57 protein-coding genes and 1 tRNA gene (1 of these 58 cut by a window edge) are annotated in these 54,246 nt (G+C 63.7%); 27 read left to right on the top strand and 31 right to left on the bottom strand.

All coding sequences use genetic code 11. The annotated features are described in order from the left end of the window. Positions 1 to 159: 159 nt before the first annotated feature. The 4 genes from OCX61_RS06400 to OCX61_RS06385 are packed head-to-tail and all read right to left on the bottom strand — an operon-like array spanning position 160 to position 3,832. Positions 160 to 1,077, bottom strand: a complete 918-nt coding sequence (locus tag OCX61_RS06400; protein WP_261943064.1) for a 5-oxoprolinase subunit C family protein — start codon at positions 1,075 to 1,077, stop codon at positions 160 to 162. Then, positions 1,074 to 1,760, bottom strand: coding sequence for a 5-oxoprolinase subunit PxpB (pxpB, locus tag OCX61_RS06395; RefSeq protein WP_261943063.1), 687 nt, complete (start codon positions 1,758 to 1,760; stop codon positions 1,074 to 1,076). The genes OCX61_RS06400 and pxpB overlap by 4 nt, the downstream gene beginning before the upstream one ends. After that, entirely contained in the window at positions 1,757 to 2,536 is a 780-nt protein-coding gene (locus OCX61_RS06390; RefSeq protein ID WP_261943062.1) for a 5-oxoprolinase subunit PxpA, read from the bottom strand. The genes pxpB and OCX61_RS06390 overlap by 4 nt, the downstream gene beginning before the upstream one ends. A 9-nt stretch (positions 2,537 to 2,545) precedes the next feature. Further along, positions 2,546 to 3,832, bottom strand: a complete 1,287-nt coding sequence (locus OCX61_RS06385; protein WP_261943061.1) for an MFS transporter — start codon at positions 3,830 to 3,832, stop codon at positions 2,546 to 2,548. 129 nt (positions 3,833 to 3,961) lie between these two features. On the opposite strand from OCX61_RS06385, the gene OCX61_RS06380 reads away from it, so the two are divergent. Next, positions 3,962 to 4,876: a LysR family transcriptional regulator gene (locus tag OCX61_RS06380; protein WP_261943060.1), complete on the top strand. Its 915-nt coding sequence runs from the start codon at positions 3,962 to 3,964 to the stop codon at positions 4,874 to 4,876. A gap of 285 nt (positions 4,877 to 5,161) precedes the next feature. Here OCX61_RS06380 and OCX61_RS06375 read toward each other — a convergent pair whose 3' ends face one another. From OCX61_RS06375 to OCX61_RS06365, 3 genes are read right to left on the bottom strand one after another with little or no spacing between them, the layout of a single operon-like run. Beyond that, positions 5,162 to 5,686, bottom strand: coding sequence for a DUF2937 family protein (locus OCX61_RS06375; protein WP_261943059.1), 525 nt, complete (start codon positions 5,684 to 5,686; stop codon positions 5,162 to 5,164). Positions 5,687 to 5,695: 9 nt separating this feature from the next. After that, positions 5,696 to 6,469 carry a class II glutamine amidotransferase gene (locus OCX61_RS06370; RefSeq protein WP_261943058.1) on the bottom strand — a complete coding sequence of 258 codons (774 nt, stop codon included), beginning with the start codon at positions 6,467 to 6,469 and terminating at the stop codon, positions 5,696 to 5,698. A 14-nt stretch (positions 6,470 to 6,483) separates the two neighbouring features. Beyond that, the gene (locus tag OCX61_RS06365) at positions 6,484 to 6,984 is read right to left on the bottom strand and encodes an MFS transporter (protein WP_261943057.1); all 501 of its coding nucleotides are present in this window, start codon (positions 6,982 to 6,984) and stop codon (positions 6,484 to 6,486) included. A gap of 91 nt (positions 6,985 to 7,075) precedes the next feature. Between OCX61_RS06365 and OCX61_RS06360 the strand changes: the two genes are divergently transcribed. Next, a complete protein-coding gene (locus OCX61_RS06360; protein WP_261943056.1) occupies positions 7,076 to 9,118 on the top strand; it encodes a S9 family peptidase in 2,043 nt (680 codons plus the stop codon). Between the two features lie 319 nt (positions 9,119 to 9,437). Here the strand turns inward: OCX61_RS06360 and OCX61_RS06355 are convergent, their stop codons facing one another. Then, positions 9,438 to 9,716: a hypothetical protein gene (locus tag OCX61_RS06355; RefSeq protein ID WP_261943055.1), complete on the bottom strand. Its 279-nt coding sequence runs from the start codon at positions 9,714 to 9,716 to the stop codon at positions 9,438 to 9,440. A gap of 132 nt (positions 9,717 to 9,848) precedes the next feature. Here OCX61_RS06355 and OCX61_RS06350 point away from each other — a divergent pair, with 132 nt between their 5' ends. From OCX61_RS06350 to OCX61_RS06340, 3 genes are all read left to right on the top strand, one after another. Next, positions 9,849 to 10,220, top strand: a complete 372-nt coding sequence (locus OCX61_RS06350) for a YajD family HNH nuclease (RefSeq protein WP_023381762.1) — start codon at positions 9,849 to 9,851, stop codon at positions 10,218 to 10,220. A 74-nt stretch (positions 10,221 to 10,294) separates the two neighbouring features. Continuing rightward, positions 10,295 to 10,765, top strand: coding sequence for an RNA methyltransferase (locus OCX61_RS06345; protein ID WP_046856681.1), 471 nt, complete (start codon positions 10,295 to 10,297; stop codon positions 10,763 to 10,765). 367 nt (positions 10,766 to 11,132) lie between these two features. Beyond that, positions 11,133 to 11,474, top strand: coding sequence for a DUF2892 domain-containing protein (locus OCX61_RS06340; protein WP_261943054.1), 342 nt, complete (start codon positions 11,133 to 11,135; stop codon positions 11,472 to 11,474). Positions 11,475 to 11,533: 59 nt separating this feature from the next. Here OCX61_RS06340 and OCX61_RS06335 read toward each other — a convergent pair whose 3' ends face one another. Continuing rightward, positions 11,534 to 12,742: a hypothetical protein gene (locus tag OCX61_RS06335; RefSeq protein ID WP_261943053.1), complete on the bottom strand. Its 1,209-nt coding sequence runs from the start codon at positions 12,740 to 12,742 to the stop codon at positions 11,534 to 11,536. Between the two features lie 39 nt (positions 12,743 to 12,781). Next, entirely contained in the window at positions 12,782 to 13,231 is a 450-nt protein-coding gene (locus OCX61_RS06330) for a YcgN family cysteine cluster protein (RefSeq protein ID WP_060510309.1), read from the bottom strand. Positions 13,232 to 13,377: 146 nt separating this feature from the next. Here OCX61_RS06330 and OCX61_RS06325 point away from each other — a divergent pair, with 146 nt between their 5' ends. Beyond that, on the top strand, positions 13,378 to 13,971 hold the full coding sequence (locus OCX61_RS06325; RefSeq protein WP_261943052.1) for a nitroreductase family protein: 594 nt from the start codon (positions 13,378 to 13,380) through the stop codon (positions 13,969 to 13,971). A gap of 160 nt (positions 13,972 to 14,131) precedes the next feature. Here the strand turns inward: OCX61_RS06325 and OCX61_RS06320 are convergent, their stop codons facing one another. The 5 genes from OCX61_RS06320 to OCX61_RS06300 all read right to left on the bottom strand — a co-directional run bounded on the left by OCX61_RS06320 (position 14,132) and on the right by OCX61_RS06300 (position 18,748). After that, the gene (locus OCX61_RS06320; protein ID WP_261943051.1) at positions 14,132 to 15,064 is read right to left on the bottom strand and encodes a D-2-hydroxyacid dehydrogenase; all 933 of its coding nucleotides are present in this window, start codon (positions 15,062 to 15,064) and stop codon (positions 14,132 to 14,134) included. A gap of 2 nt (positions 15,065 to 15,066) precedes the next feature. After that, positions 15,067 to 15,360, bottom strand: coding sequence for a YcgL domain-containing protein (locus tag OCX61_RS06315; RefSeq protein ID WP_261943050.1), 294 nt, complete (start codon positions 15,358 to 15,360; stop codon positions 15,067 to 15,069). Next, positions 15,357 to 16,490: a ribonuclease D gene (gene rnd / locus OCX61_RS06310; protein WP_261943049.1), complete on the bottom strand. Its 1,134-nt coding sequence runs from the start codon at positions 16,488 to 16,490 to the stop codon at positions 15,357 to 15,359. The genes OCX61_RS06315 and rnd overlap by 4 nt, the downstream gene beginning before the upstream one ends. An 89-nt stretch (positions 16,491 to 16,579) precedes the next feature. Further along, positions 16,580 to 18,217, bottom strand: coding sequence for a phosphoethanolamine transferase (locus OCX61_RS06305; protein ID WP_261943048.1), 1,638 nt, complete (start codon positions 18,215 to 18,217; stop codon positions 16,580 to 16,582). 165 nt (positions 18,218 to 18,382) lie between these two features. Next, complete coding sequence (locus OCX61_RS06300) at positions 18,383 to 18,748, bottom strand: 5-carboxymethyl-2-hydroxymuconate Delta-isomerase (RefSeq protein WP_261943047.1); 366 nt, start codon at positions 18,746 to 18,748, stop codon at positions 18,383 to 18,385. A 117-nt stretch (positions 18,749 to 18,865) separates the two neighbouring features. On the opposite strand from OCX61_RS06300, the gene OCX61_RS06295 reads away from it, so the two are divergent. Continuing rightward, positions 18,866 to 19,102: an HP1242/YdcH family protein gene (locus OCX61_RS06295; RefSeq protein ID WP_027918648.1), complete on the top strand. Its 237-nt coding sequence runs from the start codon at positions 18,866 to 18,868 to the stop codon at positions 19,100 to 19,102. Between the two features lie 104 nt (positions 19,103 to 19,206). On the opposite strand, the gene OCX61_RS06290 is transcribed toward OCX61_RS06295, so the two are convergent. Continuing rightward, positions 19,207 to 20,391: a trans-sulfuration enzyme family protein gene (locus OCX61_RS06290; RefSeq protein ID WP_261943046.1), complete on the bottom strand. Its 1,185-nt coding sequence runs from the start codon at positions 20,389 to 20,391 to the stop codon at positions 19,207 to 19,209. Between the two features lie 125 nt (positions 20,392 to 20,516). Between OCX61_RS06290 and OCX61_RS06285 the strand changes: the two genes are divergently transcribed. Then, positions 20,517 to 20,978 carry an Lrp/AsnC family transcriptional regulator gene (locus OCX61_RS06285; protein ID WP_261943045.1) on the top strand — a complete coding sequence of 154 codons (462 nt, stop codon included), beginning with the start codon at positions 20,517 to 20,519 and terminating at the stop codon, positions 20,976 to 20,978. A 121-nt stretch (positions 20,979 to 21,099) separates the two neighbouring features. Here OCX61_RS06285 and OCX61_RS06280 read toward each other — a convergent pair whose 3' ends face one another. Beyond that, positions 21,100 to 23,430 (bottom strand): FdhF/YdeP family oxidoreductase, encoded by a 2,331-nt coding sequence (locus tag OCX61_RS06280; protein WP_261943044.1) that lies wholly within the window; start codon positions 23,428 to 23,430, stop codon positions 21,100 to 21,102. Between the two features lie 487 nt (positions 23,431 to 23,917). Here OCX61_RS06280 and moaA point away from each other — a divergent pair, with 487 nt between their 5' ends. Both moaA and OCX61_RS06270 read left to right on the top strand, forming a co-directional pair. Beyond that, entirely contained in the window at positions 23,918 to 24,922 is a 1,005-nt protein-coding gene (gene moaA / locus OCX61_RS06275) for a GTP 3',8-cyclase MoaA (RefSeq protein ID WP_261943043.1), read from the top strand. 20 nt (positions 24,923 to 24,942) lie between these two features. Beyond that, a complete protein-coding gene (locus tag OCX61_RS06270) occupies positions 24,943 to 25,842 on the top strand; it encodes a bestrophin family protein (protein WP_261943042.1) in 900 nt (299 codons plus the stop codon). 103 nt (positions 25,843 to 25,945) lie between these two features. On the opposite strand, the gene moaB is transcribed toward OCX61_RS06270, so the two are convergent. Beyond that, the gene (gene moaB, locus OCX61_RS06265; protein ID WP_261943041.1) at positions 25,946 to 26,485 is read right to left on the bottom strand and encodes a molybdenum cofactor biosynthesis protein B; all 540 of its coding nucleotides are present in this window, start codon (positions 26,483 to 26,485) and stop codon (positions 25,946 to 25,948) included. Positions 26,486 to 26,625: 140 nt separating this feature from the next. Here moaB and OCX61_RS06260 point away from each other — a divergent pair, with 140 nt between their 5' ends. Beyond that, positions 26,626 to 27,513 carry a LysR family transcriptional regulator gene (locus OCX61_RS06260; protein ID WP_027918641.1) on the top strand — a complete coding sequence of 296 codons (888 nt, stop codon included), beginning with the start codon at positions 26,626 to 26,628 and terminating at the stop codon, positions 27,511 to 27,513. Here OCX61_RS06260 and OCX61_RS06255 read toward each other — a convergent pair. Next, positions 27,501 to 28,283 (bottom strand): AraC family transcriptional regulator, encoded by a 783-nt coding sequence (locus OCX61_RS06255; protein ID WP_261943040.1) that lies wholly within the window; start codon positions 28,281 to 28,283, stop codon positions 27,501 to 27,503. The genes OCX61_RS06260 and OCX61_RS06255 overlap by 13 nt on opposite strands. Before the next feature lie 379 nt (positions 28,284 to 28,662). On the opposite strand from OCX61_RS06255, the gene OCX61_RS06250 reads away from it, so the two are divergent. The 5 genes from OCX61_RS06250 (at position 28,663) to OCX61_RS06230 (ending at position 35,200) form a co-directional block, all read left to right on the top strand. Continuing rightward, a complete protein-coding gene (locus tag OCX61_RS06250) occupies positions 28,663 to 30,276 on the top strand; it encodes an APC family permease (RefSeq protein ID WP_261943039.1) in 1,614 nt (537 codons plus the stop codon). Positions 30,277 to 30,299: 23 nt separating this feature from the next. Next, positions 30,300 to 31,226 (top strand): 4-hydroxyproline epimerase, encoded by a 927-nt coding sequence (locus OCX61_RS06245; RefSeq protein ID WP_261943038.1) that lies wholly within the window; start codon positions 30,300 to 30,302, stop codon positions 31,224 to 31,226. 43 nt (positions 31,227 to 31,269) lie between these two features. Then, a complete protein-coding gene (locus tag OCX61_RS06240; protein ID WP_261943037.1) occupies positions 31,270 to 32,217 on the top strand; it encodes a dihydrodipicolinate synthase family protein in 948 nt (315 codons plus the stop codon). Between the two features lie 155 nt (positions 32,218 to 32,372). After that, entirely contained in the window at positions 32,373 to 33,950 is a 1,578-nt protein-coding gene (locus OCX61_RS06235; protein ID WP_261943036.1) for an aldehyde dehydrogenase (NADP(+)), read from the top strand. Between the two features lie 2 nt (positions 33,951 to 33,952). Continuing rightward, the gene (locus OCX61_RS06230) at positions 33,953 to 35,200 is read left to right on the top strand and encodes an NAD(P)/FAD-dependent oxidoreductase (RefSeq protein ID WP_261943035.1); all 1,248 of its coding nucleotides are present in this window, start codon (positions 33,953 to 33,955) and stop codon (positions 35,198 to 35,200) included. Positions 35,201 to 35,304: 104 nt separating this feature from the next. On the opposite strand, the gene xenA is transcribed toward OCX61_RS06230, so the two are convergent. After that, a complete protein-coding gene (gene xenA / locus OCX61_RS06225; RefSeq protein ID WP_261943034.1) occupies positions 35,305 to 36,396 on the bottom strand; it encodes a xenobiotic reductase XenA in 1,092 nt (363 codons plus the stop codon). Between the two features lie 51 nt (positions 36,397 to 36,447). On the opposite strand from xenA, the gene OCX61_RS06220 reads away from it, so the two are divergent. Beyond that, on the top strand, positions 36,448 to 36,783 hold the full coding sequence (locus OCX61_RS06220) for an ArsR/SmtB family transcription factor (protein WP_261943033.1): 336 nt from the start codon (positions 36,448 to 36,450) through the stop codon (positions 36,781 to 36,783). 121 nt (positions 36,784 to 36,904) lie between these two features. Here the strand turns inward: OCX61_RS06220 and OCX61_RS06215 are convergent, their stop codons facing one another. The 3 genes from OCX61_RS06215 to OCX61_RS06205 form a co-directional block, all read right to left on the bottom strand. Continuing rightward, complete coding sequence (locus tag OCX61_RS06215; protein WP_261943032.1) at positions 36,905 to 37,516, bottom strand: helix-turn-helix transcriptional regulator; 612 nt, start codon at positions 37,514 to 37,516, stop codon at positions 36,905 to 36,907. Beyond that, on the bottom strand, positions 37,516 to 38,160 hold the full coding sequence (locus OCX61_RS06210; RefSeq protein ID WP_261943031.1) for a hypothetical protein: 645 nt from the start codon (positions 38,158 to 38,160) through the stop codon (positions 37,516 to 37,518). Before OCX61_RS06210 ends, OCX61_RS06215 begins: the two co-directional genes overlap by 1 nt. A gap of 156 nt (positions 38,161 to 38,316) precedes the next feature. Then, entirely contained in the window at positions 38,317 to 39,186 is an 870-nt protein-coding gene (locus OCX61_RS06205) for a LysR family transcriptional regulator (protein WP_261943030.1), read from the bottom strand. Positions 39,187 to 39,388: 202 nt separating this feature from the next. Here OCX61_RS06205 and OCX61_RS06200 point away from each other — a divergent pair, with 202 nt between their 5' ends. From OCX61_RS06200 to OCX61_RS06180, 5 genes are read left to right on the top strand one after another with little or no spacing between them, the layout of a single operon-like run. Further along, the gene (locus OCX61_RS06200; RefSeq protein ID WP_261943029.1) at positions 39,389 to 40,135 is read left to right on the top strand and encodes a 2OG-Fe dioxygenase family protein; all 747 of its coding nucleotides are present in this window, start codon (positions 39,389 to 39,391) and stop codon (positions 40,133 to 40,135) included. Next, positions 40,119 to 40,601, top strand: coding sequence for a GNAT family N-acetyltransferase (locus OCX61_RS06195; RefSeq protein WP_261943028.1), 483 nt, complete (start codon positions 40,119 to 40,121; stop codon positions 40,599 to 40,601). Before OCX61_RS06200 ends, OCX61_RS06195 begins: the two co-directional genes overlap by 17 nt. Then, complete coding sequence (locus OCX61_RS06190; protein WP_261943027.1) at positions 40,598 to 41,299, top strand: AzlC family ABC transporter permease; 702 nt, start codon at positions 40,598 to 40,600, stop codon at positions 41,297 to 41,299. The genes OCX61_RS06195 and OCX61_RS06190 overlap by 4 nt, the downstream gene beginning before the upstream one ends. Beyond that, on the top strand, positions 41,278 to 41,598 hold the full coding sequence (locus OCX61_RS06185) for a branched-chain amino acid transport AzlD family protein (protein WP_261943026.1): 321 nt from the start codon (positions 41,278 to 41,280) through the stop codon (positions 41,596 to 41,598). Before OCX61_RS06190 ends, OCX61_RS06185 begins: the two co-directional genes overlap by 22 nt. A 26-nt stretch (positions 41,599 to 41,624) precedes the next feature. Beyond that, positions 41,625 to 42,068: a hypothetical protein gene (locus OCX61_RS06180; RefSeq protein ID WP_261943025.1), complete on the top strand. Its 444-nt coding sequence runs from the start codon at positions 41,625 to 41,627 to the stop codon at positions 42,066 to 42,068. Between the two features lie 49 nt (positions 42,069 to 42,117). On the opposite strand, the gene mqo is transcribed toward OCX61_RS06180, so the two are convergent. Continuing rightward, on the bottom strand, positions 42,118 to 43,755 hold the full coding sequence (gene mqo / locus OCX61_RS06175) for a malate dehydrogenase (quinone) (RefSeq protein ID WP_261943024.1): 1,638 nt from the start codon (positions 43,753 to 43,755) through the stop codon (positions 42,118 to 42,120). A 418-nt stretch (positions 43,756 to 44,173) separates the two neighbouring features. On the opposite strand from mqo, the gene OCX61_RS06170 reads away from it, so the two are divergent. Beyond that, positions 44,174 to 44,518, top strand: a complete 345-nt coding sequence (locus OCX61_RS06170; protein WP_261943023.1) for a BP74-related protein — start codon at positions 44,174 to 44,176, stop codon at positions 44,516 to 44,518. Positions 44,519 to 45,046: 528 nt separating this feature from the next. Continuing rightward, the gene (locus tag OCX61_RS06165; protein WP_261943022.1) at positions 45,047 to 46,798 is read left to right on the top strand and encodes a hypothetical protein; all 1,752 of its coding nucleotides are present in this window, start codon (positions 45,047 to 45,049) and stop codon (positions 46,796 to 46,798) included. Positions 46,799 to 46,869: 71 nt separating this feature from the next. Here the strand turns inward: OCX61_RS06165 and OCX61_RS06160 are convergent. From OCX61_RS06160 to dapA, 5 genes are all read right to left on the bottom strand, one after another. After that, positions 46,870 to 46,959, bottom strand: a tRNA-Ser gene (locus OCX61_RS06160). 91 nt (positions 46,960 to 47,050) lie between these two features. Then, complete coding sequence (purC, locus tag OCX61_RS06155) at positions 47,051 to 47,761, bottom strand: phosphoribosylaminoimidazolesuccinocarboxamide synthase (RefSeq protein WP_003254733.1); 711 nt, start codon at positions 47,759 to 47,761, stop codon at positions 47,051 to 47,053. Positions 47,762 to 47,790: 29 nt separating this feature from the next. Continuing rightward, the gene (locus OCX61_RS06150; RefSeq protein ID WP_261943021.1) at positions 47,791 to 48,549 is read right to left on the bottom strand and encodes an MBL fold metallo-hydrolase; all 759 of its coding nucleotides are present in this window, start codon (positions 48,547 to 48,549) and stop codon (positions 47,791 to 47,793) included. Further along, the gene (gene bamC / locus OCX61_RS06145; RefSeq protein ID WP_079229333.1) at positions 48,550 to 49,668 is read right to left on the bottom strand and encodes an NlpB/DapX family lipoprotein; all 1,119 of its coding nucleotides are present in this window, start codon (positions 49,666 to 49,668) and stop codon (positions 48,550 to 48,552) included. A gap of 15 nt (positions 49,669 to 49,683) precedes the next feature. After that, the gene (gene dapA, locus OCX61_RS06140; protein ID WP_261943020.1) at positions 49,684 to 50,571 is read right to left on the bottom strand and encodes a 4-hydroxy-tetrahydrodipicolinate synthase; all 888 of its coding nucleotides are present in this window, start codon (positions 50,569 to 50,571) and stop codon (positions 49,684 to 49,686) included. A 260-nt stretch (positions 50,572 to 50,831) separates the two neighbouring features. Between dapA and OCX61_RS06135 the strand changes: the two genes are divergently transcribed. Together OCX61_RS06135 and OCX61_RS06130 are read left to right on the top strand one after the other, a co-directional pair. Next, positions 50,832 to 51,392, top strand: a complete 561-nt coding sequence (locus tag OCX61_RS06135) for a glycine cleavage system transcriptional repressor (protein ID WP_013973793.1) — start codon at positions 50,832 to 50,834, stop codon at positions 51,390 to 51,392. A gap of 11 nt (positions 51,393 to 51,403) precedes the next feature. Then, entirely contained in the window at positions 51,404 to 51,877 is a 474-nt protein-coding gene (locus tag OCX61_RS06130; protein WP_152954046.1) for a peroxiredoxin, read from the top strand. Positions 51,878 to 52,004: 127 nt separating this feature from the next. Here OCX61_RS06130 and OCX61_RS06125 read toward each other — a convergent pair whose 3' ends face one another. Together OCX61_RS06125 and OCX61_RS06120 are read right to left on the bottom strand one after the other, a co-directional pair. Further along, positions 52,005 to 53,075, bottom strand: coding sequence for an AI-2E family transporter (locus OCX61_RS06125; RefSeq protein ID WP_261943019.1), 1,071 nt, complete (start codon positions 53,073 to 53,075; stop codon positions 52,005 to 52,007). A 19-nt stretch (positions 53,076 to 53,094) separates the two neighbouring features. After that, entirely contained in the window at positions 53,095 to 53,334 is a 240-nt protein-coding gene (locus tag OCX61_RS06120; protein ID WP_261943018.1) for a sulfurtransferase TusA family protein, read from the bottom strand. A 118-nt stretch (positions 53,335 to 53,452) separates the two neighbouring features. Between OCX61_RS06120 and OCX61_RS06115 the strand changes: the two genes are divergently transcribed. Beyond that, positions 53,453 to 54,246: the 5' portion of a M48 family metalloprotease gene (locus OCX61_RS06115; protein WP_261943017.1), read on the top strand. 643 nt of this gene lie beyond the right edge of the window; the window shows 794 of its 1,437 coding nt (coding positions 1–794); its start codon is at positions 53,453 to 53,455; its stop codon lies beyond the right edge, outside the window.

Genomic DNA, 54,246 nt, shown 5'->3' with positions numbered 1-54,246 from the left:
ATTGCTTGCACTGGCCTCTTCGCGGGACAAGCCCGCTCCCACAGGAATACTGATTTGCCTGAGCTCTGAGTAACCCTGGGGAAGCACAGGAACAGTGACTTCCTTGGGCTGTCAGTATGCCTGTGGGAGCGGGCTTGTCCCGCGAAAGGGCCGGTAGCCTTACAACCAACGGTCCAGGAATGCCTGCAGCTCGCGCCAGGCCTCTTCCTGCACTACCGCCCTGAACCGCACCAGCGCCCCTGGCATGCACTGCGCCAGCTGCGCCAACGCCAACGGCGTCAACGCCCCCAGCCGCGGATAGCCGCCGATGGTCTGCCGATCGTTGAGCAACACGATCGGCTGCCCGTCCGGCGGTACCTGCACCGCGCCCAGCGGGATCCCTTCGGAAATCATCGGCGCGCCCTGGTACACCAGCTGCGGCCCCAGCAGGCGGATGCCCATGCGATCGGCGCGGCTGTCCAGCGCCCAGTCACGGTTGAACGCCTCGAACAGGCTGGTCCCGCTGAATTCACCGATCTGCGCGCCTATCACCAGGTCGAGCACAGGTTTTTGCGCATAGCTCGGACGCAAGGTCGCAGGCACCTCGCGCAGGGCCGGTGAATCACCAACAAACGTCAGGCTCTGGCCTTTCTCAAGTGCCTTGCCTCGCCCATCGATACCCCCCAGCTCCTCGCGCACGACCGTGGCGCAGCTGCCCAGCACATGTTCACCGAGAAACCCGCCCGGCGCTGCCAGATACGCCCGCACACCTTGCTTTGGCTGCTTCAGGGTCAAGCGCTGCCCTTTGGCCAGGCTGAAGCTGCGCCATGGCAGCAGTGGCTGGTCATCCACCCGTGCCTCCAGGTCTGCCCCGGCCAGCGCCAGTACGCAATCCTGCTCGGCCACCAAGGTAAAACCACCCAGTGCCACCTCGACCACTGGCGCCCCCAGCGGGTTACCCAGCAGCCAGTTGGCCCAATGCATCGCCACCCAGTCCAGCGCCCCGCCCTGGGTCACACCCAGGTGGCGCACGCCAAAGCGCCCGGCGTCCTGCAACTGGCATAGTGCGGTGCTGGCCTCGATCTGCAACCGCTTCATGCCTGCACCTCCACATCACCGCCCAAGGCCACGAATTCGGCCCGCGACACCGCCACGAAGCGCACCCGGTCGCCCGGCTGCAGCAGGCTGTAGCCCTCACGTTGGCGATCGAAAAGGCGCACCGGGGTGCGCCCGATCAGGTTCCAGCCACCTGGCGACATCGCCGGGTAAGCCGCCGTCTGGCGTTCGGCGATACCGACACTGCCCGCTGCCACGCGCTTGCGCGGGGTACTCAGGCGCGGGCTGGCCAGGCGCTCGTCGACCAGCCCCATGAAGCCGAAGCCGGGGGCGAAACCAAGCGCGAACACCGGGTAATCGCGTTCGCTGTGCAGGCGGACCACCTCGGCTTCGCTCAGCCCGCTGCGCGCCGCCAGCACGGGCAGTTCCGGGCCGACGCTGGCGTCGTACCACACCGGGATTTCATGGCGCCGCCCAGCGCTGCCGGTATCCGGCTGCAAGCCATCCAGCGCCTGGCCGATCAGCGCCCTCGCCTCGCCTGGGGGCAGGTCAGACTGCAACATCAGCGTGGTGTAGGACGGCACCAGATCCACCAGATGCACGCCGAACGCCGCGCTCAAGCGCTGGCTGGCGGCGAGCATCCACGGCATGTTGGCTTCGTCGATGCGGTCGAACAGGCGCACCATCAGGCTATCGATGGCCACGACTTCGATACGCAGCTTCATCGCACCTCCAGCGCATCAAGGGCCTGGCGGATCTGCCGCACGGCCGCCACCGAACTGTCGTTGTCGCCATGCACGCAGACAGTGCTGGCTGCCAGCTTCAGTGCGCTGCCATCATCCGCTACCAGGGTTTCGCCACGGGCCAGGCTCAGGGCCTGTTCGACCACCCGCGCCGGGTCATGGTGCACCGCGCCTGGCAGGCGCCGCGAGACCAGGTGGCCGCTGGCGGTGTAGGCGCGGTCGGCGAAGGCCTCGAACCACAGCGGCACGCCGATTTCATCGCCCAGGGCCTGGGCCGCGCTGTTGTCGGCAGTGGCCATGAGCATCAGCGGCAGGCCGCTGCCATAGGCCGCCACGGCTTCCAGCACGGTGCGCAGCTTGAGCGGGTCGGCCATCATGTCGTTGTACAACGCGCCATGGGGCTTCACGTAGGCCACACGGCCGCCGAGTACCTTGCAGATGCCATCCAGGGCGCCGATCTGGTAATGCAGCAGGTCGCGGATCTCTTCAGGGCTGCAGGCCATGGAGCGGCGGCCGAAGCCGACCAGGTCCGGATAGGCCGGGTGCGCACCGATGGTCACGCCGTGCTCCAGCGCCATGGCCACCGTGCGGCGCATGATGCTCGGGTCACCGGCGTGGTAGCCGCAGGCGATGTTGGCGCAGTCGATATAGGGCATTACCTCGGCATCCAGGCCCATGCGCCAGCTGCCGTAACTCTCGCCCATGTCGCAATTGAGTAGCAGGGGTTTCACCTGACGTGCTCCCGTGTCGATGTTCATAGGCCTACCTTAGCGCGCCTGAAGTTGTTTGCCGCGTGTTTCCGGCAGGCTCAGCGCCGCCACGATCACCACGCCATAGGACACCGCCGAGAACACGCCGATGCCCAGGCCCAGTGGGATCTTCTCGCCGAGCAGGCCGATCAGCAGCGGGAACAGGGCGGCGATGACCTTGCCGATGTTGTAGCAGAAGCCCTGCCCCGAGCCACGTACCCGGGTCGGGAACAGTTCGGTAAGGAACGCGCCCATGCCGCTGAAGATGCCCGAGGCGAAGAAACCCAGCGGGAAACCGAGCCACAGCATCACGCCATCGCTGACCGGCATCTGCGTGTACAACAGCACGATGATGAACGAGCCCACGGCGAACAGGATGAAGTTCTTCTTGCGCCCCAACAGGTCGGACAGGTACGCGCTGACCACATAGCCGACGTACGAACCGATGATCACCATGGCCAGGTAGCCGCCAGTGCCGAGCACGCTCAGGCCGCGCTCGTTCTTGAGGAACGTCGGCAGCCACGAGGTGATGGCGTAGTAGCCACCCAGCGCACCGGTGGTCAGCAACGAGGCGCGCACGGTGGTCCAGAGCATGCCGGGGGCGAAGATCTCGTAGAAATGCGACGGCGCTTCGGCGCTTTCCCCGGCCTTGGCCTGGCGATACACCTCCGGGTCCTTGACCAGCCGGCGGACGAAGATCACGAAGATCGCCGGCACCAGGCCGAGCAGGAACAGCGCGCGCCAGGCTTGCTCCGCCGGCAGCCAGGAGAACAGCAGCGCATACAGGATCGCCGTCAGGCCCCAGCCGATGGCCCAGCCCGACTGCACCATGCCCACCGCCTTGCCGCGGTCCTGGGCACGGATGACCTCGCCGATCAGCACCGCGCCGGCGGTCCATTCACCACCGAAACCGAAGCCCATGAGGGTGCGGGCGATCAGCAGTTGTTCATAGTTCTGGGCAAAGCCGCAGAGGAAGGTGAAGAAGGCGAACCACAGCACCGTCAGCTGCAGGGTGCGCACACGGCCAATGCGGTCGGAGAGGATGCCGGCGACCCAGCCACCGACGGCCGAGGCGATCAGCGTGCTGGTATGGATCAGCCCGGCTTCGGCCGTGCTGATGCCCCACAGCATGATCAGCGTCGGGATGACGAAGCTGAGCATCTGGGTGTCCATGCCGTCCAGGCCATAGCCGATCTTGCAGCTCCAGAATGTGCGCCGTTGCTGTTGGTCGATGTCGCGGTACCAGGCGAACGGCCCGGTCGAAGGAGGGGATTGCACCTGCTGCTGCACGCCGCTTGGGTTCATGCTTGCCTCGGCTTGTTGGTATTGTTTTATGGGCGACGTCGGGCGTCGCGGCCTGAGTGCCATGTTCAGAGCCCGTGCCGCCTGAGTCCAACGAGAAAAACCGCCGGTCTGGAACAAGAAAAACTGATCATGAACCTTCGCTTCCTCGAAACCTTCGTCTGGGTCGCCCGGCTCAAGAGCTTCCGCCTCACCGCAGAGAAGCTGTTCACCACCCAGGCCTCGGTGTCCAGCCGCATTGCCGCGCTGGAGGCCGACCTTGGGGTGAAACTGCTGCTGCGCGACTCCCGCGGTGTCAGCCTGACGCCGGAGGGCAGCAAAGTGCTGGAGTACGCCGAACGCATGCTCGACACGGCCAAGGCAATGAAGCAATCGCTGGACAGCGACCGGGCCAAGGTCGGGCGCATTCGCGTCGGGGTGATGGACACAGTGATCCACACCTGGATGAGCGCACTGGTGGCAGAGCTGACCGAGCGTTACCCGCAGGTGGAGATCGAACTGGTCGCCGACACCGCGCTGAACCTGCGCGAGCAGCTGCAGAAGGGGTTCCTGGACGTGATCCTGCAGACCGACCTGCTGCGCGAACAATCGATCCGCAGCCAGGACCTGGCGCGCTACCCCATGGGCTGGGTGGTGGCGGCCGGTTCCGTGTACCACCGCGACTTCGCCTCGCTGGCCGAGTTGGGCCGCGAGCGGATTGTCACCTTCTCGAAGAACTCGCGGCCGCACCAGGAGGTGCTCAGCCTGTTGCAGGGTGCCGGGGCAGAGGCGCCGCGGTTGAACTGCGTGAACTCGGTGGCAGCGATTACCCGGCTGCTGCGTGATGGTTTCGGGATTGGCGCCTTGCCACCGGCGTTGGTGGATGCAGAGTTGAGCCGCGGTGAGCTGGTGCTGCTGGAAGGCTTGCAGCCACCTCCGAGCCTGGAGCTGGTGGTGGCCTGGCAGACCGGGGTGGCGTTGGTGGACGAGGTAGTTGGCGTGTGCCGGCAGGTGCTGGAGCGGTATGCGCGGGATGTGGGCGGGCAGCGGATAGTGTTGGTTTCGTAGGTGTTCGCCGGTAGGTTGTCTGCGCCTGGGAGATCGAGCGCCGCCCGCGCGGCGCATCGCGAGCTTTGCTCGCTCCTACGTTTGTTTCGGGCCAATTATTCCTGGGAGATTTGCGCGCGGACGCCTTGGCGCATGACGTAATGTTGCGTCGTACCGACAAGGCGGTCGCGCGCGCCTGCCACAGGCGGTATTGGCCAAAAACAAACGTAGGAGCGAGCAAAGCTCGCGATGCGTCGCGCGGGCGGCGCTCGATCTCACAGGCGCTGCAAGGCTCAAGCCAAGCAATCAGCGCCAGCTCTCTTTCACCGCTCCACGCCGCCGCCCGCCAAGGATCACCCAGCCGATCCCGAGCAACAGGCTCTCGATCACGAAGGCCAGGATAAAGCCGGCCCCGACGCCCCAGCCAATCGCCTCAGGCACCAACAGGATCTGGTAGCTGTAGCCCTTGAGCGTCTCTTCGCGCAGCTGTGGATCCGGCTGCACCAGCACATGCCAGGTGCGGCTCACCCACGACCCTTGCAGCGCCTGCCATTCGTCTTCCAGCAGCTGATTGCGAATCAGCAGGCTCTCGATGCTGTTGGCATCGCTGAGGAACACCGGGTCGTCACTGGTCCGGTAATGCCGCACCAGGGCCTGCAGATCGCCATTGAAGAAGCGCTCGGCTGTCTGCTTGAAACCATCCAGCGCCTGGCGCGATTCGAACAGGTGCGCCTCGGCCCGCTGGCTGTAGTCCTTTACCAGCCCAGGCACCTGGATACCGGCCAACAGGCCGAAGGTGAACAGCAGCAACCGCAGGTAACTTCTGAACATGCAGCGTCCTTAGCTCTGGCCTTGTGCAACGCACTCGCCGTGCCGCCACAGGCCCCATTGGCCTGGCTCGTAGCGCCGCCAGGTCTCGTTCTCGGTCAAGGCCTCGGTGGCGATGACCGTGACCACGTCATTGGGGGTGGTTTCGGTGTGAAAATCGACGATCAGGTCGACATCCTTCAAGCGGGCAGCACCAAACGGTGCACGCCGGGTAATGTGAACCAGCTTGGTCGAGCAGAAGCAGAACAGCCAGTCGCCGTCGCTGAGCAGGCAATTGAACACGCCCTTGCTGCGATACCCGGCACAGGCCTCGACCAGCACCGGCAGCAGCTGTTCGACCTCGACCGGCTCGGGGAAAGCCGCGCGGATGCGGTTGAGCAAGTCGCAGAAGGCTGCCTCGCTGTCGGTATCGCCCACCGGCCGATAGAACGTCGCTTCACCCTTGAAGTCGCCGAGCTGGCCGTTGTGCGCGAAGCACCAGTTGCGGCCCCACATTTCGCGGACGAACGGGTGCGTGTTGGACAGGCACACGCGGCCGACGTTGGCCTGGCGAATATGGCCGATCACCACTTCGCTCTTGATCGGATAGCGCTGCACCAGGTTGGCGACTTCCGACTCGCTGCTCGCGGCCGGGTCCTGGAACAGGCGCAGGCCGCGCCCCTCGTAAAAACCAATGCCCCAGCCGTCGCGGTGCGGGCCGGTACGCCCGCCACGCTGCATCAGGCCGGTGAAGCTGAAGACGATGTCGGTGGGGACGTTGGCACTCATGCCCAGCAGTTCACACATGGTGGTGTCTCCGCTTACAGGCGTGGCTCGACCCGGCCACGGCCGCCGCTCGGTGCGGCAGGGGGCAGGTCGTCGCGGTAACGGTCATGGCGCTCGGCAGCCATTGGCGCGCCAGCCATGACGGCATTGTCCTCGACCGCACGGCGCTGGGCGGCGGCTTCGGCCTGCACGCGGCGCTCGCGGGCGCGCTTTTCCAGTGGCCAGCGGATCAGCACGAAGACGAGGTACAAGGCGAAGGCGATCATGCCGTACATGGCGAAATCGGAAATCGCCCGCCAGGCGTTGTTGCCGACCTTGAAGGCCAGGTCCAGGGCGGTGATGGCGATCGCCGGGGCGAAGCTGTCCTTGACCGGGTCGACGATGGTCGGCGTCAGCAGCAGCACCGCCAGGATCACCCGCAGGGGTTCACGCAGCCAGCGCCACATCCAACCGGTGAGTTTGAAGCCCACCAGCAGGCAGCCCAGCGCGGCGACAGCGTAGAGGCCCCAGGCGAAGGTGTAGTCGTTCTCGATCATGGTGTTCGTGCAAGCCAGGCAAAGAGATGCCTATGATAAACACTTTTCAGGGCGCAGACAGCGTCTCCCTGTCCCGGTCAAGAGATCCCCGATGCCAACCAAGCCCCAGCCCCCCATTGCCCGCCAGGACCAGGCCACCGATCCCTATGCCTGGCTGCAACAGCGCGACACCCCGCAAGTGCTCGATTACCTGCAGGCGGAAAACGCCTATCAGGAGGCCTGCCTGGCCGAGCAGGCGCCGCTGCGCGAGCAGTTGTTCGAAGAGATCAAGGGCCGCATCCTCGAAACCGACCTGTCGCTGCCCTCGCCTTGGGGCCCATATCTTTACTACACCCGCACCACCGCAGGCGACGAGTACCCGCGCCACTACCGCTGCCCGCGCCCGGCGGACGACTCCAACACGGTCGATGAAAGCCAGGAACAACTGCTGCTCGACCCTAACATCCTGGCCAACGGCGGGTTCCTGTCGCTGGGCACGTTCAATGTCAGCCCCGATCACCGCCTGCTGGCCTACAGCCTCGACACCAGCGGCGACGAGATCTACACCCTGTACGTCAAGGACCTGAGCAACGGCAATCTGACCACCCTGCCCTTCGACGACTGCGACGGCAGCATGACCTGGGCCAACGACAGCCAGACGCTGTTCTTCGCCGAGCTGGACGATACCCACCGCCCGTGGCGCCTGCGCCGTTACACCCTGGGCGAGGCTGACGCCAGCACCGTGTTCGAAGAGGCCGACGGCCGTTTCTTCCTGCACTGCTACCGCACCAGTTCCGAGCGCCAACTGGTGCTGCTGCTCAACAGCAAGACCACCAGCGAGGCCTGGGTGCTCGACGCCGAAACGCCACAGGCGGCGTTCACCTGCCTGGCGGCACGGGTCGAAGGCCACGAGTATTTCCCTGACCACGGCCTACTCGATGGCCACTGGCGCTGGTTCATCCGTAGCAACCAGCATGGCATCAACTTCGCCCTGTACCACGCCCCGGCTACCCCGGTGCCAAGCCGCGACCAGTGGCAAGTGCTGGTGCCGCACCGCAACGACATCATGCTCGAAGGCCTGAGCCTGAATGCCGACGCGCTGACCCTGAGCCTGCGTGAGGGCGGCCTGCCGATCATCGAAGTACGCCCACAAGGGCTGGCGCCCTACCGGGTCGAATTGCCCGATGCGGCCTACAGCCTGTACGTGCAGGACAGCCTGGAGTTCACCAGCCGCCGCGTGCGCCTGCGCTACGAAGCACTCAACCGCCCGGCCCAGGTTCGCCAGCTGGAGCTGGCCACAGGCGCCCAGGAAGTCCTCAAGCAGACCCCGGTGCTCGGCCAGTTCGACGCCGACGACTACGTCAGCCAGCGCCTCTGGGCCACTGCGCCGGACGGCACCCAGGTGCCGATCAGCCTGGTGCGCCGCCGCGAAGACCTGAACAAGACCGTGCCGCTCTACCTGTACGGTTACGGCGCCTACGGTGAAAGCCTCGACCCGTGGTTCTCCCACGCCCGCCTGAGCCTGCTGCAACGCGGCGTGGCCTTCGCCATTGCCCACGTGCGCGGCGGTGGCGAGCTGGGTGAAGCCTGGTACCGCGCCGGCAAGCAGGAACACAAGCACAACACCTTCAGCGACTTCATCGCCTGCGCCGAGCACCTGATCGCCCAGGGTGTGACCGCGCCAGAGCGCCTGGCCATCAGCGGCGGCAGCGCCGGCGGCCTGCTTATAGGCGCGGTGCTCAACCTGCGCCCTGAGCTGTTCCGCTGCGCCATCGCCGAGGTCCCGTTCGTCGACGTGCTCAACACCATGCTCGACCCCGAGCTGCCGCTGACCGTCACCGAGTACGACGAGTGGGGCAACCCCGAGGAGCTCGAGGTATACGCACGCATCAAGGCCTATGCGCCCTATGAGAACGTCAGCGCCCAGGCCTACCCGGCGATGCTGGTGGTCGCCGGCTACAACGACAGCCGCGTGCAGTACTGGGAGGCAGCCAAGTGGGTGGCCCGTTTGCGCACGCGCAAGACCGACGACAACCTGCTGCTGCTCAAGACCGAAATGGGCGCCGGGCATGGCGGGATGAGCGGGCGGTACCAGGGGCTGCGCGATGTGGCGCTGGAGTATGCGTTCGTGTTTGGGGAGTTGGGGGTGGAGTGAATCTTCCGGGGGTTCGCCGTTAGGGTTTCTGCGCCTGTGAGATCGAGCGCCGCCCGCGCGGCGCATCGCGAGCTGCGCTCGCTCCTACGTTTGTTTCTGGCCAATTATTCCTGAAGGATTTGCGCGCGAACGTCTTGGCGCATGGCGCAATATCGCGTTGTACCAACAAGGCGGTCGCGCGCGCCTGTCACAGGCGTAACTGGCCAGAAACAAACGTAGGAGCGAGCGCAGCTCGCGATGCGCCGCGCGGGCGGCGCTCGGTTTCACAGGCGCAGAAAATACTGCGTCAGACGTCTTGCGGCCCCGAAGCCATCTTCTCTTAATCATCCTGCGCTGGAGGTTTCGCCGGTTCCTGATGCAAACCAGGCAAATCCTGGTCCTTGGGCGGCCCTGGCACCGGCATCGGCGGCAGCAGCGGCGCGCCCGGTGTACTGTCGTAGGCCTTGGGCGGCGTGCTCGGGGTAATCTGCGGGTAAGGCGTGGGCGTCGGCGTGCCGGGTGCACCGGGTACCGGGGTGTTCAGCCGGGGTGGCGTGCCCGCCGCGTCGGCCAGGGGCACGGCGGCTACAAGCAGCGCGGCGAGGATCGCGTGGAACATCAGCAACCTCCTGTCGGGAACCTCTCTACAGGCTACGCCGATATTCAAGTTTTCGCCTGTCCGCCTGCCCCGCAAGCGCGCTAGACTCAATGGCATAACCGTCATCTGCCTGATCAGAACAAAGGAAACACCATGAGTTCGGCTTCCACCTCCGCCGCCACCGCCCGCCTCGACCGCATCCTCGCCGACGCCAAGCGCGACAAGGAGATGGGCTACCGCGACAAAGCCCTGAAAATGTACCCGCACGTGTGCGGCCGCTGCGCCCGCGAGTTCTCTGGCAAGCGCCTGAGCGAGCTGACCGTGCACCACCGTGACCACAACCACGACAACAACCCCCAGGACGGCTCCAACTGGGAGCTGCTGTGCCTGTACTGCCACGACAACGAACACTCGCGCTACACCGACCAGCAGTACTTCAGCGAAGGCTCGACCAGCACCCCGAGCATCGCCAAGGCCACCCACAACCCGTTCGCCGGGCTGGCGGGCATGCTGAAAAAGGACTGACTGTCACTGCAACACCCGCTGCTGCCGGCAAGCCCGTATAATCGCGCTCTTTTTTTCGCGAAGGGCCCCGGCACGTGGCAAACAAACGGTACAGCTGCATCGGCCTGTTCAACCCCAAGTCTGCGGAGAACGTCGGTTCGGTGATGCGCGCAGCGGGTTGCTACGGCGTCAACTCGGTGTTCTACACCGGCAAGCGCTATGAGCGCGCACGTGACTTCGTCACCGACACCAAGCGGGTGCACTACGACATTCCGCTGATCGGCATCGACGACCTGCAACGCATCATTCCCCTGGGTTGCACGCCAGTGGCGGTGGAGCTGGTCGACGGTGCACGGCCGCTGCCTGAATACACCCACCCGGACCGGGCGATCTATATCTTCGGGCCCGAGGATGGCTCGTTGAGCGAGGACGTGCGCGGCTGGTGCGAGGAAACCATCTATATCCCCACCCAAGGCTGCATGAATCTGGCGGCGACGGTGAACGTGGTGCTGTATGACCGCATGGCCAAGGGGCTGAATACCCGTTCGGGCCCCAAGTTCAAATAAAAAGGCCGTCCTTGCACCCAAGGTACAAGGACGGCCAGGTGCTGAGCTCCGTCAGAACAGCACCGGTCTTGCTCGTCTCACCCCTGAACAATGCTGAGTTTCTGCTCGGCAGCGTATTCCAGGTGCGACTTGACCTGCTCGAAACGCGACTTGCCGACCGTTGCGCCCAGGCGGCGAGGCCAGCTTGATCCTGCGGCAGCCCGCTTCAGTTGCCTGCCGATGCCAAGCAGTTGAGCAGACCAGACCTCGCCCCAGGCAAAACCGCATGGCAGAACCCTACCGGCAAGAATGGACCGCTCGACCTACCGACTGAACGGCCACGCCAGGCAACGGGTCAGCTGCTTACATTCCACAAGGAGGACTTGCCATGCTCGATATCCATTCCACCCCGCGGTCGCGGGAGCACAATGTCCATGGCCTGGAACGCGTCGGCTCACTGGCTGGCGGGGCACTGATGTTCAGCAAGGGGCTGCGCCGCGGCGGCCTGATCGGCCTGTTGCAGATGGTGGCGGGCGGCCTGGCGGTGGCCCGCGGGGTCAGCGGGCAGTGCTCGACCAAGGCCTGGTGGCTGCGGCATCGGCAGGAGTATCACCGCTTGCGTTCGGACATACAGCGCAGTGCGGCGGAGCTGGAAGGGCTCAGGGCCAGTGCCGAGGCGGCTACCCGCGGGGTGACGGTGACCGGGAAGGACCCATTGACCGGCAGTTGAATCTGCTCTGCCTGCACTGGCCTCTTCGCGGCGGTTCGACGCGAAGAGGCCGGTGCAGGCTAGCGCAGGGCCTTGCTCTGCAGCACGTCGGACTGGCGACCCAACACGTTCTCGCTGATCTGCACGAACTCTTCGGTACTCACGCTGGGCAGGCGCATCAGCGCCCGGGTCACGTCGTCCAGCGAACGCTTGGCCTGGGTATGGATGCGGATCTCCTTGTCCAGCGACTGCAACAACATCACCCCTCGGGCCACCTGCGCCGGGCTGGCGTGCTCGGCGCGCAGCTGGGTGACCTTGCCGCCCAGCTTCTGCAGGCGCGCCTGCCACACCTCGTAGCGGTCGTCGCTGATGCCTCCGGCACGGCGCAGCAACTCGGTGGCGTAGTACTCGGTCAGGCCCTGGCCCAGCCAGTCGCTGTTGTCGCGTACTCGAACCTGCGCAAACAGCTGCACCAGCTCGCGCAACAGCGGGCTGCTGCCATTCTCGCTGACCATCGGCCGGCTGCTGTGCAGGTAGATCGAAGCGTCCGCCGCCATTGCCCCGCGCCACATGCCATCACGGGCGCCCACCAGCAGCAGTTTGGCCGGGTTGCGCGGGAACACTGCCTGCAGTTGCGGCCAGACGAAGGTCAGCAGGGTCATGCTGTCCATCCGCCGCATGCCCTGCCCCACGGGCGCGGCCACGGTAATGTCGGTCTCGCCGAGGCGGGCACGGCGGCTGCCAAGATCGCCCGCAAGCATCCAGCCGGTCGGGCGGTCGAACAGGCGGGAGACGTTGTCGATACGGAACTTGTCCTTGCCGATGCGTGGCCAGGACGTTTCGATGCTCTTCCAGCCTTCAGGCAAGTCGACCGTCAAACGTGCCACCAGCTCGGTACCGTCCTGCTGATCAAGACGTGCCGGCGGCACCAGCTGATCCCCCAGGAACAGCGCCCAGTGCGGGGTGATGCGTGTGGAGTAAGCACCGCTGCGCAGTTTCTGGTCCAGCTTGACCCGGTAGCTGAGGCTGGTCTTGCCCGCCGCCGGGTGCCATACGCCGCGTTCGCCCTGCTGTTGCCATTGGCCATCGGCCTGGAAGCCACTGTAGGCGCCGGCCTTGCCCAGGTCGAAATCCAGGCTGCGCACGGCACTGCCTTCAGCCAAGGTCAGGCGCACTTCGGCCTGACCGTTGGCAGGCAACAGGCGCACCTGGTAATCAAGGTCGACTTTTTTCGCCCAGGCCGGCAAACAGGCCACAAGGCCGAGGAGCAACAACCACTGGCAACGCATACCGAAACTCCTTGTTCCTCAGAGGCGACGGGGCGCCGTTCAGCTGGCGCGGAAAATCAGATGGTCTTCCCAGTCGTCTTCGTCCACATCATGTTCACTGAGCATACGCCCCGATTGCGAAATGCGCTGTTCATGCACCTGCTTGCGGTCACCGCAGACCAGATGGTGCCACTCGGGCAGGTCCTTGCCCTCGCTGACCAGGCGGTAACCACAGGTGCTCGGCAGCCATTTGAACTGGTCGGCCTTGCCCGGGGTGAGCTGAATGCAGTCCGGCACATGGGCGAAGCGGTTGGGGTAATCGCTGCACTGGCAGGTATCAAGGTCCAGCAGCTTGCAGGCGATGCGCGTGTAATAGACGCTGTTGTCGTCTTCGTCCTCGAGCTTTTGCAGGCAGCACAGGCCGCAGCCGTCACACAGCGACTCCCACTCTTGCGGGCTGAGTTGTTCGAGGGTCTTGCGCCGCCAGAACGGCGCGCTGTCAGCGATCATCACACGGGTTTCCTGCAGTCATCTTTCAGGCCGCGGCGCGCGGCGGCGCCAGTCTAGAGCCTGGCCTTCGGCAACGCCAGACCGCTTGTCAGTGCCAGGTGGACGCAGTAGCGTGCATGCTTTGCCATCCACTTGCAGGAGCAGCCATGAGTGCCACCCCCCGTATTGCCGATTACGCCATCAACGAACAGTTCATCAACCGCTGGTCACCACGCGCCTTCACGGCCGAACCAATCAGCGAAGAGACCCTGCTGAGCTTCCTCGAAGCGGCACGCTGGGCGCCGTCGGCCTACAACTCGCAGCCTTGGCGCTTCCTTTATGCACGCCGCGACACGCCGAACTGGGAGCGTTACCTGAGCCTGCTGGTGCCTTTCAACCGCAGCTGGGCCCAGCAGGCATCGGCGCTGGTGCTGATCATTTCCAAGACCACCTTCGCCGCGCCGGGCGCCAGCGAAGAAAAGCCCGCGCTGTGGCACACCTTCGACACCGGTTCCGCCTGGGGCCACCTGGCGCTGCAGGCCAGCATCAGCGGCTGGCACACCCACGGCATGGCCGGCTTCGACCAGGCACTGGCGCGCCAGGAACTGAAGATTCCGCAAGGCTATGAGCTGCATGCCATGGTGGCGATCGGCAAGCTGGGCGACAAGGCCAGCCTGGACGAAGCGCTGCAGGCCCGTGAAGTGCCGAGCCCGCGCCGGCCGCTGAGCGAGTTGGCGGCTGAGGGCGATTTCAGCCTGTAAGCCATGTGTTGCTTGTACTGGCCCCTTCGCGGCGGTTCGACGCCTCGATAAACCCGCTCCCACAGGGACTGCACAGCATTCAGAAGCTGTGCTGATCCTGTGGGAGCGGGTTTATCGAGGCGTCGAACCGCCGCGAAGGGGCCAGTACAGGAGACAGCGATCAGTAGCCCCGGGCGAAGTCGACTTCGCCGCGCAACCCCTGCCCTTCTGCATACGCCCGCACATTCTCGGCAAACAACCGCACCATCGCCGCCGGCGAGGTCGGCGCCGAGCTGTGCCCGGTCAACAGCAACCCCCAGGCGGTCCAGAACGGATGACGTTGCGGCAGCGGCTCCTGCCGGCACACGTCGATCACCGCCCCGGCCAGATGCCCCTCCTTCAACGCCTCGACCAGGTCGGCATCGACCACCGCCGCACCGCGCCCGGCATTGATGAACAGCGCCGTGGGCTGGAAACAGCGCAATAGCGCCGCGTCATACAAGTCATGGGTTGCCGGCGTGTCCGGCAGCAGGTTGAGCACGTAATCCACCTGCCCGACCAGGCGCGGCAAATCCGCCAGCCCTGCCACCTCGACGAACGGCGCCTGCTCGCGGGCACTGCTGGCGATACCGTAAAGGCTTACGCCAAACGGCACGAGGAACTCGGCCACGCGCTGGCCGATATCTCCGGTGCCGACGATCAGCACCTTGCGCCCTTCCAGGCTGCGCCCCGGGCGGGCATCCCAGCGTCGCTCGACCTGGCTGACCAGGCGGGACAGCACTTCGCGCTCGTGGCCAAGCATGTAGGTCAGCATGTACTCGGCCATCACCTGGCCAAAGATGCCCACGGCGCGGGTCAGGCGGTAGTCACGCGGCAGGCCCTCGGCCAGCAACGGCGTGATGCCGGCCCAGGTCGATTGTATCCACTGCGGCTTGTGGCCCTGGCGCAGCAGGCTCGCCAGCAGGTCCGGCTGACCCAGCCAGACCGGGCAGTGCGGTGCCTGGCGGGCCAGTTCGGCGGAGTCGCCGCTGGTCAGGATTTCCAGCTGCGGTGCAGCTTCACGCAATAGCTCGGTGTATCGAGCATGATCATGCTCAGCAATCAGTACACGCATGATCAGACCGGGTCGTTACGGCGCAGCAGCTCTTCAGGCAAGTGCTCGATGTACTCGTCCTCGGCCGGTGGCATCTGCAAGTGATAACCCTGGCTATCGAGGTTTTCCAGCACCTTGGTGATGTCCTCGCGGGCCAGTTGGCGCTCCGGGGTCAACACCAGGTCGAAGGCATGCTTCGGGGTACCGAAGAACGGCAGCAGGCCTTCGGGCACGCGCTCCAGGCCATCGGCCTTGAGCACGTAGAGGTACATCTCGTTCTTGCGTGGGCTCTTGTAGATCGAGCAGATACGTTTCATGGCTTGTCTCCGGCGCCTGCGAGGTCGTCCAGCAGGGCCTGGCCCATCCGCTCACGGCGCCAGCCGCGCAGCGAATCGGGCAGTTGGTAGGGGCCGTTGGGGTAGCCGCTCTTGAGCAGGGCTTCCAGGGCTTTCTTGCGCAGCATCAGTTCTGGGGCGATGCCCAGACGTTCGCCTTCGGCCTGGCCGATGGCGCGCAGGCGCTTGAGGATGCCGGCGGCTTCGATCGGCAGCGGCTCAGGCAGCGGCTGCGGCCATTGCTCGGACGGCAGGCTGGCGGCGCGCTTGATCAGCTCGAGCAAGGCGGCGCCGTCCTGGCGGATGGTGCGCGGGTGCATTTCTTCGATCTTGGCCAGGGCCGAAAGGTTATCCGGCTGGCTCTTGGCGATGGGCCACAGCGAGTGTTCCTTGAGGATGCGGTTGCGCGGCACATCACGGCTACGGGCTTCTCGCTCGCGCCAGGCGCACAGTTCGCGCAGCACCGCCAGCTGCTGGCGGCCCAGCTTCCAGGCGAGCTTGACGTCGCGATACAAGGTCTCGGGTTCGACTTCACGGCGCAGCGCGGCGACCAGCTCGGCACCGTCCTCGAGCACCCAGGCGTACTTGTCGCCGGCCAGGCGTGGCCGCAAGGCTTCGAACAGTTCGGCCAGGTGCACGGCATCTTCGGCGGCGTAGCTGACCTGGGTTTCCGACAGCGGGCGCTGCAGCCAGTCGGAACGGGTTTCGCCCTTAGGCAGCTCGATGCCCAGCACTTCCTGTACCAGGCGCGAATAGCCCATGGAGAAGCCCAGGTTCAGGTAGCCGGCGGCCAACTGGGTGTCGAACAACGGTTGCGGCAGCTTGCCGGTCAGGCGCAGCAGTACTTCGAGGTCTTCGCTGCAGGCGTGCAGCACCTTGACCACGCTGCTGTCGTCGAGCAGTTCGCCCAGCGGCTGCCAGTCGCCGATCAGCAGCGGGTCGATGAGGAAAGCCCGCTGCCCGTCACCCACCTGGACCAGGCCGGCTTTCGGGTAGAAGGTGTCGACCCGCATGAATTCGGTGTCGAGCGCCACGAAGGGTAGTTCGCGCCACGTGCGGCAGTATTCGGCCAGGGTCTGGTCGTCACGGATCCAGTGAATTTCGATGGCCACAAGGCTCTCCCACAAACATTGGCGCGCAGTATATACGGCGCGGGCCCTGCTGGTGAAACCTGCGCCATCCCTGGATTAGATGAACGGCCTCAGCGCTGGGCAGTCAACCACGGCCGGCAACTGGCAAACATGTCCAGCGACTGCTGGTAGACCTCGGTGTGCACCTGCAGCAGGCCCAGCATCGAGTGGAACAGGTTGTCCTGCGACAGCGGTGCATCGCTGAGCTTGGCCAGGCAGTCGGTGTCGATGCCGAAATCCGCCTTGTAGCTGTCGGAGAACCAGGTCAGCAGCGGCACGTGCTTCTGCTGCTCGGGGGCGATGGCATAAGGCGTGCCGTGCAGGAACAGGTTGTACTCGCCCAGCGACTCGCCATGGTCGGACAGGTAGATCATCGCCGTGTCGACCTTGTCCTGCTTGCTGCGCAGGGTGTCGATCAGCGAGGACAATACCTTGTCAGTGTAGGCCAGGGTGTTGTCGTAGCCGTTGATGATTTCCTGCTCGCTGCACTGGTTCAGCGCATTGCTCTGGCACACCGGGATGAAGCGCTCGCTCCCTTCGGGGTAGCGCTTGAAGTACTCGGGGCCGTGGCTGCCCATCTGGTGCAGCACCAGCACGGTGTCCTTGTCGAGGTTGTCGATCAGCTCGCCCAGGCCTTGCAGGAGGATTTCGTCATGGCATTCACCGCTGGCGCACAGCTGCGGGTCCTTGAGGTTGCTGACATCGATGAACTGCACGCGGTCGCAGGTGCCTTTGCAACCCGACTGGTTGTCGCGCCACTGCACGGCCAGGCCGGCACGCTGGAGGATGTCCAGCAGCCCTTCGCGGTTCTTCGCCACACGGGCGTCGTATTCCTTGCGCTTCATGCCGGAGAACATGCACGGCACCGAAACGGCGGTTTCAGTACCGCAGGAATGCACATCGGAGAAGCTCAGCAGGCCCTGCTGCCTGGCCAGGTTCGGGGTCGTATCACGGTCATAGCCCAGCACGCCGAAGTGATCGGCCCGCGCACTTTCACCCACCACCAGCACGGTCAGCGATTTGCGCTCGTGCTTCTGCCAGGCGATATCGCGCTTGGCATCTTCGCCATAATTCTGGAAGGGTCGCGCGGCGGTACCGACGCGCTCGTTGACATAACCGATGGTCGCGCCGACGACGTTGCTCGGGGTGAGCATCAGGCGCAGTTCGTGGTGGTTGCGAAACAACGACGACAGCCCTTGGTAATTGACCAGGGCCACCGAGCCCAGGGCCACCACGCAGGCACCGCTGACCACCAGCTTGCCCAGCAGTTCGCGGTGCCACGGGCGGTAGGCGATCTGCGCTTTCCACAGCAGCACCGACGGCAATACGCCAAGCAGCAGAATATAAGCCGCGAACTTGAACGACATCAGATCGCGCACTTCCGCAACATTGGTTTCGGCCATGTTGCGGAACATGCCGGCATCAATGAGTACGCCGTACTGGTTCATGAAGTAAGCGGCACTCGCACCACTTACGAACAACACGATCAATAGCGGTTTCAATACATAACGGAAGGCGAACAGCGTCAACACCAGGTTGAACGCGAACAACATCAGTACGGCGAATGCCAGACTCAGCCAAAGCCCCGACAAACCAGCGGGCACCACCTCTTGAAGGTGCTGCCAGAGGAACATGTTGAGACCGACCAGCAGGTAAACGCTGGCCAACAGCGTGACCCATTCAGTCCGCAGGGATTTGAAATTGAGCATCGGCATTCGCAATCAAGAGTAATTATCAACCCCCAGGCCTGATGGCTCCGTGGGAAAGTCGCGGAACTCTAGAAAGCGCACCATCAATTTTTCGTGAAAAAGACGGTAACAAATTCGTAAGCCGATGCATTTTTTTACATTAAATTAACTTCATTCAGCAGCCGTTCAGCCGGGCAGGCGCTGTTTGGCATAGGGTTCGCGGTCGATGTCGAGCACTTCGACGCACAGCTGGATGTCCACGCCGGCCTGGGCCGGGATGGCGTCGCGCAGCACCTCGAGCAAGCTGCCGGACAACTGCTGCTTCACTTCTGGCGAGCGGCCACTGAGTATCGCCAGGCGCACATGGGCGAAGGCCCGCTCACCTGGCGCGGTACCCACCCGGTACTGCTTGAAGGCCTGGGCCCGGCTCTTGATGTCGGCCTCGTCGGCGAACTGGCCACTGCCGACCAGGGCGTGGTTCAGGCGCAGCAGCAGGACATCGACATTCAGATCACACAGGTTGTCGCTGTATTCCAGGTTCAGATGAGGCATGGCGCAGGTTCCAGGCACAGGTAAGGATGCGACAGCCTACCCCAGTCCCCCACCTGCGCAAAGGCGGCTATCCTCAAAGGTCAGGACCTTACCGACAACCCTGACAGAGGTGAAGAAATGCCAGTTCCGCATGATCTGCTCGCTGACCTGCACATTACCGCTGACGCATTCCAGGCACTCATTGACAAGGATCAGGACCTTCACAAGCTGCACAAGGAATACAACACCAAGGACAAGGAAGTGCTGGCCGCCGAGGCCAATGGCACCAACGACGAGGCGGTCAACCGCCTGCGCAAGGAAAGGCTGCTGCTCAAGGACAAGATCGAACGGATCATCCATCCGCCCAAGGCCTGACAACCCTTAATTGAATTTATCGGCCTCTTCGCGGCTAAAGCCGCTCCTACAGGATCTGCGCATAACCTGTAGGAGCGGCTTCAGCCGCGAAAGGACAGCAGCCCTTACACCGCAGCCGAAGCCTTCAACGCCGCGTCCAGATCTTCGATCAGGTCGCGGTAATCTTCGATCCCCACCGACAAACGCAGCAAATTCTCGCTGATCCCCATCTCGCCCTTCTGCGCCGGGCTCAACGAGTTGTGCGACATGCTCCAGGAGTGGTTGATCATGCTCTCCACCCCACCCAGCGAGTCGGCCAGCACGAAGATCTGCAAGGCCTCGACCAGGCGGTTGAGCGCGGCGCGGTCGGCACCCTTGACCTTCATCGCCACCACTGCCCCACCTGCACGCATCTGGCGCTTGCACAGTTCATGTTGCGGATGGCTTTCCAGGCCCGGGTAAAACACCTGCTCGACCTGCGGGTGGCCTTCAAGGAAGCGCGCCACTTGCAGCGCGTTGGCGCATTGGCGCTCCATGCGCACATCCAGGGTCTTCAACCCGCGCAGGGCCAGGTAGCAATCGAAGGGCCCCTGGATCGCCCCGACCGCCATGCTGATCTTGCGCAGGCGCGCCAGCAGGTCGTCGTTGGCGGCCACTACCACGCCGCCGGTGAGATCCGAATGGCCGCCGATGTACTTGCTCGCCGAGTGCATCACCAGATCCACGCCGAGGGTGATCGGCCGCTGGTTCCACGGCGAGCAGAAGGTGTTGTCGATGCAGGTGAGGATGCCGCGGGCACGGGCCAGGTCGCAGACCGCCTTGATGTCCACCAGGTGCAGCAACGGGTTGGTCGGTGACTCGATCCAGATCAGCTGGGTCTCTGGCTTGATCGCTGCCGCCACCGCTGCGATGTCATTGAGGTCGACATACGTGGTGGTAAGGCCCGAGGTACGCCCGCGGTAGTCTTCGAGGATGCGGAAGGTGCCACCATAAACACCATTCATCACCACCACGTGGGCGTCCTTTGACAGCAGTTCCAGCACCGTGGCGGTGGCATTCACACCAGAAGCACAGGCCACCGCACCCACCCCCTCCTCCAGCGCGGCAACACAGCTTTCGTAGGCATGCCGGGTCGGGTTTCCGACGCGGCTGTAGGCATACTCAGGGTTATCGTCAAGGCTGCGCTTGATATAGGAACTGGCGGTGTAGATGGGCGGAAAGATAGCGTTATCGGCAACGCTGAACTGCTCGCCGGCGTGGATGGTACGGGTGGCGAAATTACGCGGCTTTTCGGACATGGTCGGGCCCATTGGCAGGATTCAAGCCTGCAACTATGGCAACAACCTGGCGCGGCGGCAATGCCGGGCCGATTCAGGAAATTTTCCTAGGCCTGGGGTAATCTGGAGAAAATTCTTCTCGATGGTTTGACCTTGCCATGGACAGTTTCGACCAACACATCCTCACCCTGCTGCAGCGCGACGCCTCGATCTCGCTCAAGGACCTGGCCGAAGCGGTCAACCTGTCGACCACGCCGTGCTGGAAGCGGGTCAAACGCCTGGAGGAAGACGGCTACATCCTCGGCCGTGTCGCCCTGCTCGACCCCGAACGTCTGGGGCTGGGACTGACCGTGTTCGTCCAGCTCAAGACCCAACGCCACGACAGCGCCTGGCTGGAGCAGTTCGCCAGCACGGTCACGGGGTTCGAGGAGGTGATGGAGGTCTATCGCATGTCCGGGGACTGGGACTACATGCTGCGGGTGGTGGTAGGCGATATCGCAGCCTATGACCGGTTCTACAAGAAGCTGATCAACAGCACCGAGGGGCTGTCGAACATCACCTCCAGTTTCGCCATGGAGCAGATGAAGTACACCACGGCCTTTCCGGTACATCGATCCTGAATCGGCGCTGGATTCTTCGCGGAACAAGCCCGCGCCCACAGGTACCTGGCAAATCTTGAATGCTGTGGTGAACCTGTGGGAGCGGGCTTGTCCCGCGAAAGCGGCCGGCCCAGGCAGCTTATCAATCCGCAGCGAGCACCGCTTCGATCCGGTTCCCGGCCTTGGCCTTCTCCAGCTTGATCGCGATGAACTTGGAAGTCGGCGTGTAAGTCCCCTCGCCATAACTCTCCAGCGGCACCAGCGGGTTGGTCTCCGGGTAATACGCCGCTGCCTGGCCATCGGGAATGTCATAGGGCACCAGGCGGAAGCCCGAAACCCGCCGCTCCACGCCATCCTCCCACAGCGACACCAGGTCCACGTGCTCGCCCGGCTCGAAGCCCAGGCGACGGATGTCCGCCTCGCTGACGAACACCACCTCGCGCAGGCCGAATACCCCGCGATAACGGTCATCGAGCCCGTACAGCGTGGTGTTGTACTGGTCGTGCGAACGCATGGTCTGCAGGATCAGGTCCGGCTTGTCACCCCGCGCCAGCACCTTGGCGTTGACCAGTTCCTCAGGCAGCGCATGGGGCATGAACCGTGCCTTGCCGGTGGCCGTGCGGAAGTTGCGCTCGGCCGCTTGGTTGCCCAGGTGGAAACCGCCCGGGTGCTGCAGGCGCTGGTTGAAATTGGCAAAGCCTGGGATGACGTCGGCGATCATGCTGCGAATGCGGCTGTAGTCGGCCACTGCGTATTCCCAGTCGATCGGTTGGTTGCCCAAGGTGGCCTTGGCCATGCCGGCGATGATCCACGGCTCCGAGCGCATGTGCGGCGAACGCGGGCGCAGCTGGCCGTTGGAGATGTGCACCATGCTGAAGGTATCTTCCACGGTCACGCCTTGCGGCCCTTCGGCTTGCAGGTCGATCTCGGTACGACCCAGACACGGCAGAATCAGGGCATCGCGGCCGGTGACCAGGTGCGAACGGTTGAGCTTGGTGGAGATCTGCACGGTCAGCGCGCAGTTGCGCAGCGCCGCGTGGGTGCGCGGGGTATCCGGCGTGGCTTGGGCAAAGTTGCCGCCCAGGCCGATGAACACCTTGGCCTGCCCCTCTTCCATGGCCTTGATCGCCAGCACCGCGTTGTGCCCGTGGGCGCGTGGCACCCGGAACTTGAAGCGTTTCTCGATGGCGTCGAGCAGGGCCGCCCTGGGCTTCTCGTCGATGCCCATGGTGCGGTCACCTTGCACGTTACTGTGGCCGCGCACCGGTGAAAGGCCGGCACCGGGCTTGCCGACGTTGCCGCGCAGCAGCTGCAGGTTGACGATTTCCTGCACGGTCGGCACCGAATGGCGATGCTGGGTGACCCCCATGGCCCAGCACATGATCACCCGTTCGGCCTTGCGGTACATGCGCGCGGCCAGTTCGATCTCGGCCAGGGTCAGGCCCGACTGCTTGACGATGTGCTCCCAGGAGGTGGCATCCACCGCTGCCAGGTAGTCATCGACGCCGCTGGTATGCTCGGCGATGAAGGCATGGTCGAACACCGCCGGCTCGCCCTTGGCCTGGGCCTCGCGCTCCCACTGCAAGAGGAACTTGGCGATGCCGCGCATGGCTGCCATGTCGCCGCCCAGGGCCGGGCGGAAGTAGGCACTGGTGGTCGGTTCGGAGCCGTTGCTGAGCATCTCGAACGGGTGCTGCGGGTGCTGGAAGCGTTCCAGGCCACGCTCCTTGAGCGGGTTGAAGCACACCACCTGGGCACCACGCTTGACCGCCTCGCGCAGCGGTTCGAGCATGCGCGGGTGGTTGGTACCGGGGTTCTGGCCGATGACGAAGATCGCGTCGGCCAGCTCCAGGTCGTGGAACACCACGGTGCCCTTGCCCACCCCGAGGGTTTCCGACATGCCGGCGCCGCTGGCTTCGTGGCACATGTTCGAGCAGTCGGGGAAGTTGTTGGTGCCGTAGGCACGGACGAACAGCTGGTAGAGGAACGCCGCCTCGTTGCTGGCCCGGCCCGAGGTATAGAACTCGGCCTGATCAGGCGAGTCGAGCGCGCGCAGGTGCTGGGCGATCAGCTCGAACGCCTCTTGCCAGGTGGTTTCGACATAGTGGTCGGTGGCGGCGTCGTAGCGCATCGGGTGGGTCAGGCGGCCTTGATATTCGAGCCAGTAGTCGGTCTGGTCGAGCAACGCGCTGACGCTGTACCTGGCGAAGAACGCCGGGTCCACCGAGCGGCCGGTGGCTTCCCAGTTCACCGCCTTGGCGCCGTTCTCGCAGAACTTGACCATGTCGCTTTCCGGCGACTCGCCCCAGGCGCAGCCCGGGCAGTCGAAGCCGCCGTTCTGGTTGGTCTTGAGCATGGCCCGCAGGTTCTTGAAGGCATTGTCGCTGCCCAGCCAGCTCTTGGTCACGCTCTTCAGCGCGCCCCAGCCGGCGGCGGGGCCCTTGTAGTCCCTGATGTGTTGGTCCTGGCTCATGCGGTCAATCCTCACGCTTCGATGCTTTTTTTCAGCCTATGGAGCGCAAGGAAGCACGTCTAATCGAAAGATCTTACGGCGTGATAAGTGGTTTCGATCATGAGAGTTTGACTGGAAATTTTCAGCGCCTGGGAAATCGAGCGCCGCCCGCGCGGCGCATCGCGAGCTGCGCTCGCTCCTACGTTTGTTTCCGGCCAGTAACGCCTGTGCAGGCGCGCGCGACCGCCTTGTTGGTACGACGTGATATCACGCCATGCGCCAAGGCGTTCGCGCGAAAATCCCCCAGGAACTACTGGCCCGAAACAAACGTAGGAGCGAGCGCAGCTCGCGATGCGCCGCGCGGGCGGCGCTCGATCTCCCAGGCGCTACCCCCCCTGCGCCAACCGATAGAGGACATTGATGAATCGGTCGGGGAAAGCAATTTGACGGGGCTGGCCACAGGCTATAGCTTGGATCCTGTAGCCCCCACTTCCTTTCGAGTGCCAACGTGGAACAGAACAGCCGGGCCCTGATCGACGGCTTCAACCGGAAAATCGACTACCTGCGTATGTCGGTCACGGACCGCTGCGACTTCCGTTGCGTGTACTGCATGGCTGAAGACATGCAGTTCCTGCCGCGCCAGCAGATCCTCAGCCTCGAAGAACTGTTCCAGGTGGCCGAGCGCTTCGTTGCGCTGGGCACCCGCAAGATCCGCCTGACCGGCGGCGAGCCGCTGGTGCGCCAGGGCATCGTCGACCTGTGCGGGCGCATCGCCGCCCTGCCCGGCCTGCGCGAACTGTGCATGACCAGCAATGGCTCGCAGCTCGGGCGCCTGGCCCAGCCGCTGTTCGACGCCGGCGTCACGCGCCTGAACATCAGCCTCGACAGCCTCGATGCCGAGCGTTTCAAGCAACTCACCCGCACCGGCGACCTGAACCAGGTGATCGCCGGCATCGATGCCGCACGCCAGGCCGGCTTCCAGCGCACCAAGCTCAACTGCGTGGTGCTCAAGGGCCGCAACGATCACGAGCTGGTCGACCTGGTGCGCTTCGCCATCGACCGCGAGCTGGACATCACCTTCATCGAGGAAATGCCGCTGGGGGTGATCAACGAGCATGAGCGCGGCGAGTCGTTCTGCTCCAGCGACGAAGTGCGTGAGCGCCTGGCCGAGCACTTCACCCTGATCGAGTCCACCGAGTCCTCCCAGGGCCCGGCGCGCTACTGGCGCCTGGCCGAAGCCGCACACACCCGCGTCGGCTTCATCTCACCGCACAGCCACAATTTCTGCGCCACCTGCAACCGCGTGCGCCTGACGGTCGAAGGCCGCCTGCTGCTGTGCCTGGGCAACGAACACTCGATGGACCTCAAGCAGGTGCTGCGCGCCCACCCCGGCGATGCTGCGCGGCTGGAGAAGGCCATCCGCGACTCGCTGCACCTCAAGCCCTATCGCCATCATTTCGAAGTCGGCGGTGAGGTGCAGATCCTGCGCTTCATGAACATGACCGGCGGCTAAGCGCCCGCCTCTGGATTGCCATGATCGTCCACCCCCGCCCCGATGTGCTGCGCGTGCTGTTCACCCTCAAGGGTTCGATCGTCAAGCGCATTGCCTTGCGCTGCCTGATGGTCACCTTGCTGGCCGCGCTGATCGTGCTGGTCGAGCGGCATTTTCCGGCATTCTTCTATCCGGTCAGCGCCACGCCCTTCACCTTGCTTGGCCTGTCGCTGTCGATCTTCATGAGCTTTCGCAACAACGCCTGCTACGACCGTTGGTGGGAGGGGCGCAAGGCCTGGGGCAAGCTGATCATCGAGACCCGCTCGTTCGTGCGTGAAAGTGGGGTGATCGCCGACGAGAAACTGCGCGCCGAGCTACTGCGCAGCCTGTGTGGTTTTGCCCATGGGCTGAATGCGCGGTTGCGCAACGAAAGCGAAGAGAACGCCACGCGCCCATGGCTGAACGAGGCCACCCCGGTGGCCGCGCACAATGTGTGCGATGGCATCCTGCGTGACATCGGCAGCCACTGCTCGCGGCTGGCAGAGCAAGGGCAGATCAGCGAATGGCGCTACACCCTGCTGGAACAGCGCCTGGCCGGGTTGACCGAGGTGCAGGCCACCTGCGAACGGATCAAGGGCTCGCCGCTGCCGTTCCCCTACACCTTGCTGCTGCACCGCACCATCTACATCTTCTGCCTGCTGCTGCCCTTTGCCCTGGCCGAACCGCTGGGCTGGCTGGCACCGCTGTTCACCACCATCGTCGGTTACACCTTCTTTGGCCTGGATGCGATCGGCAACGAGCTGGAGGACCCGTTCGGGCGGGATGAGAACGACTTGCCGATGGATGCCATGGTACGCACGGTGGAGCGGGATGTGCTGGGGGCCCTGGGGGTGGAGCCGCTGCCGCCGGTGTTGCTGCCGGTGGACTTTGTGTTGAGCTGATGGCCCTTTCGCGGGTAAACCTGCTCCCACAGGTACAGCACAGGCCTCAGGTTGCGCGCAATTCCTGTGGGAGCGGGCTTGCCCGCGAAAGGGCCGGTGCTGGCTAGCCGCGGCTTTCGCAGGCTTCGATGGGCTTCAGATGCTTGACGAAATTACAGGGCCGGTGCCGCGCATCCAGCTGCTCCACCAAAATGCCTTCCCAGGCAGTACGGCAAGCGCCGGTCGAGCCGGGCAGGCAGCACACCAGGGTGCCGTTGGAAATCCCCGCCAGTGCCCTGCTCTGCACCGTCGAGCTGCCGATATCGAGAATGGACAAGGCGCGGAACAGTTCGCCAAAGCCATCGACACTCCGGTCCAGCAGGCACTGCACTGCCTCCGGCGTGCTGTCACGCCCGGTAAAGCCGGTACCGCCGGTGATCAGCACCACCTGCACGTCGTCATCGGCGATCCAGGCCGCCACCTGAGCGCGAATCTTGTACAGGTCGTCCTTGAGCAGCGCCCGCGCCACCAGGCGGTGGCCAACTTCCACCGAGCGGCTGGCCAGCAGCTCGCCGGAGGTGTCATTGTCGTAGGTACGGGTGTCGCTGACGGTCAGCACGGCGATGTTCAGCGGTACGAAAACCGCATCGGGTTGGACGCGCACGGTGAAGCTCCTTGAATGGCATTGTCGTCACGCTAGAGGCAAGCCCGAGCAGCGTCCAATCGAAATGGCGAACCGGCCGATCAATGACATCTATCGCAGACGTGGGTTAAGGTCTGCACAACCAGACTCCAGGCACTTCCATGGACATCAAGCAGCTCAAGTTCCTCATCGCCCTCGACCAGACCCGCCACTTCGGCCAGGCCGCGGCGCTGTGCCATATCACCCAGCCGACCCTGTCCATGCGCTTGCGCAACCTGGAGGACGAACTGGACCTGGTGCTGGTCAAGCGCGGCCAGCGCTTCGAGGGTTTCACCGAAGCCGGCGAACGCATCCTGGCCTGGGCCCGCACCCTGCTCGCCGCCCATGACGGCCTGCAGGCGGAGGCCGCCAGTTGCCGAGGCCAGGTGGTCGGCAGCCTGCGCCTGGGCACTGTGCCGCTGGCCAGCTTCAACCCCATGCACCTGCTGCTGCCGCTGCGCGAGAAATACCCCGAGCTGCAGTTTCAGCTCAGCTCGCACAGCACCGAGCAGATCATGGATGGCCTGAGCCGCAACCAGCTCGACCTGGGTATCTGCTACCTCGACCAGGTCAACGCCAACTTCTTCGAAGTGATCGAGCTGGGCACCACCACCATGGGCCTGCTGTTCGACACCCAGCACTTCCAGTTCGACGCCGACAGCCTGCGCTGGGACGAGCTTGGCGATATTCCCCTGGGCCTGCTGAGCAAAGGCATGCATTACCGCCAGTCACTGGACCTGAGCTTTCGCAGCCGCGGCCTTGAGCCCAATGCCGTGCTGGAAAGCGACTCGACCTTCCAGCTGGTGCAGGCCATCAACACCGGCGTGTGCTGCGCGATCATGCCACTGGGCTGCGGCCTGGAAGACCTCAGCGAACACATGCGCATCATCCCCATCGCCGACGCCAGCATCCACAGCCCGGTCGGCCTGCTGCTGCGCCGCAGCGAGCCACGTTCGGCGATTGCCGAGCAGTGCTTCGACGAAGCCAGGCTGCTGTTTCAGCCGGCCTGATCCGCCGTCGCCTGGCGGTACTGGCGGGGGGTAAAGCCCGTCAGTTGCTTGAACTGGCGGCTGAACGCACTGTGGTCGGTGTAGCCGCAGCGCAGCGCCACTTCGGTGATCGGCAAATCGGAATGCAGCAGCCGGTGCGCGTGTTCCAGGCGTGCCTTGTGAATCATCTGCCGCGGCGTGAGGTGAAACACCCGCTTGCAGTAACGCTCCAGCTGCGCCACGGAAATGCCAGCGATGCGGGTCAGCTCACTCATGCTGATCGGCTGGTGGAAATGGCGGCGGATATGCTCGTCCACCGCAGCCAGGCGCTGGTAGGCGGGGTGGGTGTCGGCGGCTGACTGCAGGTCGACGGAAATGCCCACCAGGCCGATGATCTCGCCGTCCGGGTTGCGCAGCGGGCGCTTGTGGGTCAGGCACCAGCCCGGCTCTCGGCTGCCGTACAGGTGCAGTTCGAGCTGGTCTTGCAGCACCAGGCCGTCCTTGAGTACCCGGCGATCCTGCTCGGTGTAGCCGGGGCCCAGTTGCGCCGGGAACACTTCGGCGCTGGTCTTGCCCAGCAGCGGCTGCAGGCGCTTGAGACCACAGCGCTGGACCAGGGTGTTGTTGGCCAGCACATAGCGGGCGGCCGGGTCCTTGATGAAGATGGCGGCATTGGGGATCGCGTCGAGGATCGGCAGCAACAGCGACACACCCGCCAGCAGGGCCTCCAGAGTGGCCGGCCGATGCTGGTCGAGGGACTGGTACAGGGTTGCCAGGGGGGTATCTGTCATCGGGGCAATCTCTATTGGCTGCACTGGCCTCTTCGCGGGCAAGCCCGCTCCCACAACTACCGCGCAAGACTCTGGGATTGTAGTAAGCCTGTGGGAGCGGGCTTGCCCCGCGAATGGGCCATCAATGCCCATGAATCTCTAAAAGCCTTATACAGCAAGGCCTTCAGCCTACCTATCAAGGTCATGCAGCCGCCAGCCTTTTCCGCAACTGTGCCGATTTCGTCATCCACCCTGCAGAAAACCATCAAGAACCCCTGCCCCGTTCGGGTCCACTCTATGCCCCACGCAAGCCGCCCAACACCTACAACAGCGCGGCCGTAACAAGCCGCATCACGTGACATCAGACCTGCCTATCCAAAACCTACAAAAAGGCGCACCCATGTCAGGCAAATTCAAGAAACAGCTGTCATTGCTCGACCTCACCTTCATCGGCCTCGGTGCCATCTTCGGCTCCGGCTGGCTGTTCGCCGCCAGCCACGTCTCGGCCATCGCCGGCCCGGCCGGCATCCTCTCCTGGTTCCTCGGCGGTTTCGCCGTGCTGCTGCTGGGCATCGTCTACTGCGAACTCGGCGCCGCCCTGCCGCGTGCCGGTGGCGTGGTGCGCTACCCGGTGTACTCGCACGGCCCGCTGCTCGGCTACCTGATGGGCTTCATCACCCTGATCGCCTTCTCCAGCCTGATCGCCATCGAAGTGGTCGCCTCGCGCCAGTACGCCGCAGCCTGGTTCCCCGGGCTGACCAAGGTCGGCACCAGCGACCCGACCGTGCTCGGCTGGCTGGTGCAGTTCGCCTTGCTGGGGCTGTTCTTCTTCCTCAACTACCGCAGCGTGAAGACCTTCGCCAAGGCCAACAACCTGGTCAGCGTGTTCAAGTTCATCGTGCCGCTGTTGGTGATCGGCGTGCTGTTCAGCTTCTTCAAGCCGGAGAACTTCGAGGTCCAGGGTTTCGCCCCGTTCGGCCTGTCCGGCGTGGAAATGGCGGTGTCGGCCGGTGGCATCATCTTCGCCTACCTGGGCCTGACGCCGATCATTTCGGTGGCCAGCGAGGTGAAGAACCCGCAGCGCACCATCCCGATCGCGCTGATCCTTTCGGTGCTGCTGTCCACCGCGATCTATGCGCTGCTGCAACTGGCCTTCCTCGGCAGCGTGCCGACCGAGATGCTCGCCAACGGCTGGGCTGCGGTGACCAAGGAACTGGCCCTGCCCTACCGTGACATCGCCCTGGCCCTGGGGGTCGGCTGGCTGGCCTACCTGGTGGTGGCCGACGCGGTGATCTCGCCCAGCGGTTGCGGCAACATCTACATGAACGCCACGCCGCGCGTGGTCTATGGCTGGGCGCAGACTGGCACCTTCTTCAAGTACTTCACCCGCATCGACGCCGAGTCCGGCATCCCGCGCCCGGCGCTGTGGCTGACCTTCGGCCTGTCGGTGTTCTGGACCTTGCCGTTTCCTTCCTGGGAAGCGCTGATCAACGTGGTGTCCGCGGCCCTGGTACTGAGCTACGCCGTGGCCCCGGTCACCGTCGCCGCCCTGCGCCGCAATGCGCCGGACATGCCGCGCCCGTTCCGGGTCAAGGGCATGGGCGTGCTCGGCCCACTGTCGTTCATCATCGCCGCGCTGATCGTCTACTGGTCGGGCTGGAACACCGTGTCCTGGCTGCTGGCCCTGCAGATCGTGATGTTCGTGCTGTACCTGCTGTGCGGTCGCTTCGTCCCGACCCAGCACCTGTCGCTGGCCCAGCAAGTACGTTCGTCGGCCTGGCTGATCGGCTTCTACGCCGTGACCATCCTGTTGTCCTGGCTGGGCAGCTTCGGCGGCCTGGGCGTGCTCGGTCACCCGTTCGACACCCTGGCCGTGGCCGCCTGCGCCCTGGGCATCTACTACTGGGGCGCCGCCACCGGCGTGCCGGCCCACATGGTGCGCCTGGAAGGCGACGATGAAAGCGAAGCCAGCACTGAAACCTATACCGGCCGCCCCGCCGCCGTCGCCTCCTGACCCTTCAAGCAATGGACACGCCCATGAAACAGATTCACGTCATCGACTCACATACCGGCGGCGAACCGACCCGCCTGGTGATGAAAGGCTTCCCACAATTGCACGGGCGCAGCATGGCCGAACAGCGCGACGAACTGCGCGAGCGGCACGATCAATGGCGCCGTGCCTGCCTGCTGGAGCCACGCGGCAACGATGTGCTGGTCGGCGCGCTGTATTGCCCACCGGTCTCGGCCGACGCCACCTGCGGGGTGATCTTCTTCAACAACGCCGGCTACCTGAACATGTGCGGCCACGGCACCATCGGCCTGGTCGCCTCGCTGCGGCACCTGGGCCTGATCGAGCCTGGCGTGCACAAGATCGACACGCCAGTCGGCCAGGTCAGCGCCACCCTGCATGAAGACGGCGCCATTACCGTGGGCAACGTACCGTCCTACCGCTACCGCCAGCAAGTGGCGGTGGACGTGCCCGGCCATGGCGTGGTGCGCGGCGACATCGCCTGGGGCGGCAACTGGTTCTTCCTGGTAGCCGAACACGGCCAGCGCATCGAACTGGACAACCGCGAAGCCCTCACCGAGTACACCTGGGCCATGCTCAAGGCCCTCGAAGCCCAAGGCATCAGCGGCGAAAACGGTGCGCCGATCGATCACGTCGAGCTGTTCGCCGACGACGCCAATGCCGACAGCCGCAACTTCGTCATGTGCCCCGGCAAGGCCTACGACCGCTCGCCCTGCGGCACCGGCACCAGCGCCAAGCTGGCCTGCCTGGCCGCCGACGGCAAGCTCGAAGAAGGCCAGACCTGGGTCCAGGCCAGCATCACCGGCAGCCAGTTCCATGGCCGCTACGAACGCGACGGCGAACGCATTCGCCCGTTCATCACCGGCCGCGCCTACATGACCGCCGACAGCACCCTGCTGATCGACGAACAGGATCCATTCGCCTGGGGCATCTGAACCCGGCTTCTTAAACCACTGAATATCGCCAGGAGTGACAACAATGACTGACAACATCTTCACCGGCACCATGCCCGCCCTCATGACCCCGTGCACCGCCGAACGCAAGCCGGACTTCGACGCCCTGGTGCGCAAAGGCCGCGAGCTGATCGAGGCCGGCATGAGCGCCGTGGTCTACTGCGGCTCGATGGGCGACTGGCCGCTGCTGACCGAAGCCGAGCGCCAGGAAGGCGTGGCCCGCCTGGTGGCCGCTGGCATCCCGACCATCGTCGGCACCGGCGCGGTGAATACCCGCGAAGCCGTGGCCCACGCTGCCCACGCAGCCAAGGTCGGCGCCGCCGGCCTGATGGTCATCCCCCGCGTGCTCAGCCGCGGAGCTTCGCTGATTGCCCAGAAACACCACTTCTCGGCAATTCTCGCGGCTGCGCCGAAGCTGCCGGCGGTGATCTACAACAGCCCTTACTACGGCTTTGCCACCCGCGCCGACCTGTTCTTCGAACTGCGCCGCGAATTCCCCAACCTGATCGGCTTCAAGGAGTTCGGCGGTGGCGCCGACCTGCGCTACGCCGCCGAGCACATCACCTCCCAGGATAACGACGTGACCCTGATGGTCGGCGTCGATACCCAGGTGGTACATGGCTTCGTCAACTGCGCCGCCACCGGTGCCATCACCGGCATCGGCAACGCCCTGCCGCGTGAAGTGCTGCAGCTGGTAAGCCTGAGCAAGCAGGCCGCCAAGGGCGACGCCAAGGCCCGCCGCCTGGCGCGTGAGCTGGAGGCCGCACTGGCGGTGCTGTCGTCGTTCGATGAGGGCTGCGACCTGGTGCTGTACTACAAGCACCTGATGGTGCTCAACGGCGACACCGAGTACCGCCTGCACTTCAACGAAACCGACGTGCTGACCGACGCCCAGCGCAACTACGCCGAGCAGCAGTACGCGCTGTTCCGCAAGTGGTACGCCAGCTGGTCGGCCGAGCAAAACCTGGCCTGACCCCGAAACGCACTGCGGCCCCTGTGGGAGCGGGTTCACCCGCGAACACCGGCGAAGCCGGTGCCATGCACCGAGTCGCCCTCTTCGCGGGTAAACCCGCTCCCACAGGGGGCGTGGTACCCCCTGATACTGAATTCGACGTCAAAGGACGCCCCATGACCCTGACAGGCAACCTGCTGATCGGCCAGTCTGCCGTGCCCGGCAGCCGCGATGCGATCCGCGCCATCGACCCGGCCACCAACCTGGTCCTCGAACCCGCCTACGCCGGCGGCACCGGCGAACACGTGGCCCAGGCCTGCGCTCTGGCTTGGGCGGCGTTCGACAGCTTCCGGGAAACCTCGCTGGAGCAACGCGCCCGTTTCCTCGAAACCATCGCCAGCGAAATCGAAGCACTGGGCGATGCCCTGGTCGACCGCGCCGTGGCCGAAAGCGGCCTGCCCAAGGCGCGCATCCAGGGCGAGCGTGGCCGCACCTGCATGCAATTACGCACCTTTGCCCGCGTGGTCCGCAGTGGCGAATGGCTGGATGTGCGGGTCGACCACGCCCAGCCCGAGCGCCAGCCGCTGCCGCGTGCCGACCTGCGCCAACGCCAGGTGGCCCTGGGCCCGGTGGCGGTGTTCGGTGCCAGCAACTTCCCCCTGGCCTTCTCGGTCGCCGGCGGCGACACCGCCTCGGCGCTGGCCGCCGGTTGCCCGGTGGTGGTCAAGGCCCACGCCGCGCACCCCGGCACCAGCGAACTGGTCGGCCAGGCCGTGGCCCGCGCGGTCAGACACTGCGGCCTGCCGGAAGGCGTGTTCTCGCTGCTGTACGGCGCCGGCCGTGAAGTCGGCATTGCCCTGGTCAGCGACCCGCGCATCAAGGCGGTCGGTTTCACCGGTTCGCGCAGCGGTGGCATTGCCTTGTGCCAAGCCGCCCAGGCGCGCCCAGAGCCGATTCCGGTCTACGCCGAGATGAGCTCGATCAACCCGGTGTTCCTCTTCGATGCAGCCCTGCAGGCCCGTGCCGAAGCGTTGGCGCAAGGCTTCGTTGCCTCGCTGACCCAGGGCGCCGGGCAGTTCTGCACCAACCCCGGGCTGGTGATCGCCCGCCAGGGGCCGGCACTGCAGCGCTTCATCGACGCGGCCAGTGAGCAAGTGCGCCAGGCCGCCGCGCAGACCATGCTCACCCCAGGCATTTTCAGCGCCTATGCCGCTGGCACTGCAGCCCTGGCCAGCAACGCCAACGCAAGCGTTGCCGCCAGCGGGCAGGCACAACAAGGGCCGAACCAGTGCCAGGCGCAGCTGTTCGTGACCCAGGCCGAAGCGTTTCTCAGCGACCCGGCGTTGCAGGCCGAAGTGTTTGGCGCGGCTTCGCTGGTGGTGGCCTGCGCCAGCGACGCGCAGGTCCGCCAGGTGGCCGAGCACCTTGAGGGGCAGCTGACCGCCACGCTGCAGCTGGACGATGCCGACGTCGACAGCGCCCGCGCTCTGCTGCCGACCCTGGAACGCAAGGCCGGGCGCATTCTGGTCAACGGCTGGCCGACCGGTGTCGAAGTGTGCGATGCGATGGTCCACGGCGGGCCGTTCCCGGCCACTTCCGACGCCCGCACCACCTCGGTCGGCACCGCAGCCATCCTGCGTTTCCTGCGCCCGGTGTGCTACCAGGACTTCCCCGATGCCCTGCTGCCACAGGCGCTCCAGCGCGGCAACCCGCTGCAGCTGCGGCGCTTGCTTGACGGTAAACGGGAAGGTTGAGCATGGTCGACGCCCCTGAAACCGATATCGCCGTGGTGGGCGCAGGCATCGTTGGCGTTGCCTGCGCCCTGCAACTGGCCCGCCAGGGCCGACGGGTGCTGCTGCTCGACCACCAGCCGCCCGGCCATGGTGCGTCCTACGGCAATGCCGGGCACCTGGCCACCGAGCAGGTGTTCCCCATTGCCGACCTGTCGATCCTCAAGCGCCTGCCGCGCATGCTGCTCGACCCGATGGGCCCGCTGCGCCTGGACTGGAAGTACCTGCCCAAGGCCATGCCTTGGTTCACCCGGCTGCTGCTCAACCTGCGCCCGGCGCCGTTCCAGCGCAGCGTGGCCGGTATCCGCGCGCTGAACGAAGGCAGCCTGGGAGCCTGGCAGCGCTTGCTCGGCTCGATCGGGCACAGCGAGCTGTTCAAGGAAGATGGCTCGCTGCTGGTGTTCGAACGGCCCGAGTCGCGCCAGGCGCTGCAAGCCTTGCAGGCGCGCATGCAGCAGCAGAACGTGGCGGTGGATTTCTGGTCGGCCGAAAGCGTGCGCGAGGCAGCACCGCAGCTCAACCCTGCGCTGCTGGGTGGCTTGTTCTTCCCGCGTACCGGGCACTTCATCGACCCGTACCGGGTGGTCTGTGCACTGTTCGAGGCTGCCAGGGCCAGCGGTGTGCGTTTCGTCCAGGCGCGGGTTGCGGGTGGGCAACTGCACGGCAACGGGGTCAGCCTGGCCAGTGACCAAGGCACGTTCCAGGCGCGCCAGGTGCTGCTCAGCTGCGGCGCACATTCTGCGCAGCTGACGGCGGCGCTGACCGGCAAGCATGTGCCGCTGGACACCGAGCGCGGTTACCACCTGATGCTGCCGCAGGAGCAGCAACGGCTGCCCTTCGCGGTCACCTCGCTGGAGCGCAAGTTCATCATGACGCCCATGGCGGACGGGCTGCGCCTGGCCGGCACGGTGGAATTTGCCGGGCTCGATGCCCCGCCGAGCATGCAGCGGGCGTGGCAATTGCACCGGTTGAGCAAGGGCTTGTTCCAGCGGGACCTGAGTGCTGAAGGCGCAACGCCATGGATGGGCTTCAGACCGTCGCTGCCGGACTCGTTGCCGGTGATCGATCGGGTGTGCGATGGCCGCGTGCTGTTGGCGTTCGGGCATCAGCATCTGGGGCTGACCCAGGCGGCGGTGACGGCGGAATGGGTGGGGGGGCTGGCTGAGCAGTCGGCCGGTTCGCAGACCGCAGCCTACCGGTTGGAACGATTCTAGCCTGCACCGGCCTCTTCGCGGGCAAGCCCGCTCCCACAGGGGCAATCCGTAGCTGTGGGAGCGGGTTCACCCACGAATGGGCTGCAAAGCAGCCCCATGCGAGTTCAGCGATAGCGCTCGAGCCAGTGTGCATAAGGTGCCGGCAAGGTCCAGGAGGCCTTCTCAACACCCAGTTCCTTGGCCGCGAAATACGCCCAATGCGGGTCGGCCAGATGCGCGCGGCCTACCGATACCAGGTCCAGCTGGTTGGCCTGCAAGGCCGCCTCAGCCAGCTGCGGCGTCCCAAAGCCCCACGCCGACGTCACCGGCAGGCCCGCCTCACGACGTACGCGCTCGGCAATCGGCCCCATGAACGCCGGGCCCCATGGGATGTTGGTTTCAGGAATGGTGAAGCCAACGCTGACGCTCAGCAGGTCCAGGCCACCGGCCTTGAACATGCGCGCCAACTCGATGGACTCATCCAGGGTCTGCTGGTCACGACCGTCATACTCCAGTACACCGAAGCGCGCAGTCAGCGGCAGGTTTTCCGGCCACACCTCGCGCACCGCTGCCAGGGTTTCCAGCAGGAAGCGGCTGCGGTTCTCGAAGCTGCCGCCGTACGCATCGGTGCGCTGGTTGGAATGCTCGGAGAAGAAGCTCTGCCCCAGGTAGCCATGGGCAAAGTGCAGCTCGATCCACTCGAAGCCGGCATCACGCGCACGGCGCGCGGCGTCGACGAAATCCTGTTTCACCCGGGCAATGTCGTCCAGGCTCATCTCGCGCGGTGCCTTCGGCAGGTGCGCGCCAAAGGCGACAGCCGACGGGGCGATGGTTTCCCAGCCGCGAGCATCGTCGGCAGCGATGTGGTCGTCCCCTTCCCATGGGCGGTTGGCGCTGGCTTTGCGCCCGGCGTGGGCAATCTGGATGCCCGGCACCGAGCCTGCTGCCTTGATCGCCTTCACCACCGGCACGAAGGCCTGGGCATGGGCGTCACTCCAGATCCCGGCACAGCCGGGGGTGATGCGCCCTTCCGGCGCCACGGCGGTGGCCTCGACCACCAGCAGGCCGGCGCCGCCACGGGCCAGGCCAGCGTAATGCACCTGGTGCCAGTCGTTGATCAGGCCGTCCTCGGCCATGTACTGGCACATCGGTGGAATGGCGATGCGGTTGCGCAAGGTGACATCTTTGAGGGAGTAAGGTTGGAACAGGGCAGACATGGGCAAACTCCGAGGATCATCTGAATACGATAGTTCGATCATAATCGAACTATGGCAATTAATGAAACCCCCGTTATCATGTCGGTCATGCGAGCCTACCAACATCCCAACCCTGAAGACCTGATTCTCGAGCGTGTGCTCTATGCACTGAGCGACCCGGTGCGCCTGGGCATCGTCCGCCACCTGGCCGGCGTGGCCGAGGCCAGCTGCGGCGAGCTCGATGGCGGGCGGCCGAAGTCGAGCATGTCGCACCATTTTCGCGTGTTGCGTGATGCGGGGTTGGTGCATACCCGCAATGTCGGGACCACCCACATGAATTCGCTGCGCAGCGAAATGCTGGCCGAGCGGTTTCCAGGGTTGCTGGACTGCATACTGCGGCAGAACTGATTTCAGCCTGTACTGGCCTCTTCGCGGGTAAACCCGCTCCCACAAGGAAAGTGCAAAGCCAGAGGGCAGCGCCGTACCTGTGGGAGCGGGTTTACCCGCGAAGAGGCCAGTACAGGCAACATCACTCCTTGCGCAGGGCAAACCGGCACACCTGCCCGCCCCTCAACATGCATTCCTCATGGCTGACCTCGGCGCCGCCGAGCGTGCCGATCAAGGCCAGATCCAGCTCGCACACCACTGGATGCGCCTTGGCCAGGTGATGAAATACGCAATTGTGCGCCACGATCTGCGGCTCGCCTGAAGAACGGAAAAACACCTCGGCTTCGTACCCCGCCGCATTCATGTGCTCGACGATCCGCGCTTCATCCACCACCTCAGGCTCCATGTCCGCCGCCAGCATGCGCCCAAGCCGACGCATCAGCGCCATCAAGGCGTCCTGCCCCATCAAGCCAGCCACTTCGCCAATCAGCAGGTTGGCCAGCAGTGGATACTGCCGTGGAAACAACTCGCGGCCATGCTCGGTCAGCTGGTGCAATTGCTCCGGCCGGCGCCCGGTGGGCCGGGTAGCGCCGCGCTTGACCAGGCCGTCGCGCTCCAGTGCGGCCAGGTGCTGGCGCACCGCCGTGCGGGTAACGGCCAGGGCCTGCGCCAGCTCGTCGATGCTCATGCCGGCTGGCTGATGCAGCAACGCGTGGAGCAGGTCCTGTTGCGTACGACCCAGGCCTTCGAGCATCAGAACTTGTCCGGGAACTGCTTGACCAGTGCCGCCGTGAGGGCGTCGGACAAGGTCAGGATATGCTCGCGCATCATCGCCCAGGTGCGCGCCTCGCCAGCGTAGTCACCGGCGGCCAGCTGATCGATCTGCGCCACGTGGTGGCCACCGTGGGCGCTGAGCAAGGTCAGCAGGGTCTGCTCCGGCAGGTTCGGGTTGGCGTTGGCCAGGAACGCGGCTATGGCTTTGGCATTGCTGCCCAGGTCGTTGACGGCAGCCTGCTGGCCCTTCTTGTCCTTGGCCACGGTGGCATCGCTGTAATGCTTGATCGCCCCCCAGTGGCCGGCAAGCAGCTTGAGCAACTGGTCGGCGGCGGCCTGACCGTACAGCGGGGCGATGCTGTTGGCGATCCTGGTGGCGTCGGCCACCACTTCGTTGGCGGCGACTGCGGCCTGCTTGGCATTGCCGGCCTGGTTGGCGACGGCATAGTTGCGTACCCAGAAGATGTGCTCGCCCCACAGATCGCGCAGGGCCATGCGCATGGTCATTGCAGCGGATTCAGCGGGTTTGGCGGCGGGGGTTGCAGAGGAGTAGGAGTAGCTTTGGCTCCATGCCGGCTGGGCGCACAGGGCGAGCAGCAGTAAGGCGGCAATCTTGATGTTCATGACGGCACCCTCCTGGAGGGGATCGACTGACAAGATTAATTTAAGCATCAAAATATGTTTTTATCGGGCCGACGACGATATTCCGATCAATGGTCTATCCGCTGAAAGCAAGAAGCCACAGGTTCCCCGGTGGCTTCTGCGTGCGGCCCTGCAAAGTCAGGCGCTGATGGCGTCAAAACTGCGTATGGGTGTGGGTATCGCGCCGAACAGCGTGAACTCTTCTTCGATGATCCACGGCTCTTTCATGATCAGGTACACATCGAGAAAATCGGAGAAGCCAGGCCAGATGGACAGTTCGTTGGCCTCGGCAACCGCACGCGACAGCACACCCACGCCGCCAAAGCTCTTGATCATGGAAACACTGACGATCTCACTGCCGGAGTGGAACACGGTTGCAGCCTCCAGCATGCCGGGCCGGCGCTCGGCGAAGCGGGAGAAAATCGAGGAATATGGGCACTCGGGCAATGGCTTGATCACCGCACAGGGCGCTGAACGGTCATTGCTGGAAGACGAGGCGACGACTTCGATGCGCAAGCCCTTGAGCGGTACCGAATGATAGTTCTCGGGAACACTGTCGCCCAGCACCACCACCATGTCCGCTTCGTCCTTGGCCAGCTTGGTCAGGTTGTCGGGCGATTCCGAGCAACTGAAGATAGGGTTGTAGCCTGACAACTTGCTGACCACGCCGGCCATGATCTGCTGGTTGATTTCCATCGACAGCGTGCTGTTCAAGGCAACGCGCAACGGCAGGCGCTGATTCCGGCTCTGGCGCAACTGATTGATCTTCAACTGCATGCGCTCGGAAGAGCGCACGATTTCCAGGACGTGCGGCAGGATACCCACACCTTCCTGGGTCAGCGATACCCCTTTGTTGGTCCGGTCGAACAACTTGAAGCCGCAATGATCTTCGAGCTTTTTCAACTGAGCGGCCAAGGCCTGGACCGTGACATGCACCTGTTCGGCCGCATCGGTGATCGACCCCGTTCGGGCGACGTTCACGATGTTTTTGAGCACCTTGATGTCCATTCAATCTCCCTCCCCATTCCGCTGACGCAGACCGCCTACGAAAGCCACGAGGATAACGCACAACAGCCGGCACTGTCTGCCCACTAACGGTGCACGCCGGCCGGGTAGCAAGCAACGGTTGAGGCACGTCAAAAAAAAGTGAAGTTTCGGCGCGCACTCCAACTGTTAGATTTTCGCCAGCTTTAAATAAGAAGAGATGGCCATGCTGACACTTAACAGAAACATCGATGCTGCCCTGCGACAAAACAAGACGGTCAACGTCATGGGCAGTGATTATACGTTGAACGGCGGTTTCAAAGAGTTTGTCGAGTTTTCCAAAAGTTGGGAAACGATGGGGATCGACCGTTATTACGGCCAGGCTGAAAAAGGCACCCGCTACCGCCGTTACAGTGACTTCGACTTCAACCCGGTCACCGGTGAGCTGTGCCAGCTCAATCACCGTGCCTATGAACAATCGGAGGCGCACAACAACTATGTCGGCGGCATGGCGCGCCATTTCGATGACATTTCCGCCGACGTGTTCAACTCACCGATACTCCGCTCGCTGATTCGCCTGGATTTCGACGTTTATAAAGCTGTGCTGCCCAAAGAGCTGCACACGGTCAACTGGCAATGCCAGGTGCACCAGATCCGTATCGAGATCAAACCAGGGGCGCAAATCGAAATCACCCCAGAAGGTATTCACTGCGACGGTTATCCGTTCAGCGGCGTGCACTTCTGGGGCCGTCACAACGTCGAGGGTGCCACCAGCAAGATCTACGACAAACAGTCGAATGTGATCGATTCCGGCACGTACCTGAATATTCTCGACACCACGTACTTCCTCGATCGCGAACTGCAGCACTACGTCACGCCGGCGATCAACCCGAGTAACTCTGAAATGGGCTATCGGCAGATCATCGCGATTTCCTTCTCTCGACCGGGCAGCGAGCATGACATTATCGACTAGTTACATCGGTACGACGCCGAAGTTGTTCCCGGCCGAACACATCAATGGCTTGAGCATCAAGAAAGCCACGCCCTTCCAGGCCCGCAAGATTGTCGATTTCTTCCGCCGCTTCGAGGAGACCTCGTTCTGCGACTGGCAGGACGAAGGGCTGCTCAAGGGTTTGCTCGGCACCGAGCACACCTATTGCTACGTGGCCGAGAACCAGACCGGCAGCATCGTCGGCGCGGTCGCAGGGGGCTTGATGGGCACCCGGGGTACCATCAACCACATGGCGGTGGCGCCGGACTATCGCCAGAGCAGGATCGGCACCTCACTGGCCAATTCGATTCTCAGCGACTTCCGCCAGCACGGTATTCGCCGGGTGTTTCTGTTCGTTGAAGAGGACAACGTCAACGCACTGAGCTTCTGGCAGAAACAAGGCTTCCTGCAAACCCGTGGTGAAATCACCTGCGAGGTCGACCTGTGACCTCGTCGGTGTTGCTGACCACCTCGCGCAAGGAGAGCCTGGTCGACGCCCTGCCGATCGTCACCGGCTATTTCGTCGTCAGCTTCGTGTTCGGTGTCATGTGCATCAACGCCGGCCTGCCCTTGTGGCTGCCGGCCGCCATGTGCCTGTTCGTCTACGCCGGGGCAGCGCAGTTCGCCGCCCTGGCACTGATGACCAGCAGCGCGCCGCTGATCACCATTGCCTTGTCGACCTTGCTGATCAATTCGCGGCACATGCTGATGGCGATGTACATGTCCAAACGCAGCGCACAACTGCCGATCAGCAAGCCGCAGAAGTTGCTGTACGCGTTCGGCCTGACCGATGAGTCCTTCGCCTTCCACAGCCAACGCCTGGAAAACGGCAGGCCGACCTCGCCTGGTTATCTGCTGCAGTTCAATACCTATTGCCATGCCAGCTGGATCGCCGGTGCGGTGTTTGGTGCGGTGGCCTCGGATGCATTGAACCGGTTTTCCCAGTTCAAGCTGGACTATGCCCTGACCGCCATGATGATCTTCGTGCTGATATCGCTGTGCAGCACCTTCACCAAAGCCATCATCGCGTTGGTGGTGATCGTTACCACGTGCCTGCTGAACATGTTTGCGCCCTCGCCCCTCAACGTATTCATCGCAACCGCCGTAGGCTGTGGAGCCGGGTTATGCCTGAAAAGAACTACCTGATCGCAGCGGTGATGCTGATGGCTGCCATCACCTACCTGACCCGCGCGACACCGTTTCTGTTGAAGATGGAGAAGTCCCCCAAGCTGTTCAATGACGTCATTGAATACCTGCCGGTGGCAATCATCGCCAGCATCACCGTACCGGCCCTGCTGGTAGCCAAGGATGGTTCGCTGCTGGGCCTGAATGCTGACTTGCTGGCAGCCATTCCGGTGGTCATCGTCGCACTCTGGTCGAGAAGCCTGATCTACAGCGTGTGTGCCGGCGTTGCTGGGCACGTGGCGATCACGCTGTTGGCTTGAGGCCCGGATGTGAAAAGGAAACCGCTATGAGCCTTGCTCGCCGGAAAGTCACCCTGACCAACCTGAGTGAATTTTCCCGCCTGATGCCCAAGGTTCCACGTGACCGGGTGATCGATGAAATGGCTGACCTGTCGCTGGAGTGCTCACTGGCCTATGCCTTGAGCAAGACGTTCTTGCGCGATGGCTGGATCGCCGAGTACCGCCACCTGCATGCAGCTGCGCACTTGAGCACGGACAACGACCTGCTGCTGTTCGCCACTTCGGGAAGCTTGAAGCTGGAAATGGCCGATGGTACGGAACTGCACGTCATGCACGGCGATCAGGTGGTGCTCAGGGCGGCCACCGAGGCGAAAGTGTTCCCCGTCAGTGACGAGGGTGGCGTGAGTTTTCTGGCACTGGCTGTAGACCTCAACCTGACCGAGGTGCTGCAGGAGCTTGCCATCGACAGCGACATGCCGAAACAGCCATAAAAAAAGCCACGGGGGTCACCCGTGGCTTTTTCTCACACACATCGCCTGATCAAAGCGCCATGTCGTTCTCGGGTTTGCTTTCAACCGGCTTGCTCGGCGCAACGGTGGTACCGACGCTGTCGTCGATCACCGGTGGTTTCTCCAGCTGCAGCACCTCAGCGGTGTAGTTCCACTCTTTCTGGGTGGCCGCTGCCGAATCGTTCAGCTTGGTACCGTAGCTCGGTACGATTTCCTTGATCTTGGCCTGCCACTCAGGGGTAGCGACCTTTTCCTTGAACACGGTTTCCAGCACGTTCAGCATGATCGGCGCGGCGGTCGAGGCACCTGGCGAGGCGCCCAGCAGGCCAGCGATAGTGCGGTCCTGGGAAGCCACCACTTCGGTGCCCAGCTTCAGTACGCCGCCCTTCTCTTCGTCACGCTTGATGATCTGCACACGCTGACCGGCCTGCCACAGCTTCCAGTCTTCCTTCTTGGCGTTCGGGAAGTAGGTGCGCAGGGCTTCGAAGCGGTCGTCATCCGACAGCATCAGCTGACCGGCGAGGTACTCGACCAGTGGGTACTGGTCGATACCGACCTTGGTCATCGGCCACACGTTGTGGGTGGTGGTGCTGCTCAGCAGGTCCAGGTACGAACCGTTCTTCAGGAACTTGGTCGAGAAGGTAGCGAATGGGCCAAACAGGATCACGCGCTTGCCGTCCAGCACACGGGTGTCCAGGTGCGGTACCGACATGGGTGGCGCACCGGTCGAGGCGATGCCGTAGGCCTTGGCCATGTGCTGCATGGCCACGGTCGGGTTCTCGGTTACCAGGAACGAACCGCCCACTGGGAAGCCTGCGTATTCCTTGGCTTCAGGAATGCCCGACTTCTGCAGCAGCTTCAGCGCGCCGCCGCCGGCACCGATGAACAGGAACTTGGCGTCGGTGGCCGACTCGGTCCCATCCTTGAGGTTCTTGTACTCGACGTGCCAGGAGCCGTCTTCGTTGCGGGTGATGTCCTGCACTTCGCTGGACAGCTTCAGCTCGAAGCCTTTCTGGGTCTGCAGGTGGCCAACGAACTGGCGGGTGATTTCGCCGAAGTTGACGTCGGTGCCGATGGGCGTCCAGGTGACCGCCAGCTTCTGGTTCGGGTCACGGCCTTCCATCATCAGCGGGACCCACTTGGCGATCTGCGCGTGGTCCTCGGAGTACTGCATCGGGCGGAACAGCGGGCTGGCCTGCAGCGCGTCGTAACGCTTCTTGAGGAACTTGATGTTGTCATCGCCCCAGACGAAGCTCATGTGCGGGGTGGTGTTGATGAACGAGTGCGGGTTCTTCAGCACGCCCTGACGAACCTGCCACGACCAGAACTGGCGGGAGATCTGGAAGGCTTCGTTGATTTCGATGGCCTTGGAGATGTTGACGTTGCCGTCTTTGTCTTCCGGGGTGTAGTTCAGCTCGGCCAGCGCGGAGTGGCCGGTACCGGCGTTGTTCCAGCCGTTGGAGCTTTCTTCGGCGACGCCGTCCAGGCGCTCGACCATTTCCATCGACCAGCTTGGCTCCAGCTCGTGCAGCCACACGGCCAGGGTGGAGCTCATGATGCCGCCGCCGACCAGCAGCACATCGACTTTCTTGGTTTCTGCGGCGTGCGCTTGCATGAAGCTCGCAGCGACAGCCAGACCCAGCAAGGTCTTGCCAGCTTTCTTGAACATTGATCAATTCCAGTCAGTAGAACGGAGGTTGGGCCTGTGGCTGGCCCAGAGTATTCCTTGTTCTTCAGCGCAGGCTTGTTGTAGTTGATTGTTCAGCAGCCAGAGAACCAGAAAACGACTCAGGCTTTCGTCGAATTGACCGACAAAGCTGAATCGTTTCGCCGATTGTAACCGAAATGCCAGCACAAACAAATTGATGAACCCCAGGTCAAGTAGGCAATTTGCCCCAGCGGCAGGTTGTCACGCCGGGGGAACATCTATCCTGGTGTGGCACGTGAACAACCTCACAAAGCCGCGGCACCCGAACGTCCAAAACGTGAACAGGTCAACGTTGGCATTTGCACCCGTCACCTGGCGCTCTATACCTGAGTGCGCAACATGCCATTTCGGCACTCACTCAGGTTCAAGGAGACACTGCATGGAAGCCTTTTTCGCACTGACCACCGCCGACAACGCCCCAGAGTTCATCTTCAAGCTGACCAACCCGGGGCGCATCGAGGAAGCACGCCGCATCCTGTCCGGCGAAGAGAAAAGCAAGGTCCACGTCCATGGCCGCCTGATCAAGCGTCCGCAACCCTATAACCCACGTTGGAGCTTCTACCTGGACCCGGACACGATCAACTTCTTCGAGATGGCAATCGAGGTGTGTGACGCCACCACTCAGTATGTTGAAGAACACCTCGATGAAGCCGGCGGCGCCTTCCTGCCGGGCTTGCATTGGTGCCCATGGTCTTCACGACTGACCCGCGAGATCAAGGAATGACCCGCTGAACGAGCAGGCCGACCTGCAGAAGCCCACACTGGCTACCTCGCTGTAAACACAGCAGCAGAAAAGGCCCCTGGAAACTGATAATTGCCAGGGGCTTTTTTATTGCCAAGCGCCTTGAATCCGGGAAGTAGCAATATACGTCGCATTACATGCCCTCCATCACCCAATTCTGGTGTTGCGCCCCCAGAACTGGGTTGCCCAGTTCGTGAACACAGGCGTTGTGAATATATTTTTTACAATTGGTAACAGTTTTACGCGGGTCGCCTTTCCAACCTGGCACTGGCACAACACGTGCTTTGACCGTTATGGCTCAAGGAACTCCCTCTCGCGACCATGTCCGGAACCGGCCAGTACATCGCCGCTCGAGATCGATGGAAATCCCCTGACTCGGAATTCCATGACGAGCCGGTTATTCGATATCCGTATCGCTCCGTAGTTATTGCACAGGCGTTCGTGCAACACGAGCCCTCTATCGGTAGATCGAATGCTTGCAACGAGGCTGGCAGCATTTCGGAGACCATTATGAGCACATCTGCAGGAATCAAGACGTCAGCAGCAGTCCCCGCTCAAACGCGGCTCAGCACGCGCTTCGCTCGCCCGGCACTGCTTGCCGGGGCAGTAGTCGCCGCACTGGCCTTGAGTATTGCCGGGCCTGGCGATGCCTGGGCCAAGGGCGGGACCGACAAGCCGGTCAAGGGGACCCCATCACCCTTCACTACGCCTACATTGCCTGACCCGATCTTTGTCGACCCCTTGGCCATTCATGGCTTCGACATCACCGGCTTCATTCAGGACATGACGGTCGACAGCAGCAACAGCAACTGCCCCAACACGAGTAACCCGAACCGTTTGGGCGGCACCGTTGTGGTCAATGGCACAACCATTACCGTGCCCTGCAACTCGGTCATCCAGATGCCCGCCAATACACTCACCTGGGCTGAGTTCGTACACGGCGGCCCCCTGGGCCTCAAACAACTACCAGCTACCTACCCTTCTTTTGAAGTGCATGTTGTCGGCAATACAGTCGCCGGCAAACAAATTGCCGGGCTGATCTTCGTCTCCCAGCAATCGGCCCAGGTCGGCAGTGGCTATATCAGCAGGATTGACCTGACCACAGGCAATATAGAAGTGACGAGTAGCAACTCGCCGCAACCGACCGTCTTGCAGATCAATGACCCCAACGGGCGTTTCGGTCGGGCCCAGAGCCCCGACCCGCGCTTCTCGGTGGATGACGCCAACCCGACCATCCACTCGGCAACGGGTTACCCGATGTGCGTGCCGCGTACCGGTGACGACCCGCTGTGCCCACAGAAAAACCGGCCAAAAGTGGTTACCCCGACCACCACCAACAACTGCCGCAATTTTGCCCAGGCCGGCGTGGCGCTGCCTGCGTCGGGTGAACTGACACCGCCGAAGGCAGGCCAGTTGTATTGCAGCCAGTTCGTCATGAAGCGCTTCAGTGACCCGACCCGCACCGCGACCGACCCGGACCCGACGCAACAGGTACCGTTCGAAGTCGGCGACTTCATCACCTACTCCGGCACGCTGTTCAAATCGACCACCGCGGGTGTGCCAGACTTCATCTCCGCCCACACCATCGAGGCCAACCTCGGCATCTACACCCAGCCGGGCAGTCAGCCCAGCTACCTGGCCATTGGCGAGTTCGGCGTCGGCACGGCTGACCCGGCCTTGGTTGCGGTAAACGGTGCCGCTCAGGAAACCCAGGACCGCATCTTCCTGGAAGCCGAGACTACCGACGTCAAGACCCCGGTGGACATCTACCTGATCGATGTCGACCCCGCCACTGGCGTACAACGCAACCGCTGGATCACGCCGTTTGAAATGACCGGCGAATGTGACCCTGCCACCGTGCTGGCGGCTACCTGTGCCGGTGCTTCAGGCGGGATCACCACGCAAAACGTCGGGGCCCAGCCACAACGCGCGCGGCTGCGTGCGTCCAAGGCACCGACCGGACTGCTCAGCCAACCCAGCCGTACCCTGCGGGTAATGGCTCGCTCCCTCTGCGTGCCCACCAACACCCTGGCACAACCCGGGGTCGACAGCTGCCTGCAGAACGCCAGCCGCCTGACCGTGGCCAACGGGCTGACTGCCGGGCAGTACGTGGCACCGGTGTTCGAGTTCATCTTCCCGGAAAACGTCAAACCAGGGGACGAGATCGTGCCCAATGACTTCTGGCACCTGCCGTTCCTGCGCAATGGCGAAGGCAGCACCACCCCCAGCGGTGTCGGTGCGCTGGAGCCAACCCCCTGGTGAGTTGAAACGATCGGTACACGGCAGAAACGAAAAAGCCCCGCAGACGTTAATCTGCGGGGCTTCATCTTGTATGGCGGAGAGATAGGGATTTGAACCCTAGGTACTGTTGCCAGTACAACGGATTTCGAATCCGTCCCGTTCGACCACTCCGGCATCTCTCCAATGCCGCGCATCATACCAGCGATTTTTTAAAAGGCAAACCTTTTTTCAAAAAAAATCGCGTGGTATCAGGCGCTTGCGTGAACGCGCAGCTTACAGCGGCACGCCCAGGCGTTTGGCAACTTCTTCGTAGGCTTCGATCACGTCGCCCAGACCCTGGCGGAAACGGTCCTTGTCCATCTTCTTGCGGGTCTCTTTGTCCCACAGGCGGCAGCCGTCCGGGCTGAACTCGTCACCCAGGACGATCTGGCCGTGGAATACGCCGAACTCCAGCTTGAAGTCGACCAGCAGCAGGCCGGCGTCATCGAACAGCTTGCTCAGCACTTCGTTGACCTTCAGCGACAGCTTCTTCATCTCGACCAGTTGCTCGGCGGTGCCCCAGCCGAAGGCGACAACGTGGGATTCGTTGATGAACGGGTCGCCCTTCTCGTCGTTCTTCAGGAACAGCTCGAAGGTGGATGGCTCCAGCTTGATGCCCTCCTCCACGCCCAGGCGCTTGACCAGGCTGCCGGCGGCGTAGTTGCGTACCACGCACTCGACCGGGATCATGTCCAGCTTCTTCACCAGGCACTCGTTGTCGCCCAGCAGCTTGTCGAACTGGGTCGGCACGCCGGCTTCTTCGAGCTTCTGCATGATGAAGGCGTTGAACTTGTTGTTCACCATGCCTTTACGGTCGAGCTGTTCGATGCGCTTGCCGTCGAACGCCGAAGTGTCGTTACGGAACAGCAGGATCAAGCGGTCGGCGTCGTCGGTCTTGTAAACCGATTTGGCCTTGCCGCGGTAAAGTTCTTCGCGTTTTTCCATGATTGGGCTCCGCTTGCTGAGGTGTTGGGCTAGGCGATTTCGCGCCAGTCGAGCCCGTGTTCCTGATTCGCCACCTGGAGCCAGTCCGGGTCGCACCCGAGGGTGTCGACGAAGCACTGGCGGGCCAAGTGTGGCAGGTTGTTCTTGCTGCTGAGGTGGGCCAGCACCAGGTGCTGCAGGTTGTTCCAGCCCAACTCTTGCACCAGGCGCGCAGCCTGGTGGTTGTTCAAATGCCCTTGCATGCCACCTACCCGCTGCTTCAGGAAGGCCGGGTAGTGACCGCGCGCGAGCAGGTCGCGGCAGTGGTTGGCTTCGATCAGCAGTGCGTCCAGGCCTTGGTAGCGATCGAGCAGCAGCGCATCGTACGAACCCAGGTCGGTGAGCATGCCAAAACGCCGCTGCCCGTCGCTGATCACATACTGCAGCGGCTCATAGGCGTCATGCTCGACCCGTGCCGCGCTCACTTCCAGGGCGCCGATCTGCAGCCGCTGGCCACAAGCGAGAAAACCGGCCACCTCCACCGGCTTGCGCATGCCGCGCAATGTGCCTTGGCTGAGGTAGACCGGTACATTGTAGCGCCGCGACAGCAACCCCACCCCATGCACGTGGTCGGCATGTTCGTGGGTCACCAGCACCGCGCTCAGTTGCGCCGCCGAGACCCCGAGCAGCGCCAGGCGCCGCTCGGTCTCACGCAGGGAAAACCCGCAATCGACCAGGATGAACGTGTCACCACTGGCGATCAGCGTGCCATTTCCCTGGCTGCCGCTTCCGAGTACCGCGAAGCGCACTTAGCCCAGGTGGTCCTGAATGGCGCTCAGCACGCGGCGGGCGACATCGGCCGGGGCCACGGTGTTGATGTTCTTCTCGACGGTGACCTGCACGCTCTCGCCGACCTTGCTCAGGCGTACCTGGTAACGCTCGGCTCGGGCTTCACGCTCTTCCTTGGTCGGTGCGCTGCCGAACATGCGGCTGAAGAAGCCAGGTTCGTTCTGCTTGTCTTCAGGCTTTTCCGACAGGTTGATGTAGTACAGGCCCAGGCTGCGGTTGATGTCTTCGACACGCCACTCGCCGCCCTGCTCCAGGGCACGGCCCACGCCGGACCAGGCACGATCCAGGTCCGAGCCGAGGAACAGCACCGGGTTGCCGCTGCCGTCTTCGCTCAGGCTGACACGGCTAGGGGCGTCGAAGTCACGCGCAGCCAACAACGATACCGAACCGCCCTTCTCGGCGCTGCGGCTCATGCTGGCAAGCATTTCGTCGACCAGCAGCGCGTCGGCGCCGGTGTTGGCCGAAGTGGACGGGAACGCGGTGTCGGCGGTACTGCCGGCCGGGCGCTCGACGCTGACGATGTACACCTCGGAGGTGTTGCGCTGCACGCCGGGCTCGATGCGCACGCGTACGCGCACTTCGCTGTCGCCGCTGCTGGCAGTGCTCGACAGACGCTGGCCGAGTGATGCCGACAGTTCGTCGAAACGCTGCCAGGTGGTGTTGAATTCACCGGTCTGCGGGCGCTCTTCGGCAATGCGGAAGCCATTGTCCTCGAAGAACTGGTGAGCCACCGGCCACACTTCGGCGGGCGAGTGCTGGGCCAGTACCCAACGGCTGCTGCCGCTGCGCTGCAAGGTGTAATCGCTGGCTTCGGCGCCGGCGGTCAGGGGTTGCGGACGCGGCACTTCGAACTCGCCAGTGGCACGATCGTCGGCGACGTTGCGCGGGATCGGCAGCAACGGGTCAAGGCGCTTGACGTTGCCGGCGTCCGGCGGCAACTGCATCGGCGCAGTCGGGTGCGCCTGCAGGTAATCGCTGCCGCGGTCGCGGAAATAGCCATCCTCGCCCCACAACCAGCCACACCCACTGGTGCTGGAGATGATCAGGGCGAGCGCGGAAAGACCAGCCAGTCGCTTCATGCGGTGTACTTCCTCTTAAACCAGTACGCCGGACTGGCGCAAGGCAGTACGGACTTTTTCGTGGCAACCTTCGCTCAGCCAGGTCAGCGGCAGGCGAATGCCTTTGTGCATCAGGCCCATTTCCACCAGCGCCCACTTCACAGGGATCGGGTTGGCTTCGCAGAACAGGTCTTTGTGCAGTGGCATGAGTTTTTCGTTGATTGCGCGGGCCTTCTCGGCATTGCCCTCAAGGGCGGCCTCGCACAGGTCGGCCATTTCGCGCGGGGCGACGTTGGCAGTGACCGAAATGTTGCCCTTGCCGCCCATCAGGATCAGCTCGACGGCGGTCGGGTCGTCGCCGGACAGGACGATGAAGTCTTTGTCGACGCCGTCAAGGATGGCCTTGGCGCGGACCAGGTCGCCAGTGGCTTCCTTGATGCCGATGATGTTCTTGACCTTCGACAGGCGGATCACGGTGTCGGCCTGCATGTCGCAGGACGTGCGACCAGGCACGTTGTAGAGGATCTGCGGAATGTCGACGGCTTCGGCGATGTGCTTGAAGTGCTGGTACAGGCCTTCCTGGGTCGGCTTGTTGTAGTACGGCACTACCAGCAGGCACGCATCGGCGCCAGCATTCTTGGCGTTCTGGGTCAGGTGCACGGCTTCGGTGGTGGAGTTCGCACCGGTGCCGGCGATCACCGGGATCGGCTTTTTGCTGCGCTTGACGCGCTCGACCACGTGCTTGATGACCAGGATGTGCTCTTCGACATCCAGCGTGGCCGACTCACCGGTGGTGCCGACTGCGACGATCGCGTGGGTGCCGTTTTCCAGGTGGAAGTCTACAAGTTTGTCGAGGCTGACCCAGTCCAGACGCCCTTGTGCATCCATGGGTGTGACCAACGCCACCATACTGCCCGCAATCATGTAACTGCTCCTGCCGGAAAAAGAGAGCGGTAATGGTACTGGGGGCATCGGCCTTGCACAAGCGAAGCAGGCGGGCGGAGCATTCCCCTCGGCGCCTTATTTCGCTACCCTTGACCCTTTGATCGGTGCAGCGCGGCCCGCCGGGCCGTCGACCCTGCTCCGCGGCCAGCGTCCACGTCCTCGCATGCGAGCCCCGGGCCCTGCCGACAGGAGGCTTTCGCCCGTCCTGCACCGACCGCTCATCGCTTTAGGAATGCTGCATGTCCACCCCCACCGTCCGCGAACAATTCCTTGTCATCAGCGCCCTGGGCCCGAACCCCATGGAGCTGGCCAACGTCCTCAGCCGCGCCGCCTTCGAAAACCGCTGCGCGGTGGTCACCTCGCGCCTGAGCCGCCACGGCGAGACCAGCGCCCTGGTGCTGCAGGTAGGCGGTAGCTGGGATGCCCTGGCCCGCCTCGAAGCCATGCTGCCGGGCCTGGGCAAAAAACACGGCCTGACCCTCGACGTGGTGCGCAGCGCCGACCAGGAGGTGCGCCCGCAGGCCCTGCCCTACGTGGCCTACGTCAGCGCCGCCTATCGCCCGGACATCATCAACGAGCTGTGCCAGTTCTTCCTCGACCACCGCGTCGAGCTCGAAGCCATGACCTGCGACACCTACCTGGCACCGCAGACCGGCAGCAGCATGCTCAACGCCCAGTTCACCGTGATCCTGCCGGCCGGCACGCAGATCAGCTGGCTGCGCGACCAGTTCCTGGACTTCGCCGACGCCCTGAACCTCGACGCCCTGATCGAGCCATGGCGTCCACAAAACCCCATGTAAGGAAACCGACCATGGCTGTAGCACTCGACCAACCCGTCGCCGACTTCCAGGCCCAGGCCACCAGCGGCCAGACCGTCAGCCTGGCCGAGCTCAAGGGCCAGCAGGTGGTGGTGTACTTCTACCCGAAGGACAGCACCCCGGGCTGCACCACCGAAGGCCAGGGTTTCCGCGACCAGCATGACGCCTTTGCCGCCGCCAACACCGTGGTGTTCGGTGTGTCGCGTGACGGCATCAAGTCGCACGAGAACTTCAAGGCCAAGCAGGCCTTCCCGTTCGAGCTGATCAGTGACAAGGACGAGGCCCTGTGCCAGCTGTTCGACGTGATCAAGCTGAAGAAGCTGTATGGCAAGGAATACATGGGCGTCGACCGCAGCACCTTCCTGATCGACAAGGACGGTGTGCTGCGCCAGGAATGGCGCGGGGTGAAAGTGCCCGGGCATGTGGATGCCGTGCTGGCGGCAGCCCAGGCCCTGAACAAGGCTTGAGATTGATTGGGGCTGCGTTGCAGCCCTTCGCGGGCAAGCCCGCTCCCACAGGTGTTGTGCAATATCCTGTGGGAGCGGACTTCCCCGCGAAGGGCCGCAAAGCGGCCCCAACTACATCAAAGCATCATCAAAGCATCGGTGAAACGCTTGGTTCCTGCCTGGGCCAGGCATCCAGCACGGCCTTGATCAAGGTCGCCAGCGGGATCGCGAAGAAGATCCCCCAGAAGCCCCACAAGCCGCCAAACAGCAACACCGCGCAGATGATCGCCACCGGGTGCAGGCTCACCGCCTCGGAGAACAGCAGTGGCACCAGTACGTTGCCATCCAGCGCCTGGATGATCGCGTACACCGTCATCAGGAAGATGAACTGGTCGCCCCAGCCCCACTGGAACAGCGCGATCAGCGTCACCGGCACGGTCACCACCACCGCGCCCACATAGGGCACCACCACCGACAACCCCACCAGCAGGGCCAGCAGCGCGGCGTAATTGAGCCCCAGGCTGATGAAGGCGATGTAGGTGGCAATGCCGCAGATCAGGATCTCGATGCCCTTGCCACGAATGTAGTTGGCGATCTGCCGGTTCATCTCGCTGCCCACCCGGTTCAGCAACGTGCGCTGACGCGGCAGGTAGCCACTGACCCAGCGCCCGATCAGCTCGCGATCCTTGAGGAAGAAGAACACCAGGATCGGCACCAGCACCAGGTAGATCATCGCATTGACCAGCAGCGGCAGGCTCGACAGCGAGAAGGTCAGCGCCCATTGGCCAAACTTGCCGATTTCACCCCGTACCGACTCGATCGCGTGCAGCACCTGCTCGTCCGACACCAGGTGCGGATAACGCTCGGGCAGCAGCAGCAACAGCGACTGCCATTTGCCAAGCATCCCCGGCAGTTCGTTGAACAACGTGATCAGCTGATGCCAGAGCAGCGGCACCAGCACCAGCATGAACACCGCCAGCGCCCCCATGAACAGGGCGAATACCAGCATCACGGCAAACCGGGTCGGCACCCGCACGCGCTCCAGGGCGTTGACCAGGCCCTGCATCAGGAACGCCAGGACCATGCCCGCCAACACCGGCGCCAGCATGCCGCCGAGGGTGAGTACCGCGGTGAAGGCCAGGAACAGCAGGACCGCCAGCACCACTGCTTCCTCATCGGAGAAGTAGCGCTCTATCCAGTCGCGAAGCACTTTGAACATTGACGATCCTTGGGTTGGCTCAGGCCTTGCGTAGCCAGTAGGTGTAGGTACCGGCCTCGGCCGTTTCATGCAGCAAGGTATGACCGGCAAGCTGGGCGAAAGTGCGGAAGTCGCGCTGCGAACCCGCATCGGTGGCGATCACCTTCAGTACCGCCCCGCTGGCCAGGCGGTTGAGTTCCATCTTTGCCTTCAACAGCGGCAGCGGGCAATTCAGCCCGCTGGCGTCGAGTTCGGCGTCGCAGGTCAGGGTTTCACTCATCGGGCGCGTCTCCAGAGCGGGGCGAACAGTCGTGGGAAAAGCTCGGTAGCATACCGCCACTGGTCGGCTCTGCGCGACCCGGCTACAGTAAGGCTTTTTGATCGACGCGAGCTTCTGCATGAATCTACTGCGCCCCACCCTGCTGGCGCTGGCCTGCCTGATGGCCCTTCCCGGCCATGCCGACGACCTGCCGTCACTGGGCGACGCCAGCTCCGCGATCGTCTCGCCAAAACAGGAGCACGACCTCGGTCGCGCCTGGCTGAGCCTGCTGCGTGGCCAGGTCAATCAGCTGAACGACCCGCAGCTCAAGGACTATGTCGAAACCACCGTCTACCGCCTGGCCGAAACCAGCCAGCTGCAGGACCGGCGCCTGGAATTCATCCTCATCGACAGCCGCGAGCTCAACGCCTTTGCCGCACCTGGCGGCATCGTCGGCGTCAATGGCGGACTGTTCCTCAATGCCCGTACCGAAGGCGAGTATGCCTCGGTGCTGGCGCACGAACTGGCGCACTTGTCTCAGCGCCACTTCGCCCGTGGCGTCGAGGCTCAGCAGCGCATGCAACTGCCGATGATGGCCGCGTTGCTGGCCGGTATCGTGCTGGCGGCCGGCGGCGCCGGCGATGCCGGCATCGGCATGATTGCCGGCACCCAGGCGGCGGCGATCCAGGAGCAACGGCGCTTTTCGCGGCAAAACGAGCAGGAAGCCGACCGCGTTGGTATCCAGAACCTGGAAAAGGCCGGTTACGACCCACGCAACATGCCCACCATGTTCGAACGCCTGGCCCAGCAGTACCGCTACGGCGCCAAGCCGCCAGAGTTCCTGCTGACTCACCCGGTGACCGAATCCCGTATTGCCGACACCCGCAACCGTGCCGAGCAGGCGCCCAAGGGGGGTATCGAGGACAGTGCGCG

This window comes from Pseudomonas sp. LRP2-20, from assembly GCF_024349685.1.
Taxonomy (GTDB): Bacteria; Pseudomonadota; Gammaproteobacteria; order Pseudomonadales; family Pseudomonadaceae; genus Aquipseudomonas.
The sequence above is the reverse complement of the archived record's forward strand: the minus strand, read 5'-3'. Positions and strand labels throughout refer to the sequence as shown.

What these genes read in the sequence shown, in the direction of transcription:
- OCX61_RS06400 (WP_261943064.1), bottom strand. Translation starts at nt 1,077, where the DNA reads ATGAAGCGGTTGCAGATCGAGGCCAGCACCGCACTATGCCAGTTGCAG.
- pxpB (WP_261943063.1), bottom strand. Translation starts at nt 1,760, where the DNA reads ATGAAGCTGCGTATCGAAGTCGTGGCCATCGATAGCCTGATGGTGCGC.
- OCX61_RS06390 (WP_261943062.1), bottom strand. Translation starts at nt 2,536, where the DNA reads ATGAACATCGACACGGGAGCACGTCAGGTGAAACCCCTGCTACTCAAT.
- OCX61_RS06385 (WP_261943061.1), bottom strand. Translation starts at nt 3,832, where the DNA reads ATGAACCCAAGCGGCGTGCAGCAGCAGGTGCAATCCCCTCCTTCGACC.
- OCX61_RS06380 (WP_261943060.1), top strand. Translation starts at nt 3,962, where the DNA reads ATGAACCTTCGCTTCCTCGAAACCTTCGTCTGGGTCGCCCGGCTCAAG.
- OCX61_RS06375 (WP_261943059.1), bottom strand. Translation starts at nt 5,686, where the DNA reads ATGTTCAGAAGTTACCTGCGGTTGCTGCTGTTCACCTTCGGCCTGTTG.
- OCX61_RS06370 (WP_261943058.1), bottom strand. Translation starts at nt 6,469, where the DNA reads ATGTGTGAACTGCTGGGCATGAGTGCCAACGTCCCCACCGACATCGTC.
- OCX61_RS06365 (WP_261943057.1), bottom strand. Translation starts at nt 6,984, where the DNA reads ATGATCGAGAACGACTACACCTTCGCCTGGGGCCTCTACGCTGTCGCC.
- OCX61_RS06360 (WP_261943056.1), top strand. Translation starts at nt 7,076, where the DNA reads ATGCCAACCAAGCCCCAGCCCCCCATTGCCCGCCAGGACCAGGCCACC.
- OCX61_RS06355 (WP_261943055.1), bottom strand. Translation starts at nt 9,716, where the DNA reads ATGTTCCACGCGATCCTCGCCGCGCTGCTTGTAGCCGCCGTGCCCCTG.
- OCX61_RS06350 (WP_023381762.1), top strand. Translation starts at nt 9,849, where the DNA reads ATGAGTTCGGCTTCCACCTCCGCCGCCACCGCCCGCCTCGACCGCATC.
- OCX61_RS06340 (WP_261943054.1), top strand. Translation starts at nt 11,133, where the DNA reads ATGCTCGATATCCATTCCACCCCGCGGTCGCGGGAGCACAATGTCCAT.
- OCX61_RS06335 (WP_261943053.1), bottom strand. Translation starts at nt 12,742, where the DNA reads ATGCGTTGCCAGTGGTTGTTGCTCCTCGGCCTTGTGGCCTGTTTGCCG.
- OCX61_RS06330 (WP_060510309.1), bottom strand. Translation starts at nt 13,231, where the DNA reads ATGATCGCTGACAGCGCGCCGTTCTGGCGGCGCAAGACCCTCGAACAA.
- OCX61_RS06325 (WP_261943052.1), top strand. Translation starts at nt 13,378, where the DNA reads ATGAGTGCCACCCCCCGTATTGCCGATTACGCCATCAACGAACAGTTC.
- OCX61_RS06320 (WP_261943051.1), bottom strand. Translation starts at nt 15,064, where the DNA reads ATGCGTGTACTGATTGCTGAGCATGATCATGCTCGATACACCGAGCTA.
- OCX61_RS06315 (WP_261943050.1), bottom strand. Translation starts at nt 15,360, where the DNA reads ATGAAACGTATCTGCTCGATCTACAAGAGCCCACGCAAGAACGAGATG.
- OCX61_RS06305 (WP_261943048.1), bottom strand. Translation starts at nt 18,217, where the DNA reads ATGCTCAATTTCAAATCCCTGCGGACTGAATGGGTCACGCTGTTGGCC.
- OCX61_RS06300 (WP_261943047.1), bottom strand. Translation starts at nt 18,748, where the DNA reads ATGCCTCATCTGAACCTGGAATACAGCGACAACCTGTGTGATCTGAAT.
- OCX61_RS06295 (WP_027918648.1), top strand. Translation starts at nt 18,866, where the DNA reads ATGCCAGTTCCGCATGATCTGCTCGCTGACCTGCACATTACCGCTGAC.
- OCX61_RS06290 (WP_261943046.1), bottom strand. Translation starts at nt 20,391, where the DNA reads ATGGGCCCGACCATGTCCGAAAAGCCGCGTAATTTCGCCACCCGTACC.
- OCX61_RS06285 (WP_261943045.1), top strand. Translation starts at nt 20,517, where the DNA reads ATGGACAGTTTCGACCAACACATCCTCACCCTGCTGCAGCGCGACGCC.
- OCX61_RS06280 (WP_261943044.1), bottom strand. Translation starts at nt 23,430, where the DNA reads ATGAGCCAGGACCAACACATCAGGGACTACAAGGGCCCCGCCGCCGGC.
- OCX61_RS06270 (WP_261943042.1), top strand. Translation starts at nt 24,943, where the DNA reads ATGATCGTCCACCCCCGCCCCGATGTGCTGCGCGTGCTGTTCACCCTC.
- OCX61_RS06260 (WP_027918641.1), top strand. Translation starts at nt 26,626, where the DNA reads ATGGACATCAAGCAGCTCAAGTTCCTCATCGCCCTCGACCAGACCCGC.
- OCX61_RS06255 (WP_261943040.1), bottom strand. Translation starts at nt 28,283, where the DNA reads ATGACAGATACCCCCCTGGCAACCCTGTACCAGTCCCTCGACCAGCAT.
- OCX61_RS06250 (WP_261943039.1), top strand. Translation starts at nt 28,663, where the DNA reads ATGTCAGGCAAATTCAAGAAACAGCTGTCATTGCTCGACCTCACCTTC.
- OCX61_RS06245 (WP_261943038.1), top strand. Translation starts at nt 30,300, where the DNA reads ATGAAACAGATTCACGTCATCGACTCACATACCGGCGGCGAACCGACC.
- OCX61_RS06240 (WP_261943037.1), top strand. Translation starts at nt 31,270, where the DNA reads ATGACTGACAACATCTTCACCGGCACCATGCCCGCCCTCATGACCCCG.
- OCX61_RS06235 (WP_261943036.1), top strand. Translation starts at nt 32,373, where the DNA reads ATGACCCTGACAGGCAACCTGCTGATCGGCCAGTCTGCCGTGCCCGGC.
- OCX61_RS06230 (WP_261943035.1), top strand. Translation starts at nt 33,953, where the DNA reads ATGGTCGACGCCCCTGAAACCGATATCGCCGTGGTGGGCGCAGGCATC.
- xenA (WP_261943034.1), bottom strand. Translation starts at nt 36,396, where the DNA reads ATGTCTGCCCTGTTCCAACCTTACTCCCTCAAAGATGTCACCTTGCGC.
- OCX61_RS06220 (WP_261943033.1), top strand. Translation starts at nt 36,448, where the DNA reads ATGGCAATTAATGAAACCCCCGTTATCATGTCGGTCATGCGAGCCTAC.
- OCX61_RS06215 (WP_261943032.1), bottom strand. Translation starts at nt 37,516, where the DNA reads ATGCTCGAAGGCCTGGGTCGTACGCAACAGGACCTGCTCCACGCGTTG.
- OCX61_RS06210 (WP_261943031.1), bottom strand. Translation starts at nt 38,160, where the DNA reads ATGAACATCAAGATTGCCGCCTTACTGCTGCTCGCCCTGTGCGCCCAG.
- OCX61_RS06205 (WP_261943030.1), bottom strand. Translation starts at nt 39,186, where the DNA reads ATGGACATCAAGGTGCTCAAAAACATCGTGAACGTCGCCCGAACGGGG.
- OCX61_RS06200 (WP_261943029.1), top strand. Translation starts at nt 39,389, where the DNA reads ATGCTGACACTTAACAGAAACATCGATGCTGCCCTGCGACAAAACAAG.
- OCX61_RS06195 (WP_261943028.1), top strand. Translation starts at nt 40,119, where the DNA reads ATGACATTATCGACTAGTTACATCGGTACGACGCCGAAGTTGTTCCCG.
- OCX61_RS06185 (WP_261943026.1), top strand. Translation starts at nt 41,278, where the DNA reads ATGCCTGAAAAGAACTACCTGATCGCAGCGGTGATGCTGATGGCTGCC.
- OCX61_RS06180 (WP_261943025.1), top strand. Translation starts at nt 41,625, where the DNA reads ATGAGCCTTGCTCGCCGGAAAGTCACCCTGACCAACCTGAGTGAATTT.
- mqo (WP_261943024.1), bottom strand. Translation starts at nt 43,755, where the DNA reads ATGTTCAAGAAAGCTGGCAAGACCTTGCTGGGTCTGGCTGTCGCTGCG.
- OCX61_RS06170 (WP_261943023.1), top strand. Translation starts at nt 44,174, where the DNA reads ATGGAAGCCTTTTTCGCACTGACCACCGCCGACAACGCCCCAGAGTTC.
- OCX61_RS06165 (WP_261943022.1), top strand. Translation starts at nt 45,047, where the DNA reads ATGAGCACATCTGCAGGAATCAAGACGTCAGCAGCAGTCCCCGCTCAA.
- purC (WP_003254733.1), bottom strand. Translation starts at nt 47,761, where the DNA reads ATGGAAAAACGCGAAGAACTTTACCGCGGCAAGGCCAAATCGGTTTAC.
- bamC (WP_079229333.1), bottom strand. Translation starts at nt 49,668, where the DNA reads ATGAAGCGACTGGCTGGTCTTTCCGCGCTCGCCCTGATCATCTCCAGC.
- dapA (WP_261943020.1), bottom strand. Translation starts at nt 50,571, where the DNA reads ATGATTGCGGGCAGTATGGTGGCGTTGGTCACACCCATGGATGCACAA.
- OCX61_RS06135 (WP_013973793.1), top strand. Translation starts at nt 50,832, where the DNA reads ATGTCCACCCCCACCGTCCGCGAACAATTCCTTGTCATCAGCGCCCTG.
- OCX61_RS06130 (WP_152954046.1), top strand. Translation starts at nt 51,404, where the DNA reads ATGGCTGTAGCACTCGACCAACCCGTCGCCGACTTCCAGGCCCAGGCC.
- OCX61_RS06125 (WP_261943019.1), bottom strand. Translation starts at nt 53,075, where the DNA reads ATGTTCAAAGTGCTTCGCGACTGGATAGAGCGCTACTTCTCCGATGAG.
- OCX61_RS06120 (WP_261943018.1), bottom strand. Translation starts at nt 53,334, where the DNA reads ATGAGTGAAACCCTGACCTGCGACGCCGAACTCGACGCCAGCGGGCTG.